Consider the following 54905-nt stretch of genomic DNA (forward strand, 5'->3'; position numbering starts at 1 on the left):
CCGCCGTCGCGGTGTCCGCGCCCGAGCAGCGCCAGGAACAGCAGGCGGCGCCCTTCACCGAAACGCTGCAGACCCGCCTCAAGCGCCTGCCCGGCGACTACCGGGGCTGGGCACGACTCGGCATGGAGTACGTCGACCAGACCCGGATCACCGGCGACCCGTCCTTCTACGCCAAGGCCGAGGGCGCCCTGGCCACCGCCGCCCGGCTGGCCCCCGACGACGACACCGTGCTGACCGGCCAGGCGGTGCTCGCCGCCGGCCGCCACGAGTTCGCCGACGCCGCACGGCTCGCGAACCGCGCCATCCACGTCAACCCCTACGGCGCGACCGCCCACGGCGTGCTCGCCGACGCGAAGACACAGCTCGGCGACCTGCGCGGGGCCGAACAGGCCGTGGACGAAATGCTGAGCCTGCGCCCCGGCGTGCCCGCGTTCGCCCGCGCGTCCTACGCGGCCGAACTGCGCGGCGACCGGGACGCGGCCCGCCGGTTCCTGCTGGACGCCGAGGCCGACGCCTTCCTGCCCGCCGACCGGGCCTTCGCCCGCCACTACCTGGGCGAGCTGGCCCTGCACTCCGGCGACCCGCGCGCGGCCGGCGACTGGTACGGCCAGGCCCTGCGGGCGTACCCGGCCTACACCCCGGCCCTGGCCGGCCAGGCGAAGGTCGCGGCGCTCAGCGGGCGGCTGACCGAGGCCCTCACCCTCTACGAGCGAGTCGTCCGGCGGCTGCCCCTGCCCCAGTACCTGATCGAGCAGGGCGAGACCCGGATCAAGGCGGGCCTGACGGCCGACTGGACGCTGCTGCGGGCCCAGCGCGAACTGCTGCGGGAGGCAGGCGTGCGCGACGATCTCACCTGGGCCGAGTTCGAGGCCGACCACGGCGACCCGGCGCTGGCCGTACGGCATGCCAGGGCCGAGTACGCCCGCAACCCCAACCTGGTCGCCGCCGACGCGCTCGCCTGGGCGCTGTTCAAGGACGGGCAGCCGCGGGCCGCCCTGCGGTACGCGAAGGAGGCCACCGCGACCGGCTGGCACCACCCGCTGCTCGGCTATCACCGGGCGCGGATCGAGCGAGCGCTGGGGCTGCCCGCGCGCGTCGACCCGGGCTTCGACCCGTCCCTGCCCGCCCTGGCGAGATTCTCGTGACTTCGGGCCGGAGCCCGAAGTCCTCAGCGAAGGAAATCCGATGAGACTCATCCGGCTGGGCCTGCTGGCCGTCCTCGCGGGTCTGGTGCTGTCGATGTCGGCGGCGGTCGTGTTCGTCGCGGCGGCGCGGGCGGACTCGGGATCCGCCGCACTGCGGGAGGCAGGCAGTGGCCGGCGGCTGGCCCATCCGCTGGGCAACTTCACCGTCAACCACTACAACGGGCTGCGCCTGCTCGCCGACCGGGTGCTGAACACCGCCGTCGTGGACGCGGCGGAGCTGCCGACGCTGCAGGCCAAGCCCGAGGTGGACGGCTCGTACGCGGCCCGCACGTGCGCCGCGCTGGCCGCCGCGCAGCGCCTCACGGTCGGCGGCACGGCGGTGCCGTGGCGGGTGACCCGCTCGGACCACGTCTACGCGCCCGGCCAGGGCGGCCTGGAGACCAGCCGGTTGACCTGCGAGCTCATCGCCGACGTTCGCCCGGTGGGGACCATGGGGTTCACCGACGCCTTCGAACAGGACCGGATCGGCTGGCGGGAGATCACCGCCGTCGGCGACGGGGTACGGCTGGCGAACTCGTCAGTGCCCTCGGCCAGCGTGAGCGACGAGCTGCGCCGCTATCCAGACGACCTGCTGGCCGACCCGCTCGACCAGCGGACCGCCACGCTGACCGTCGCCTCCCCCGGCTCCTCTCTCGATTCGTCCCTCGATTCGTCCCTCGATTCCTCCCTCGGCGACGCGACCGGCTCGGACGCTCCGAACGCGCCCGGCGGCGGCGACGGCGGGATCAGCGGCGGGATCTCGGTGGGCGGCCCGATCGGCGACGCCCTGGCGGCTCTGGACCGGACGTTCACCGGACTGATCGGCGCCGACCGGCTCACCGCGCCGCTCGGGCTGCTGGCCCTGGGCCTCGCGGTGGTGCTCGGCGCCGGCCACGCGCTGATCCCCGGGCACGGCAAGACCATCATGGCCGCCTACCTGGCCGGGCGGCGCGGCCGGCCTCGTGACGCGGTCGTGGTGGGCGCCACGGTGACGGCCACCCACACGGCCGGGGTGCTGGTGGTGGGGCTGCTGCTCAGCGCGTTCACGGCGCTGGCCGGCGAGTCGGTGCTGGCCTGGCTGGGGGTGGCGAGCGGCCTCCTGATCGCCGTCATCGGCATCCGCCTCCTCAAGTCCGCCCGCAACGGCACCCACACCCACGGGCACGGGCACGGCCACGGACTTGGACACGAACACGGGCACGGCCACGGACCTGGACACGAACGGGGACATGGGCACGGCCACGGCCACGAGGGTGGTGACGGGCACGGGCGCGACCGTCGGCGAGGTGGTCTGGTCGGACTCGGGGTCGCGGGCGGGCTGGTGCCCAGCCCATCGGCGCTGATCGTGCTGCTGGGAGCGATCGCACTGGGCCGCACCTGGTTCGGGGTCGCACTCGTCATCGCGTACGGCATCGGCATGGCGGCGACGCTCACCGTCACGGGCCTGCTGCTGGTCAAGCTGGTCGACCGGCTGGAACGCAGGGCCGCGGCCGGGCGCGGCCTGGCGATGCGCCTGTCTGGGCTCGCCCCGCTGGGCACGGCCGCGATGGTGGTCCTTCTGGGCGCCGGCCTCGCCCTCCGCTCGGTGGCCGCCCTCTGACCACGCACGCCGAGCCGGCTCAGCAGACAGGGTCGAGCGGCGTGGACCCGCATCGCCGTTCATGACGGGACCGGGTGACGGCATGCCGGCCGTACGTCGGCGAAGAGCGCCGCTGGTTTGACCTTGACGCTGCGTCAACTTCTAGCATCGGGGCCATGTCGATCACTGTGCTTGACACCTACTCCGCCATGAGGCGGATCCTGCTGGCCCCGGCCGCGGACCGCGTTGACCTGCTGCGTTCGATGCTGGAGGCCAACAAGGGCATGTACCGCTACCACCCCGGCGAGCTCGATCTGGTTGCCGTGCACCTCGAAACGTCCGGGTTCCCCATCGACCGCGACGAGGAGCGTTGCCTCGACGCGCTCGAAACCCTGGCGGCGGCCGGGGCCTGGGAGCGGATGCAACGCGCGCTCGACAACGCTCTCGCCGTACTGCTGGAGGCGACGCCGGGGCTGGAGGCCCCGGACATCACCGTGCTGTTCGTCCTCGGCGATCCGGGTGACGAACACTTCATGGGCCCCTGCAAAGGATTGACCGGGTTCGGTGGCATCTCGGGCAACATCGCCATCACGTTCTGGCCCTTCCCCGAGAACGTGGAGCGGCTGGAGGCCACCGCCGTGCACGAACTCCACCACAACCTGCGGTGGAGCCCGGGCGGGGTGGTGTGGGACCCGATGACCGTCACGGTCGGCGAGCACATCGTCGGCGAGGGCCTGGCCGACGCGTTCGCCCGCCAGCTCTACGGCGACGAGCTCGGCCCCGCCCGCATCGGCGTGCCGCATCTGCACGACGACGAGGTCTTCAGCAAGGTGCTCACCGGGCTCGACGTGACAGGCATGCAGAACTTCCCCGCCTGGGTGCACGGCGACCCCAGCGCCGAACGCTTCGGCCTCACCCCCGTCGGACTCCCGATGGGCGCCGGATACGCCGCCGGCAACCGGCTGGTCGACACCTACCTGGCAGCGACCGGGCAGACGGCGGCACAGGCCCTGCACGCCGACAGCTCAGAGATCATCGCAACCACGCTCCGCCACAGGTGACACTGGCAGGATGGAGTGGACGATCCAGGAACTCGCGGCGAGGGCCGGCATCACCAGCCGCACCCTGCGTCACTACGACCGCTTCGGGCTCCTGGCCCCGTCCCGGGTCGGCGCGAACGGGTACCGCTACTACGACCCCGCCGCGGTCGTCCGGCTACAGCGGATCCTGCTCATGCGCCGGCTCGGCATGGGCTTGCCGGCCATCGCCGAGGTCCTGGCCGACGAGGTGGACACGGGCGATGGGCTCCGCGCCCACATCGCCGCGCTGGAAGAGGAACGGGACCGCATCGAACGGCAGATCCGGTCTGTGCGTCACACGCTCGAGGCCCTGCAGGCGGGGGCGGAGCCACGGATGGACGTCATGTTGGCGGGGTTCAACGACCATTACCAGGACGAGGTGATCTCACTTTGGGGCGAGCGCGCGTTCCAAGTGAGCAACGACTGGTGGCACGGCAAGTCCCTTGACCAGCAGCGGGCCTGGCAGCAGGACACCGAGGACCTCGTCGCCGCATGGGTCGCCGCAGCGAAGGCCGGGGTTTGCCCGACATCGGAACACGCCCGGTCACTGGCCGCCCGGCACGTGCGGTGGCTGAGCCAGATCCCTGGCACCCCCACGGCCGACGGCGACCGGGAGCGCTCGATCGAGATGGTGACATGCCTGGGGGACATGTACGTCGACGACCCCCGCTTCGCCGGCATGTACGGCGACGCCGCGGTGGCGACGTTCGTCCGCGACGCGCTGCAAGCGCACGCGCGGACCCGGATGTAGTTCGTGTGGTTCGCAGAAATGCACGACTGCCACCACGCTCGCGCGGCTGCTGAGGGCGCTGCCGGCCGATCTCGGCCTGGAGCCGAAGGAGGCCAAGACGGCCATCGGCGGGCCTCGTTGCAGGTCCCGACCCTGTTGCCCCGTCCGTACGTTGCGCTCCCTATAGTCACGCTATGACCGGTCATCTCCCCGGGCGACGGCTTCGCGGCCAAGCATCCGCTCCTCACCCCGGTCACACCGGTCGACGACGGGCAGGCCGGGATCGTCCCAGCCGAGAACGGGTAGGTCGCGGCCCGGGCCGCCTCAGTCGATGTCCGGCAGGTCGGGGTCGTCGTAGTCGATGTCGCCCTCATCGGCCCGCCGCAGCTTGATGTCCTCGGCCCACGCCGCGGCGAACCGCCGGACCTCCCGGATGCGGCTCTCGTCCAGCCCGTACGCCTCGAACTCCTCGTCGGCGATGGAGTCGACGAACTCCAGCCGCATGACGAGCTCCCGTGGGGAGAACAGCTCGTTGTGCGACCGGGCGAGGTGTTCGAGGTCGCGGAAGGAGTAGTGATGGGCCACGGCGGCGACGTCGATGACGTCCTGGGCGAGGCCCCTCTCGTGCAGGGCGCGCATCCTGAGGCCCACCGCCTCGTCGAGGCCGATCGGCTCGGGCAGCGACTGCTCGCTCCCGTCCCCTCGCATAGGAAGCGACATGTCCTAAGTATGCCGATCTGGCCGCCTGCTGGACGGCAGATCGTGGCGCCCTGAGAGGAACTCCTGGAAAGCGATCTTCGCTCTGATGGCCGGTCGCCGCCACCGCTCCTCCCGGTGCACGGCCGTCACCATCTTGCGCGGTGAGCCCTTCGCGAAGAACCAGTACGCCCACGGCGACCCGGGCCGCGCCAGGCGTACCGCTCCGACGATCAGCAGGACCGGCAGGAACAGCCCGGCCATCCCGGTCCAGATCTTGCCCTTGAGCAGCGTGACGACGGCCAGCAGCAGGTTGGCCACGATCAGCGCCGCGGGGTTGAGCCAGGCGCCGTAGTCCCAGATGAGCGGCCGGAGGCCGATGAGCAGCAGCCCGGTGACGGCGACCGCGATGAACACCGCGTCGACGGAGGCGCGGCCGTCCTCCTCCCAGTAGACGTCGTGCAGGTGCAGGATCAACGCGAACTCGTCGAGCACGAGCGCCGCCCCGACGCCGAACACCGAGGCCGCGATGGCGTAGCCGGCCTGTGAGGCGGACGAGAGGACGAGCCCGGCGACGCCGCCGCCCAGCATGAGCACGACGCCGAACACCACGTGGTGGATGTGCATCTCGCCGACGCTGACGTTGCGGAACCAGCCGACCTTGGCCCGGATCAACCGGACGTTGACGCGGGTCGCGATGAAGGCGACGATCAGCGCGACGAAGAAACAGAACAGCGGCAGCCGTCCTGTCGAAATGATGCCGTGCTGGAACCAATCCCCCATGACCTTGCTCTAGATGCTACGAGGTCGGCCGCGCCTCCTCGCACCGGAGGGGCCGGATCTTCCCGCTGCGGCCAGAAGCCGTCCGTTCAGGAGCCGTCCGTTCAGGGGCCGTCCGTTCAGGAGCCGTCCGTTCAGGAGCCGTCCGTTCAGGAGCCGTCCGTTCAGGAGAGGAACCCGCGCAGGAGGGCGGCGGTGCCCTCCAGATGCTCGGACACCGCGCGGCGAGCGGCCTCCGGGTCGCCCGCGAGGATGGCGGCCACGATGGCCTCGTGCTGGGTGGCGGAGTGGTCGAGGTTCACCTGGAGCATCGGGATGGCGTTGAGCAGGTCGCTGACCCGCAGGCGGGCGTCGGCGCAGGCGGTGGCCAGCAGCGACGAGCCCGAGAGCTCGGCGACGGACAGGTGGAAGGCGGTGTCGAGCCGCCGGTAGTCCTCGGCTCCGGCCTCGTTGACGTCCGCGAGCCGGCGACGCAGCAGGTCGCGCTGGTCGCCGGTGAGCGGGCCGGCGGCGAGCACCGCGGCGGCGCCGCACTCCACGGCCATCCGGAAGGTCAGCGCGTCGGCCAGGTCGGCCGTGCCCATGTCGGCGACGACCCGGCGCAGGTCGCCGGTGCCGGGCTGGGGCGGGACGTAGGTGACGAACGCGCCGCCGTAGCGGCCTCGCCGTACGTCGAGGTAGTCGGCCTCCTGGAGCGCCCGGATGGCCTCACGCAGGGTGACCCGGCTGATGCCGAGCTGGACGGCGAGCTCGCGCTCGGGGGGCAGCTTCTCGCCCGGCCCGACCACCCCCAGTTTGATCGCCTGGAGAAGGCGCTCCACGGTCTCCTCGAAGGCGTTGCCCGCCCTGACCGGGCGCAACACTGTCATCAAACGCGCCGAATCGTCCAAGGTGTCCTCAGGTCTTGACAAGCGATCCCACGATGCACATCAATGGTCTGACACTAGCCCAATCAATGGGAAAGCGCCTCAGGCCGGATCGGAGCGACGATACGTGAGTGAACGAGTCAGTCCCGGTTTCCTGACCGTCGACGAGCTACGCGAAGAGGTCACGGCCGGGCGGATCGACACCGTTCTGCTCGCGATCGCCGACATGCAGGGCAGGTTGCAGGGCAAACGCCTGTCCGCGCGCTACTTCCTGGAAGAGGTGCTCCACCACGGCTCCGAGGGGTGCAACTACCTGCTCGCCGTGGACGTCGACATGAACACGGTCGGCGGCTACGCGATGTCCTCCTGGGAGCGCGGCTACGGCGACTTCGTGATGAAGCCCGACCTGTCGACGCTGCGCCGGGTGCCGTGGCTGGAGGGCACCGCCCTGCTGATGGCCGACCTGGCCTGGGAGAGCGGCGAGGACGTGTCCGCCTCGCCGCGCCAGATCCTGCGCCGGCAGCTCGCCCGCCTGGCCGACCGGGGGATGGCCGCCTACGTCGGCACCGAGCTGGAGTTCATCGTCTACGACGACAGTTACGAGGACGCCTGGCGGCGCGGCTACCGCGACCTGACCCCGGCCAACCTCTACAACGTCGACTACTCCCTGCTCGGCACCACCCGTGTCGAGCCGCTGCTGCGCCGGATCAGGCTCGGCATGGAGGGCGCGGGCCTGTACGTCGAGTCGGCCAAGGGCGAGTGCAACCTGGGCCAGCACGAGATCGCCTTCCGCTTCGACGAGGCGCTGCGCACCTGCGACAACCACTCGATCTACAAGAACGGCGCCAAGGAGATCGCCGCCCAGGAGGGCAGGTCGATCACCTTCATGGCCAAGCCCGACCAGCGCGAGGGCAACTCCTGCCACATCCACATCTCGCTGCGCGCCGACGACGGTGAGCCGGTCATGGCGGGTTCGGGCCCGCACGGGCTGTCCGAGCTGGGCGCCCGGTTCATCGCCGGCCAGCTGGCCGGCCTGCGCGAGCTCACTCTCCTGTACGCGCCCAACATCAATTCCTACAAGCGTTTCGTACCCGGCAGTTTCGCCCCCACCGCGGTCAAATGGGGTGTGGACAACCGCACCTGCGCGCTCCGCCTGGTGGGCCACGGGCCGTCACTGCGGGTGGAGAACCGGGTGCCGGGCGGCGACGTCAACCCGTACCTCGCGGTCGCGGCGCTCGTCGCGGCCGGGCTGCGCGGCATCGACGAGCAGTTCGCACTGGAGGACGCCTTCGAGGGCAACGCCTACGCCTCGGGAGCCGAGACGGTGCCGACGACGCTGCGCGACGCGCTGGCCTTGTGGGAGGGGTCGAAGCTGGCCCGCGAGACGTTCGGCGAAGATGTGGTGGAGCACTATGCGAACAACGCCCGGGTGGAGCTGGCCGCGTACGACGCGGCGGTGACCGACTGGGAGCTGTTCCGCGGATTCGAAAGAATGTGACGGGGGGCATGAAGATCATCAATCCGGCGACGGAAGAGGTCGTCGCCGAAGTGGAGATGGCCGGCGCGGCCGAGGTCGATCGGGCGGTGGCAGTCGCCCGGCGGGCCTACGCGACCTGGCGCGAGGTGTCGCCCGGTGACCGGGCCAGGCTGCTGCGCGCGTTCGCCGGCCTGGTCGACGCCCACCGCGAGGAGCTGGCCCTGCTGGAGGTCGCCAACGCGGGCCACCCCATCGGCAACGCGCGCTGGGAGGCCGGCGCCGTCCGTGACGTGCTGCACTTCTACGCCGGGGCGCCCGAGCGCAACCACGGCAGGCAGATCCCGGTGCCCGGCGGCGTCGATGTCACGTTCCAGGAACCCCTGGGCGTGGTCGGCGTGATCGTGCCGTGGAACTTCCCCATGCTGATCATGAGCTGGGGCGTCGCCCCGGCGCTGGCTGCGGGCAACACGGTGATCGTGAAGCCCGCCGAATGGACTCCGCTGACCGCGCTGAGGCTGGCCGAACTGGCCTTGGCGGCGGGCCTCCCCGAGGGGGTGCTCCAGGTTCTGCCTGGGGCAGGGGAGGTCGCGGGAGCCCGCCTGGTCGAGCACCCGGACGTGGCCAAGATCGTGTTCACCGGGTCCACCGAGGTGGGCAAAGAGATCGCGGCGAAGGCCGCGGCCCAGGTCAAGCGGGTCACGCTGGAGCTGGGCGGTAAGTCGGCGAATATCATTTTCGCCGACTCAGACCTCGACAAGGCGGCCAAAGCCGCTCCCTATGCCGTCTTCGACAACTCCGGGCAGGACTGCTGTGCCCGGTCCCGGCTGCTCGTCCAGGCCGAGGTCTACGACGACTTCCTCCAACGGCTCAGCGCGGCCGTGACCGGCATCAGAGTCGGAGACCCGCTCGACGAGAGCACCGAGATGGGGCCGCTGGTCAGCGCCGAGCACCTCGCCCGGGTGCGTGGCTTCGTCGACGGCACGCCCTACCTGCAGGGCTCGTGCCCGTCCGGCAAGGGCTACTGGTTCCCGCCGACCGTCCTCACCTCACGGCTCACCGACCGCGCCTTCACCGAGGAGATCTTCGGCCCGGTCGTGTCGGTGGTGCCGTTCGCCGACGAGGCGGAGGCCGTACGGATCGCCAACGACACCCGCTACGGCCTGAGCGGCTCCATCTGGACCCGCGACGTCGGGCGGGCGCTGCGCGTCGCGCGCGCCGTCGAGGCCGGCGCGCTGTCGGTCAACTCCAACTCCTCGGTGCGCTACTGGACTCCGTTCGGCGGCTTCAAGGAATCCGGTCTCGGCCGGGAGCTCGGCCCGGACGCCCTCACGGCGTTCACCGAGACCAAGAACGTCTTCATCTCAACGGACTGACATCGTCCCCGCCTCGATCAGTGGCGGATCCATCTCAACGGAGTGACATCTATGCAGCGTTTGCGGGACCGCGTCGCCGTCATCACCGGCGCGGGCAGCGGCATCGGGCTGGCCACCGCCCACCGGTTCGCCGAGGAGGGCGCCAGGGTGGTCTGCGCCGACGTCGACGCCGAGGCGGGCGCCAAGGCCGCGACCGAGATCGGCGGGCTGTTCGTACGAGCGGACGTGACCAGCGACGACGACGTCGCGCGGATGTACCAGACGGCGTTCGACACCTACGGCTCCGTCGACATCGCGTTCAACAACGCCGGCATCTCGCCCCCCGACGACGACTCGATCCTGGAGACCGGGATCGACGCCTGGCGGCGGGTGCAGGAGGTCAACCTGACCAGCGTCTACCTGTGCTGCAAGCACGTGATCCCCTACATGCGCCGGCAGGGCAAGGGCTCGATCATCAACACGGCGTCGTTCGTGGCGGTCATGGGGTCGGCGACGTCGCAGATCTCCTACACCGCCTCCAAGGGCGGGGTGCTGGCGATGTCGCGTGAGCTGGGCGTGCAGTTCGCCCGCGAGGGCATCAGGGTCAACGCCCTGTGCCCCGGGCCGGTCAACACGCCGCTGCTGCGCGAGCTGTTCGCCAAGGACCCGGAGCGGGCGCAGCGCCGCCTGGTGCACGTGCCCGTCGGCCGCTTCGCCGAGGCGACGGAGATCGCGGCGGCGGTGGCGTTCCTGGCCAGCGACGACGCGTCGTTCATCACGGGCTCGGAGTTCCTGGTCGACGGGGGCATCTCCAGCGCGTACGTCACGCCGCTGTAGTGGGAGGGATCGTGCGGCGTCCGGTCATCGGGATCACGACCTACGTCGAGCCCGCCCGCTACACCGTGTGGGACCTGCCGGTCGCGCTGCTGCCGTACATGTACGTGGAGCAGGTGACGGCGGCGGGCGGCCAGCCGGTGCTGCTGCCGCCGGCCGGTGAGCCGGCCTCGCTGGTGGGCCGGCTCGACGGGCTCATCCTGGCCGGCGGGGGCGACATCGACCCCGCGCGGTACGGCCAGGCCGAGCAGCCAACCACCGGCTACATCCGGAAATTTCGGGATGAGGCCGAGTTTGCGGTGATGGAGGCGGCTCTGGAAACCCGGCTGCCGTTCCTGGGCATCTGCCGGGGCCTCCAGGTGCTGAACGTGGCGCTCGGCGGCACCCTCCACCAGCATCTCCCCGACGTGGTCGGCCACACCGGGCACTCCCCCTCGCCCGGCCGCTTCGGCGAGTTCCCGGTGCACCCCGTCCCCGGCACGCGGGTGGCCAAGACACTGGGCGACGGCCCCGTCGACGTCCCCCACTACCACCACCAGGCCATCGACCGGCTCGCCCCGGAGCTCACCGTCACGGCCACGGCGGGCGACGGCACCATCGAGGCGGTGGAGCTCGACACGCACGACTTCGCCGTGGCCGTCCAGTGGCACCCGGAGGCCGGCACGGACCGTGCCCTGTTCGAGGCCCTGGTCGCGGCCTGCTGACGAGCGGGCGGGCCTGGCTCGCCCACATGGATCCGATGGGACCGGGACGCGACAACACCACCGTCCCGGCACTAGGCTTGCGGACATCACCGACAAAACCGTGCGGGAGAGCGCCCTGACCGCCATCCAGGGCCCCTGAAGGAGCAAGCCCTCCCCGCGAACCTCTCAAGGCAAAGGACCGCACGGACGAGGTGACCTCTGGAAAGCAGGTCCCGCGCGGCCTCGCCGAAGGTGAAAGTCCGGGCAAATCCTGGGCGAAGCTCTCAGGCATCGATGACAGAGGGGGAGGATCCTGGCATCCGACCCTGCCCTGAGGTGCGCCCTATGTCCCGACCGACACCGCTGCGAGACGTCCACGAGAGTCTCGGCGCGACCCTGACCGACTTCGCCGGCTGGCTCATGCCGCTCCGCTACGGCAGCGAGTCCGCCGAGCACAACGCCGTCCGGCAGGCGGCCGGGCTGTTCGACCTGTCGCACATGGGCGAGATCTTCGTGACCGGCCCGCAGGCGGCGGAGGCGCTCGACTACGCACTGGTCGGGCAGCTGTCGGCGCTCACGCCCGGCCGGGCCCGCTACACCATGATCGTCAACGAGCGCGGCGGGGTGCTCGACGACCTCATCGTCTACCGGCTGGGCGACGAGGAGTTCATGGTGGTGGCCAACGCCTCCAACTACGAGAAGGTCGCGGCGGAGCTGACCGACCGCGCCAAGCCGTACGACGCGGCGGTGGAGGACCGTTCGGAGCGGTACGCGCTCATCGCCGTGCAGGGGCCGCGCGCCCAGGAGATCCTCGCCACGCTCACCGACGCCGACCTCGCCGGGCTCAAGTACTACGCGGGCCTGCCCGGCCTGGTCGACGGCCGGGAGGCGCTGATCGCCCGCACCGGCTACACCGGCGAGGACGGCTTCGAGCTGTTCGTGGCCAACCAGGACGCGGTGCCGCTCTGGCACGCCCTGACCGTGGCGGGTGAGCCGTACGGACTGCTGCCCGCGGGTCTGTCCAGCCGCGACACGCTCCGGCTGGAGGCCGGGATGCCGCTCTACGGCAACGAGCTCGGAGCCGAGCTGACCCCGTTCGACGCGGGACTGGGCAGAGTGGTGAAATTCGACAAGCCGGGCGACTTCGTCGGCAGGTCGGCACTGGAGGCGGTCAAGGACACCCCGCCCCGGCGCCGGCTCGTCGGCCTGGTTGCGCGTGGCCGCCGGGTCCCCCGCCACGGGTACCCGGTCACCAAGGACGGTGCCGTCGTCGGCGAGGTCACCAGCGGGGCGCCTTCCCAGACCCTGGGCAGGCCCATCGCGCTGGCCTACGTCGACACCGGGGCCGAAGCAGGTCTGGCCGTGGACATCCGGGGCAGCCAGGAACCAGTGGATCTGGTGGAGCTGCCCTTCTACAGGAGGAACAAGTGAGCAACATCCCTGACGAGCTGAGCTACACCAAGGAACACGAGTGGGTGGCCGGGCTGGACGACGGCATCACGGTGACGGTCGGCATCACCGCGTACGCGGCTGAGGCCCTTGGTGACGTCGTCTACGTGCAACTGCCGGAGGCGGGCGCCGGCGTCGCGGCCGGTGACTCCGTCGGCGAGGTGGAGTCGACCAAGTCCGTGAGCGAGATCTACGCCCCCGTCGGCGGCGAGATCGTCGAGGTCAACCAGGCCATCGTGGACGACCCGTCGCTGGCCAACAGTGACCCCTATGGCGAGGGCTGGATGTTCCGGGTGCGCATCGAGGGCGACCCCGAGGACCTGCTGTCCGCCGCGGAATACACAGCGCTCACCTCAGGCGAGTCCTGACCGTCCGCCGGGGCCCTGCCGGGCCCCGGCCCTGCTGAAGGGCGCATCTCCATGGCGATCAGCGTCTTCGACCTCTTCAAGATCGGCATCGGCCCGTCGAGTTCCCACACGGGCGGCCCGATGGCCGCCGCGCACAGGTTCGCCCGCGGCCTGCACGACGACGGCCTGCTGCCGCGGACGTCTCGCGTCGACGCCATCCTGTACGGCTCGCTCGGCCTGACCGGCAAGGGCCACGGCAGCGACAAGGCCGTCCTGCTGGGCCTGTCGGGCGAGAAGCCCGAGCTGGTCGACGTCGACGGCATCGACGCCCGGCTCGCGGAGATGCGCGACTCCGGCACGGTCAAGCTCTACGGCACGCGGGAGATCCCGTTCGTCGTCGGCGAGAACCTGGTCTTCGAGCGGAAGATCTCGCTGCCCGAGCACCCCAACGGCATGCGCTTCACCGCCTACGCGGACTCCGGCGAGCCGCTGCGCGAGAAGGTCTACTTCTCCGTCGGCGGCGGCTTCGTGGTGGACGAGAACGCCACCGGCGCCGACCGGATCAAGCCGGACGACACCGTGCTGCCCCACCCGTTCACGACCGGCGAGGAACTGCTCAAGCACTGCACCGCCACCGGCCTGTCGATCTCCGCCCTGATGATGGAGAACGAGAAGGCGTTCGGCCGCACCGAGGACGAGATCCGGGCCGAGATCCTGCGGCTGTGGCAGGTCATGTCCGAGTGCGTGCGGCGCGGCATCTCCAAGGAGGGCGTGCTGCCTGGCGGTCTCAAGGTCAAGCGGCGCGCCAACCAGCTGCACCGCCGCCTGCAGACCGAGACGTCGGAGACCGACCCGCTACGCGCGCTCGACTGGGTGTCGCTGTTCGCGCTGGCCGTCAACGAGGAGAACGCCGCCGGCGGCCGCATCGTCACCGCCCCCACCAACGGCGCCGCCGGCATCATCCCGGCCGTGCTGACCTACTACTCCCGCTTCGTCCCGTCGGCCGACGACGAGGGCGTGGTCCGCTTCCTGCTCACGGCGGCGGCGATCGGCGTGCTGTTCAAGGAGAACGCCTCCATCTCGGGGGCCGAGGTCGGCTGCCAGGGCGAGGTCGGCTCGGCCTGCTCGATGGCCTCCGCCGGCCTGACCGAGGTGCTCGGCGGCACGCCCGAACAGGTGGAGAACGCCGCCGAGATCGGCATCGAGCACAACCTCGGCCTGACCTGCGACCCCATCGGCGGCCTCGTCCAGATCCCGTGCATCGAGCGCAACGCGGTCGCCTCCATCAAGGCCATCACCGCGGCCCGGATCGCGCTGCGCGGCGACGGCCGCCACTTCGTCGCCCTCGACAAGGCCATCAAGACGATGCGCGACACCGGGCGCGACATGCTCGACAAGTACAAGGAGACGTCCCGCGGCGGCCTCGCCGTCAACGTCATCGAGTGCTGACGGCCCGGTCACCGATTCGAGCTGTCGTGGCACCCGTCAGGGCAGGGCCGGCACGGCCGGTGGGGAGTTGGTCCAGCCGGACTCGATCAGCTTGCTGGTCTTAGTCACGAGCTGCTCTTTCGGGTATGTGACCGTATCGTCCTGTGACAGCAGCGCCATCCTGCCGGTGTCCACGATCAGTCTCACCTTGATGGGGACCGTGCCCTTCCCGCCCGGCCTGTCGATCAGGAGGACCGTGCCAGATCTGCCCAGTTTGTCCTTCGCGTTGCCCTCAGCGCGCACGCCCGGCATCGTCAGCAGCGCCTGGTAGGCCGCGACGCGGACCTCCTTCGGAGCGGGAAGATCGTACAGGATCTCAGGCAGGGTCCCCGTGAGCCAGCTGCCGCCGATGGAGCTCTCGCGGCCGACCCGGCCCGCCTCCGTGACCCAGGCCTTCAGGCGGTCCGGGTCGGCGGGCAGTCGCTGGACCTCGTCGTACGTCAGCCACTGCCCCGCGAAAAAGAACGAGTTCGGCGGCGGCACCGGGCCCACGCGGCCCTTGGCGGGCTGGGTGGACAACTTCACGGTCTTGCCGTCGATCGATTCGCTCCACTTGGAGGGGGACCCGTCGCGCTGCCACGCCTTCTTGTCCGCCGCGCTCTTCGGCAGCGACCCCAGCTCCCGGTATCCAAACCACGACCTGCCGTCAGGCGCGCTCCACCTCTCGGTGATCTCCTGCTCGAGCAGCGAGTAGGGGTGCGACTTGGTGCCGAACCGCCAGGGGTGGGTGGCCGTCGTCAGCTTCCTGGTGTGCCAGTAGGCGCCCTCCGGGGGAGCGACCGCGGCGACCCCCGGCACGCTTAGGACGGCGGCCCCCACGGCCAGGCCAACGCCGAGACTGATCAGCCGCCGGGCCGGCGCGGTTGCGAACTTCATATGTTTCCTCCATGGGTGCGAAGTCACACCTGTCCATACGCCTGGGTGCCGTCGAACGGTTGCCCGCGAAATGTTCTTCGCTAGTGGGCAACGATCGCGAAGGCCGAGGCGTATTAGGAGGCGTGAATTCGGACAGACAGCCATGAGCGCTGCTGAACATGACTTCGGCGCTTTCGTAGCCGCACGCGGCACGAGCCTGCTGCGGGTCGCCTATCTCGCCTGTGGCGACAAGACAGAGGCAGAAGACCTGCTGCAGACGGCGCTGGAGCGTACCTACCGGAACTTGGACCGGGTCCGCTCCGAAAGCCTTGAGCCCTACGTACGCCGCGTCATCGTCAACACCGCCATCAGCCGCGCCCGCCGCCGGGCGATCCTCAGCGTCATCCCGATGCACAGCCCGCCGGAGACGTCGGCCCGCGCGACCGACACCGACCTGCGCCATGTGCTCATGGAGGCGCTGCGCGCCCTGCCGCCCCGGCAGCGCGCAGTGATCGTCCTGCGGTACTGGGAGGACCTCAGCGAGACACAGACCGCCGAGGTGCTCGGATGCGCGGTCGGCACGGTCAAGAGCCAGGCGTCGAAGGCCCTGGCCAAGCTCCGCTCGGCGCTCGGCCGGGAAACAGTGGAAGGAGTGATCAGGAATGCCCACGCTTGAGGAAGAGATCCGCCGGCTCATGGCGGACGAGACCGCGAGCCTGTACGCCGCGCCCGACCTGGCGGAGCGGGTGATGAGCTCCTCCCGGCACAAGAGGAGAAGGGCCTGGGCCGCCGCGGTGGCCGCGTCCGTGGCCCTCGTCGCCGCCGCGCCCGTCGCCTATCTGACCGCCGGCTCGGTGGCCACGACCGGCGACCAGGTCACGGTCTCCGCCGCGCCGGAGCCACCCGCCATCGACGACACCCCGCCCCTGCCGTCCGACCCGCCGGATCTCGGGGATCTGGGCGACGGGAGGGAGTTCGGGCACGTCAAGGTGGGCTACCTGCCCGAGCGCCTGCGGTGGTCCCACTGGTCGGTGGACTCCGGCGACAGCTACTCGACCTCGTACGACTACAAGGGCGACAAGAATGGCTTCTACTGCGTCCAGATCTTCATGCACGAGGAGGCGGCCATCCAGCAGCTCGGCGACCGGATCCAGGCGTACCGCGACGAGAGTGACGGCGAGGAGGTGACCATCGGCGACCGGACCGGCTACCTGGTCGTGCAGCACGTCGGTGAGGACGGCATGAAGGGCACCCCGACGCTCTTCCTCAAAATGGCCGACAGACAGTGGGCCGAGATCATGTTCAGTCCCGTGTACGCCAAGGAGTTCTCCGGTGCTGAAGCCGTCAGCGCCGAGCTGAAGAAGATCGCGGAAGGACTCACCTCCACCCTCTGACCTCACCGGGCGGCGGGCGGTGATCACTGACTTCGGGGTAGCGAGCCCGGCGCGCGGCGCGAGCGGGGGAAGCCCGACCCCGAAGGCACCGTCGTCATCACCGCCACCTCCCGTGATGAGCTCGAAGCCAAGCTCGCGGAGTCACTTGGGCTGGCCGACCAGTGACCCTGCGCACGGTCGTCCGGGAGCCTCCCACCCACGAGGTCGCGGCTGCTCTCTCCTTCCGGGGTCCAGCGGCTGCCGCTGGCCCTGGTGGCCGATCTCGCCACCGGCCCGATCCCTCCCAAGGACGCCCTCTCCGACGCCTACATCACGGAGGCGTACGAGATCCACACCTGCGAGCTGACCCTGAAGTTCACTGTCTACGATGATGAGGTGCGCATCCTCGTGGTGCGGTCCAACAGCTGAGTCAGCGGCGGACGTGAAGGCGGACGAGGGTGTCGAGTTCGTCGTCTTGGACCTCGCGGCGGATGCGGCCCACGATCTCCCGGTCGAGCTTGCCGACCATGGCCCCCACGTCGGCGGCGGCCGGGCAGGTGACCGAGACGCGCAGGCGTGAGCCGTTGCCCATGACGCGCACCCCCGCCCGGGTGAGCCCCTCGATGTCCTTGAGGCCGACGCAGAGCATGGCCGTCCCAGTGCCGGAGCGGGTGCCGAGACGGCCCCAGCCCAAGCTGATCAGCAGCCAGCGGAGCGAGACCAGGGCCAGCAGCACCAGCGTCAACGCCAGCAGCCACAGCGCCCACGGCCGCTCGGCGATCAACTCGGTGACGCGCTCCGGCAGCACCCTGGCCCGCGCCGGCAGGCCCGGCAGCCTGTCCTGGCCGCGCGCCCAGGCGTAGCCGCCGATGAGCAGCATCAGCGCCCCGACCACGGCCAGGCCGATCCGGTTGCCCGCGTACTGCCGCATCAGATCCCCCTCCTGCGCAGCCGGACCACGACCTCGCCCGTGGAGAGCGTGCCCAGGCCGGCCAACCGGTCGCCCACGGCGGTCCCTACGTGGCGGAGCATCGAGCCCGTGCTTTCCGGGCCGGTTCTCACGGTGACCTCGATCGTCCGCCTGCGCAGCCGTACCTTCGCCTTGTTGACGCCGTCGACCTCCTGGGCGACGTTGCGGAGGGTGCGGCGCAGACCCGACCGCGTGATGCCGATGACGATGTTGGGGTCAGTGGCCTCGACCGGCACCAGTGTGCAGCGGCCGGGCACGGCCGCGAGGAGCAGCAGCACCAGGCCCGCGGCCGCGAGGCCGAGGGCTCCGAGCGACAGGTCGCGCCACGAGGACCGCTCGGCCAGCTCGATCAGGCGGTCCACCGGCAGCAGGCCGAGCGGCCGGCCCACCAGCGCGGTCGCCACCTCAACGGCGGTGATTGCCAGCACCGCGGTGAGCGTGAGGGCCACCGTGGCCCCCGCCGGGGTGCGCGCGGGTCTGAGCGCCCGGCGCGATCTGCGCAGCGGGCTCTCCGGTGCGGCGACGGCGGCACCGGGCAGTATCTGCTGGAGCGTGGTCATCACACCGATCAGAGGTACACGGAGCGGGCATCGCACCGACCATGCCCTCGCCGCCCGTTTGCGGGATCATTACCGGCGAAACAGGTAACGTGAATTTCCCTCATATTCTTTTGCCCGGTATGCCGTTACGCTCCTGGTATGAACGACCGCCAGCGATACGACCGAGCCACCGCGGCGCTCGACCCCCCGTTCGCGATCCTCGACCTCGCCGCCATGCGCGCCAACGCGGCGGAGATGGTTCGGCGCGCCGGCGGCAAGCCGATCAGGGTGGCCACCAAGTCGATCCGTTCGCGGCCCGTGCTGCGCCGGATCCTCGACCTGGACGGCTTCCGCGGGCTGATGGCGTTCACCCTGCCGGAGGCGCTCTGGCTGGTGGCCGAGGGGTTCACCGACGTGCTGGTGGCCTACCCGACGGCCGACCGGCAGGCGCTCGCCGCGCTGGCCGGTGACGCGCGGGCGGCCAGGGAGATCACGCTGACCGTGGACTCGGCCGAGCACCTGGACCACCTCGACGACGTGCTGGACGGCGTGCAGCCCCGCCACGAAATCCGGATATCTATGGACATTGACGCCGGGTATGTCGCTCTTGGCGGCAAGTTCCGGGCGGGGGCTCTGCGCTCCACCATCCGCGAGCCCGAACAGGCCGCCGACCTGGCCGGCGAGATCGCCAAACGGCCCGGCTACCGCCTGGTCGGCCTGATGGCCTACGAGGCCCAGATCGCCGGCGTCGGCGACGACCCGCCGGGCAACGCGATGTACACCCGCGCGATCAGGTTCATGCAGGGCCGCTCCGCCCGCGACCTCATCCTGCGCCGCGGCCGCATCGTGAACGCCGTCCGCCAGATCTGCGACCTGGAGTTCGTCAACGGCGGCGGCACCGGCTCGATCGAGCGGACCGTACGCGAGAAGGCCGTCACCGAGGTCGCCGCCGGGTCGGGGTTCTTCCACCCGCGCCTGTTCGACTTCTACCGCGGCTTCACCGGCCGACCGGCCGCGCTCTTCGCCCTCCCGGTCGTCCGCCGCCCCACGCTCGACACGGTCACGGTGCTGGGCGGGGGCTACCTCGCCTCGGGGCCCGCCGACCGGAGCCGCCTGCCCCAGCCGTACCTCCCGGCGGGGCTGCGCTACTCGGCCGACGAGGGCGCCGGCGAGGTGCAGACCCCGCTGACCGGCCAGGCGGCGCAGGACCTTCGGGTGGGCGACCGGGTGTGGTTCAGGCACGCCAAGGCGGGCGAGCTGTGCGAACGGTTCGCGGCGCTCCACCTCGTCGAGGGCGACACCATCATCGAGACAGTGCCCACGTATCGAGGCGAGGGCAGAACGTTCCTCTGAGCACAGCTCCGCTGAGGACAGTGATGCTGAGGAGCGTTTCTCTGAGAGACCGTTCCCCAGTGGGACCGTTCCTCTGTCGGCCGTCCCGGCTGGACGCGTCAGCGGCGGCGGCGGCGCCAGAGCATGATCGCGGCGCCGATCACCAGCGCCGCGCCCACCGCGATGAGCACCGGCCCCGGGTTGGGCCGCTCCTCCTCCCACAACCGGTCGGGATCGTCGCCGAACTCCACCGGCCGTGACGACATCCCCAGCGCCTCGCCGACGGACGAGACGAGATGCCCCGCCCTCGTCTTGACGTCGGTGACCGTGCGCTCGGCCACGCGCTTGGGACTCACGCGGTCGGCGATGGCGTCGACCGTGTGCGCCAGCTCCGCGCGCGTCTGCGCGATCCGCCGCTCCAGCTCATCGGGGTCGGTGTCAACCATGACTCTCCTCTCGACCGCGCCCATGCCCGCTCCGCGTGCCGAACGAGTCGCATCCGCTCCGGTCGTGATCAGTCTGTCAGGTCAGCACGCCGTACGGCACGGCGGGCAGGCCGGTAGGTTTGCCGCAGGAACTCAGGAGGGCCCCATGACCGAAACCAAGCTCGCGCCCGGCGACGCCGCGCCCGAGTTCACGCTTCCCACAGCCGACGGAAAGTCGGTCTCCCTGGAAGACCTCCGCGGCAAGCGGGTGATCCTCTATTTCTACCCTGCCGCGATGACGCCCGGCTGCACCAAGCAGGCGTGTGATTTCCGCGACAGCCTCGGCCAGTTGACCACCGAGGGTTTCGTGGTGCTCGGCGTGTCGAAGGACAAGCCCGAGAAGCTCGCCAAGTTCGCCGACCGCGACGCGCTGACATTCCCCCTGCTGTCAGACCCCGCTCTTGACATTCACAAGGCCTACGGCGCCCACGGCACCAAGAAGCTCTACGGCAAGGAGGTCGTGGGCGTCATCCGCTCGACCTTCGTCATCGACGCCGACGGCAAGATCGAGCAGGCCCTCTACAACGTGAAGGCCACCGGCCATGTGGCGAGCCTGAAGAAGAAGCTCGGCCTCGCCTGACGCTCTCGCGCGGGCCCTTTTCCAGGGGCCCGCCACGCGGGTCGTCGATATGTCACGTTTATCGCCAGGCCATAAACGGAGCCACGCCCACATCGGCCGGCGCCTCGAACACTTCATGGCGTCGACATCTCACACTTCGTGGGGCAGGTTCACGACAAGGGCAAGAGCGCACCGGCCACCCAACGTCCTCACCAGCAGATTCCGGTCCTACGCGCACCCCGGTCGACGCGAGAGAAGCCGCCGCGCTTCGCCGGGCGCCGCCGGATGCCGGGGTTCCGTACGCGTGCGCAGGCTGTAGGATTGACGGCACGTGGCACGGAAAAGCCGCTAACACTCCATGGCGACCACATGAACGATAACCGGCTCGACAATCGCCTGGAGAATGCGCGTTTCCGCTGCCCGAATCGCCATTCCAAGACCGGAAATTCGCCGGCCACGGAAAGGCCAAGAAGGGGCCGTAGCCCAATGGCAGAGGCGCAGTCTTTAGGTGGCTGTTAGTGTGGGTTCGAATCCCACCGGCCCTACAATTCAATGTTCAGACCAGGTCGGCCGGGCCGCTCGCCTTTGGCATACCGCGCGATCGATGGCCACGACCTACCAAGGTTCGCCCGTGCGCGTCGACGACGGGGTGGCCGAGATGGCGTGAGCGGGTCCTCACCCCAGGAACGCCGCCATGGTGGCCACGAACCGGTCGGCGTCGTCGAGCCAGGGATAGTGGCCCGCTCCCGGCTGCACCACAAGCCTGGCGCCGGGCAACAACCCCGCGAGCTCAGCCACCGACCCCGGGGGGCTGTTCACGTCGTACTCTCCGGCGAGCAGCAGGACAGGCAGCTCACACCCGATCAGTGCCGCACGAGTGGCCTCCGGGTCGAAGGCGCCTTCGGCCCCGAAGAGAGCGACAGCCTGCTCGTTGCCCGGCCGACCGGCCGCGTGGTGCTTGCGCGCTGTGGTGTCCCAGCGGCCGTAGAAGAAGGGGGCGATCGCGTCCCGGTCGCCGCCGGTGCCCTCGGTGAGAGCCTCCAGGGCGGCGAACGCCGCCGGGAACCACGGCTCGTCCTGGCGAAGCCGCGCGAGTTCGCGTCTCGTTTCCCCAGTGATCTCCATGCCGACGGCTCGGGTACTGGGGCCGATCAGGGCGAGCCTGCTGACCCTCCCCGGGTGACGGGTCGCGTACTGCGTCGCGATGTTCGTGCCGGCGGAGTGGCCGAGCAGGTCCATCTCGGGGAGCGCGAGGTGTTCGCGCAGCGCCTCGACGTCGCCGACCAGGCGATCGCAGCGGTAGGAGGAGGGGTCTTCGGGGATCGCGGACCGGCCGGTGCCGCGCAGGTCCAGGATGATCAGCCGGCGGTGCCGGGACAGGCCGCCCAGGTCGCCGAGGTAACGGGAGTCCATGGGGCCTCCGGGGAGGCAGACGACCGGGTCACCGGCTCCGAGCACGCGGTAGGCGAGCCGGGTTCCGTCAGGTGCGGAGAAGGTGGGCATGACAGGGAGCATGGCAGTCATAACCGAGTTATACAACCGGGTTATAGCGAAGCGGCCCGGGTGTATAACCGAGCTATGGCAGGCGAAGAGTGCGCGGGTCAGGACTCCGAGGCGCTGACCGAGGATCTGGCCAGGCGCATGCTCGCCGACATGAACGACACCATCCGCGCGGGCGAGGAGATGCGTAAGCTGCGCGCCGAGATGATCAGGCTGTTCGTCGATCTCGGGTGGACCCAGGACACGATCGCCCGTCTCGCCGGCATGAGCCAGCCCGCCGTGTCCAAGCAGGTGACGAAGCACAGGCCGGCCGACCCGCCGCCGCCGAGGCTCTCCCTCGACCAGCACGACGCGCCCTGGCTCGAAGGTCGCCTGTGGGGCCTCGCCGAAGAGATCTCCGAGCGTTTTCACGACACCGCCAGTTGCACGCGCCACGTCAACGCCATCGCCCGGGGCAGGAAACGCTTCACCTCCCAGAGCGTCGATGAGCTACGGCGTCTCGTCGAAGGAGATCTGAGACGGCATCAGGCGAAGATGCCCGCCGGCTACCGGCAGGCGTACAACGAGATCAGCCGTGGTCTCGACGTCCCCCCGAAGGTCATCACGACCATCGCCGCGTCAGCGTCGGTGCGCCGGGCCCTCGCCTACCAGATCCAGCGCGACCGGCTCAGGGGCGAGGACTGATCCCGGAGGCACGGGCGGCGGACCGGAGCCGGTCTCGGTCCGGCCCTCCGGTAGCCGAACTCGCCACTCGGAGCCAGGCTCGGTCCGGCCCTCCGGTAGCCGAACTCGCCGGTCGGAGCCAGGCTCGGTCCGCCTGTCCGGCTAACCCGTAGGAGGCGCCGTCGGGGGCAGCGGCGTCGGCATCCTCGACGCCGTCGGGACGGGCATGGGTTGGACGCGTGGCGGCATCATCGTCGGCACGGGATACGCCGGATAGGGGTACGGCCCGCCGTGGCCGCAGTACATCCCGCCCGGGACGCGCCAGCACTCCTGGTGGCCGGGCCCGCCGCGGTCACTCCATCCCGGGTGCCGCCAGTGGACGTGACGGTCGTCGCGGGCGGTGATGCCGCTGATCACAGCCACGGCACCGCCACCCAGCAGTCCACCCACGATCAATCCGATGAGTCCAGCGCCGATGATCTGCGCCGGCTTCTGCCGTACGAAGTCGCGAAACCCGCCCGGCGGGGGTGGTCTCCACCCTGGCGGCCGAACCCCGGGCCCGGGCCCGGGACCGGCGCCCGGACCGGTGGGACCGGGGCCCGAGAAACCGTACTCATGACTCGCGGCACCAGGCCCAGGACCGGCCGGACCCGAAACTGTCGGGCCGGAACCGGCCGGACCCGAAGCAGTCGGCCCCGAAGAGGTCGGACCGGAAACGGTCGGGCCTGTAGCCGTCGGACCGGAAGCCCTCGGTGCCTGGCCTGAAGTGGTCGGTCCCGTAGCGGTCGTAGCCGCGAGCTCGCCGGAGGCCGGGTCTCCTGACGCGGCGGTCGGCGGTGGGACGTCCGCTAACGGGACATCCGCGGCTGGATCGTCGCTGGGACGGTCGCGCGGGTCCGGAACATCCGTGGATGGAACGTCTGCCGGGTCGCGCGGCGCTTCTTCTCCGCCACGCGACCCACCAGCGCGATCATGATCCGCCATCACGATCTCCCTTTACTCGCCCATTACAGGCGCTCCTAGGTACAAGATTGCCGTAAACACCGTAAGCCCCGTGTAAGACCTGGGTCGTACACGAACTTCACCCTCAAGACTGACCAAGTCCCGGCAATGCCTACATATCGTGAAGATGTGTTCGGGAGGGTACGCGCGTGGTCGACGCGCCACGGCAAGGTGATGGACGCCCTCCGGGTGGCGCCCCTGCTCGTGCTGACCCTGCTGACCACGTGGTCGCCCCTGGTGGAGCACCGCGCCGGCTACCTGGCCCTTTCGGCGGCGCTGCTGGCACCGCTGCTGTGGCTGCGCAGGCACCCGACAGCCGCGTTCTCGGCCGTCGCGCTGGTCAGCTTCGGACAGTGGCTGGCGGGGATCGACCCGATGCCGGCCAACCTCGCGGTGCTGGCGGCGCTGTGGGCGGTGGCCTCCTCGTGCTCGTTCTCGTGGGCGCTCGCGGCAGGGCTGATCGCCGAGCTGGGGGTGTTCCTGGTGCTCGTGGGCTGGGGCACGGTCTCGTTCAGCATGTTCTTCAGCGGCTCGATCTTCGTCGTGACCGTCTGGCTCACCGGCCTGTACGCGAGCACGCGCAGGCGCTACCTGGAGGGCCTGGAGGAGCGCGCCGAGCGGGCCGAGCGCGAGCGCGACCAGCAGGCCAGGATGGCCGCGGCGGCCGAACGCGCCCGCATCGCCAGAGAGCTGCACGACGTGGTCGCGCACAACGTCAGCGTGATGGTCGTCCAGGCCGACGGCGCCGGCTACACCATCGACGGCGACCCCGAGCAGGCCCGGCTGGCCGTACGGAACATCTCCAGGACCGGGCGTGAGGCGCTCGCCGAGATGCGCAGGCTGGTCGGCGTGCTGCGCCAGGACGAGACGGACCGCACCGACTACACGCCGCAGCCGGGCCTGGCGCAGTTAGAGGAGCTGGTGCGCGAGGCGGGCGTGCCCGCGCGGCTGCTCGTCGGCGGCGGGGCGGTGGAGCTGCCGGAGGGGCATCAGCTCGCGGTCTACCGCATCGTGCAGGAGGCGCTGACCAACACGCTCAAGCACGGCGGCCCCGGCGCCCGCGCGCTGGTCGAGCTCGGCTACACCGGGCCCGAGCTGGTCGTGCGGGTGACCGACGACGGCAGGGGCGCGGCGGCGCCCCGCAGCCCCGACGGGCACGGCCTGATCGGGATGCGCGAGAGGGCGAGCATGTACGGCGGGACGGTGTCGGCCGAGCCGCGGCCGGGTGGCGGGTTCGAGGTGCTGGCCAGGCTGCCGATGCCGGCGACGAGGGCGGCCTAGTGATCAGGGTGATGCTGGTCGACGACCAGGAGTTGCTGCGGGCCGGGTTCCGGATGGTGCTGGGCGCGCAGCCGGACATCGAGGTGGTGGCCGAGGCGCGCGACGGCGTCGAGGCGCTGGAGGTGCTGCGCGGCGTCGAGGTGGACGTGGTTCTCATGGACGTGCGCATGCCGAGGATGGACGGCGTAGAGGCGACCAGGCGTATCGAGGGCCCGAAGGTGCTCATCCTGACCACGTTCGACCTGGACGAGTACGCGTTCGCGGCGGTGAAGGCGGGAGTGTCGGGCTTCCTGCTGAAGGACGTGCCGCCCGGCGACCTGGTGACCGCGATCAGGACCGTGCACGGCGGCGACTCGGTGGTGGCGCCGAGCACGCTGCGGCGGATGCTCGCACGGTTCGCCGCCGTGCTGCCTTCCGCGGAGCCGGGCGACGTGACCGAGCTGACGCCCCGCGAGCGCGAGGTGCTGCTGATGGTGGGGCGCGGGCTGTCCAACCTGGAGATCGCCGCCCGGCTGGAGGTGGCCGAGGCGACGGTCAAGACGCACCTGGGCCGGGTGCTGGCCAAGCTGGGCCTGCGGGACCGGGCGCAGGCCGTGGTCTACGTGTACGAGGCCGGGCTGATCGTGCCCTCGTCTCGGCCGAAAGGCTGACCCGGGTCATCGCACGGCCTACGCGAAGTCCCTCCTCAGGGCCCACGGAACCGGGTTTTCCCGCCCCTAGCGTGGATCGCGTTCCGGATGACACCGGGTTTCGGATGGAGCCCGGTTCCGGATGATGCCCAGTTCCGGATGATGCCCGAAGGAGTGCACGTGACCCTCGCCGAGACCCGGCGCCAGGCCCCTCCCGCCGTGGTGGCCCACGCCCTGACCAAGACCTACGGCCAGGGCGACGCCCGGGTCCACGCCCTGCGCGGGGTGGACGTGGGCTTCGCGACGGGCGCGTTCACCGCGATCATGGGTCCGTCCGGCTCGGGCAAGTCCACGCTGATGCACTGCCTGGCCGGGCTCGACACGGCCACTTCCGGCACCGTGCACGTCGGTGACGTGGAGCTGACCGGGCTGAGTGACAAGCGGCTGACGTTGCTGCGCCGGGAGCGGATCGGGTTCGTCTTCCAGGCGTTCAACCTGCTGCCGACGCTGACCGCCGAGCAGAACATCCGGCTGCCGCTGGAGATCGCCGCCCGGCAGGCGGACCAGGTGCTGTTCGACCGGGTCATCGAGACCGTAGGGCTGGCGGACCGGCTCGGCCACCGGCCCGCCGAACTGTCCGGGGGACAGCAGCAGCGCGTGGCCGTGGCCAGGGCGCTCATCAGCAAGCCTCAGGTGATCTTCGCCGACGAGCCCACCGGCAACCTCGACTCGCGGAGCGGTGCGGAGGTGCTGTCGTTCCTGCGCGCCTCGGTGCGCGAACTGGGGCAGACCATCGTCATGGTGACGCACGACCCGGTGGCGGCCGCGTATGCCGATCGGGTGGTGTTCCTGCGCGACGGCGAACTGGTCAGCGAGCTCGCCGCGCCCACCCCGCAGTCGGTGCTCGACACGTTGATGAAGCTGGAGGGCTGACGTGCTGAGAACGACACTGGCCGGGCTGCGCGCGCACCGGCTCAGGTTGCTGCTCACCTCGCTGGCGATCACGCTCGGCGTGGGCTTCATCGCGGGCACGTTCGTGCTCACCGACACCGTCCAGGCGGGGTTCTCGCAGCGGGTCACGGCCGAGGCGGACAAGGTGGGCGTCGCCGTCCTGCCCAAGAGCGGCTCGCTCCCCGTCCGGCTGCTGGAACGGGTGCGCGCCGTGCCGGGCGTGCTCGACGCGCAGGGCCTGGTACGCGGGAAGGCGCCACTGCTGGGCAAGGACGGCCGGGCGGTGGGCGACCTGGCCACTACCGCCATCTCGATCGTCTCCGGCCCGCTGGACCGCGCCGCGATCGTCAGCGGCACAGGCCCGGGATCCGACGACCAGGCGGCGGTGCTCGACGAGAACACCGCCAGGACCCACGGCTTCCGGGTCGGCGACACGATCACCGTGCTCGACTCCAGCCGACGCGAACACCGGTTCAGGCTGGTCGGCCTGCTCGATCCGGGCGTCGACCAGGAGCTCGCCTATACCGGCGCGCTCGGCTTCACCACGGCCACGGCCCAGCGGATGACCGGCGAGAAGGGCTTCCACGAGATCGACGTCGCCGGGGCCGACCCCGCACGACTCAAGCAGGCCGTCGCCGCGGTGGCCGGGCCGGGCGTCGAGGTGCTGACCGGCGAGGAACTGGCCGCCGACCTGGCCAGGCGGGCCGGGGTCCAGGTGGAGGCGCTCACCGTCGCGCTGCTGATGTTCGGCCTGGTGGCGATGCTGGTGGCCGCGCTGGTCATCTACAACACGTTCAACATCCTCGTGGCGCAGCGCACCAGGGAGCTGGCCCTGTTGCGGTGCATCGGAGCCACGCGCGGGCAGGTGTTCGGCTCGATCCTGATCGAGTCGATCATCATCGGGCTGGTCTCGGCCGTGCTCGGCCTGCTGGCCGGCTACGGGCTGGGCGCGGTCACGCTAAGGCTCCTGACCGTCCTGGAGGCGCCGCTGCCGACCGACGCGCCCGTGACGCTGTCCGCGCCGGCGATCGCGGCCGGCCTGGCCATCGGCCTGCTGGTCACCGTGGGTGCGGCGCTGCTGCCCGCGCGGACGGCCACGCGGGTCGCGCCGATCGCGGCGCTGCGCACGCAGGCCGAGCAACCCACGTTCCGCGCCGGCCTGGTCCGGGTGCTGTCCGCCGCGCTCTTCCTCCTCTCGGGGCTCGGTACGGCCGCCGTCGGCGCGCTGGTCATGACGCCCGGCCAGCAGGTCTCGCTGGTCGTCGTCATGGGCGGGGGCGTGCTGACCTTCCTGGGCGTGCTGATCCTCGGGCCGGTGCTCGTCAAGCCGCTCAGCGCCCTGGTGGGCTGGATCCCGCGCAGGTTGTTCGGCGTGCCGGGCCGACTGGCCGTGGACAACGCGGGCCGCAACCCCCGGCGGGCCGCGACCACGACCGTGGCGCTGACCATCGGGGTGACGCTGATGACGTTGATCTCGGTGGTCACCGCCTCCACGCGGGTGACGGTGGCCGTCAAGCTCGACGAGCAGTTCCCCATCGACTACCTGCTGGTCACGCAGGAACGCGACGCGAGCATCCCCCGCTCGGTGGGCGAGACCCTGCGCGGCCGGCCGGAGCTGACGTCGGTGGTGCGGATCCGCGACACCCGGGCCGAAGTGGGCGGCCACCGCGTCGAGGTCGGCACGTTCAGCGGTCCGATCAGCCCGGATGTCACGGCCGGCTCGATGGGCCACCTCGGGCCCGGCCAGGTCGCGATCGCCGCTCCGACGGCCCAGAGGCTCGGCGTGCGGGTCGGTGACACCGTGGCCGTGCGAACGAAGGCGGCCGGCACAGTGTCGCTGAAGGTGGTGGCCCTCTTGGGCGGAGAGTCGCCACTGCCGGTGCTCACGGTGGCCGAGCCGGAGTTCGACCGCTACTTCGGGGTGGTGCCCGACTCGCGGGTGCTGATCAACGCCGCCGACGGCGTGCCGGCCGACCGCGCGCGCGGCGTGGTGGACGCGGCCATCGCCGGCCATCCGACGATCAAGGTGTCGAGCTCGACCGAGGTACGCGGCCAGTTCGACGAAACCCTGGATATGATGCTCTTGATCATCACGGGTCTGCTGGGCCTGGCGATCCTCATCTCGCTGCTCGGCATCGCCAACACGTTGTCCCTGTCCGTCCACGAACGCACCCGGGAGTCGGCGTTGCTGCGAGCCCTCGGGCTGACCGGGGCGCAGTTGCGGCGGATGCTCTCGATCGAGGCCCTGGTGCTCGGGCTGATCGGCGCGCTGGTCGGGGTGGCGCTCGGTGGCGTGTTCGGCTGGGCGGCCATCCGGGCGATGCTGGACGGCGCTGTCTTCTCGGCGCCGCTGGAGCAGATCGCGCTGTTCGTGGCGCTGTCAGGACTGGCGGGCGTGCTGGCCGCGGTGCTGCCCGCGCGCCGCGCCGCCCGGGCGTCGATCGTCGGGTCCCTAGCTACGGGATGAACCGGCCATTTCGGTGATTCAGGCATAAAGCCCGATAAAGGGGTTAGAAGACGTGCGGGCTGCGGCGAGTTGCATCCTCACGGCCCGCATGGGCAGGGCCGGGCGTCCCATGGGGGCGACGCCCGGTCCTGATCAGCGCGGCGTGTGGCCGGGCCACAGCTCGGCGACCGTCTCGGGATCGAGCAGCGGCCTGATCACCACCTCGCCCGTGACCTTGTCGATCACGATGCAGCCACTGCCGGCCGTGCTCGGGAGGGTCGCCGGGTCGTCCGGATCGGGCTCGCGCACCCAGGCGACGTAGCCCTCGTCGAACCCGTAGATCCCCACCGGAACCGGGTCCTCCACCGGTCGCGCGCCGTTGAAGTACTCCTCCGCCAGCGCCCTGGCCTGGTCGTGGTTCATCGGGGCCGGCCCTGCCTGTCGACGATGACGCAGAACACGCCGGTCACCGTGATGTACGGGGGTTCGACCGACATGTGGCCGCGCTGCGCGTCGATCCAGATCACCTCGCCACCGGAGTTGACCGCGTTCCACGCGTGCGAACCGCCTCCGGGCCAGCGCACCACGATGACGGCCGAGGCGCCGGGCCCGGCCTCCACCAGCCGCCGCGCCACCGTGGGATAGGCGCGCCGCCCCTGTCCGACGTAGGTGAAGCGATGCCCGACCCACCGCTCGATCCGTGCCGTCCCGCCGCTCTCGCCGGTGACCAGCGGCCTGCCGATCCGGTCGTACTCGGGCCGCCTGGGCGCGGCGGCGACCGGCTCGCCGTGCCAGGTGGACAGCACGGCCAGGGCGCAGTCGGCCGCGTTGGAGGCCCGGAACGGATCGTCGGCCGGCCCGCCGCCGTTGATCAGCCTGACCCAGGTGCCCCGAGGGTCGGGAAACCGCGCTCCTGGCGGCACCGCGACGACAAGGTCCTGCTCCACCTGCGGGTCCGGCTGCGCCAGCCCCCCGGGCACGCCGTACGGCCGGCACGTGGCCAGCGGCGGCGGCCGATCCGGCCGGTCGAACCAGTCACTCACCACCGGCGCCGCAGCAGCGAGCACCTCGACCCCGGACAGCGCCGCCTCCCCAGCGGCTTCACCTGGACCGGCGGAAGAGCGCCCGGACCTCCCGGGCCCGTCCGGACGGCCCGGCCGCCCGGAACCACCAGAACCGAACCCATCAGAACCGCCGGAACCATCCTGTCCCCCCGAACCCCCAGAACCGTTCGGACCACCGGAACCGTTCGGACCATCGGAGGCGTTCGGACCTACCGGAGCTTTCGCGCCTACCGGAGCTTTCGGACTGCTGGATGCATTCGGACAGTTCGGATCGCTGGATGCATTCGAACCCACCGGAGCGTTCGGACCGCTGGATGTGTTCGGATCGCCCGGAGCGTTCGAACCGCCCGGAGCGTTCGGACCGCTGGGGGCGTTCGGGTCGTGGGGTTCCGGTTCGGCGGCGCGTTCGTAGTCGCGCCAGCGCAGCCCGTCGCCGACCACGGGATCGTAGCGGCCCTCGGGAAGGGCCCACCGGACGTTCGGCTTGCGGTCGCGCAACACGGCCTGCCTCCTGTCATGCTCGACGACCGATCGTATGGCCCTCGCCCCCGCCCAGGAGGGCCAGTCAGGGAAGTTCCCCGCCCTGAACTATCGCCCGTACCAGCACAAACACCGGGAACGGTGACATCCGGCGGGACGGCGACCGTCAGGCCACCTTGACGTCGATGGTGTGCCAGCCGGTGGCGCCGTCGGGCGCCGGAGGAGCCTGCCGCTCGGTCTGGGTGCGCCCGGCGGCGTCGGTGGCACGCACCTCGATGGTGTGCCGGCCCACGGGCGCGTCCCAGTCGAGCGCCCACTGCCGCCACGTGTCGGGGCCGGGCACCTGGGCCAGCCTGGCCTGCTGCCACACACCACGGTCGACCCTCACCTCCACGGCGTCGATCCCGGTGTGCTGCGCCCAGGCGACCCCGGCGATCGTGGTGCGGCCGGGCTTCAGCGACGCCCCGGCCCCGGGCAGGTCGATGCGCGACTCGGTCTTGATCGGCGCCTGGGCGGCCCAGCCGCGCGGCGTCCAGTAGGCCTCGTCCCGGTCGAACCGGGTCACCTTGACGTCCACGACCCACTTGGTGGCCGAGACGTACCCGTACAGTCCGGGCACCACCTGGCGCACCGGGAAGCCGTGGTCGACCGGGAGGGCCTCGCCGTTCATCGCGATGGCGAAGAGCGCGTCGCGACCGTCGGTCACCACGTCGACCGGGGTGCCGCAGGTGAAGCCGTCGTCAGAGGTGGACAGCAGCATGTCGGCCCCCGACTGGATCCCGGCCTCGCGCAGCAGGTCGGCCATCCGGACGCCGAGCCAGCGGGCGTTGCCCACGTACGGGCCGCCGACCTCGTTGGACACGCACGCCAGCGTGACGTCGGCCTCGGTGAGCGGCCTCTTGAGCAGGTCGGCGTAGGTGAGCTCGATCGGGCGATCGACCATGCCGTGGATGCGCAGCGTCCACGTCTCGGGATCGACCTGGGGGACGATGAGCGCGGTGTCGACCCGGTAGAAGCGCTGATTCGGCGTGACGAACGGTGACAGGCCGTTGATGCCGAAATCCACTCCCGGAGGCAACGGCCTGGCGGGCGTGGCGGGGGCGGGCAGCCGCACCGCGATCCGGGCGGAGTCGACCATCCGCCGCCCCGCCAGTTCCCGGCCGAGCACCGTGGCCGCCCCCGCGATCACCACGCCACCCGCCGCACCGGTCAGCAGACGACGCCGGTCGAAGACGAGCGGCTCGCCCTCGGCCCGCATCACCGCCGGCCACTCCACCCCCGCCGCCCCCCGCGACGACTCCCCCCGCTCCCCCGGAACAGCCTGACCCGACGGAACGGCCCGGTCCGACGGGATGGTGATGCGGCGGACCAGCCACCGAAGGGCCCACGCGCCGGCGAGAACGCCCACCACGGTCGGCAGCACGTCGAGCGGGCGGCCATCGGGCCGGGTGAGCACGGCCAGCACGCCCACCACCCCGAACGCGGCCAGCCCCAGGTACCCGAGGACGAGCCGGCGGCAGGCCAGGATCCCGATCGCGGCGGCCACGAGGGCGAGCACCACGAGCACTCCGCCGATGAGGACGGCCTTGTCGTTCTCGCCGAAGGTCTCGATCGCGAAGTTCTTGACGGGCGGTGGCGCCAGGTCGACCGCCACATCGCCGACGGCCACGACCGGGAACGTCCTGGGCCCCACGACCCCCGCGACGAGTTGGGCCACTCCGAGGGCGACGCCCCCTGCGACCAACCCCGCGAGCGCGCCGGCCCAACCGGGCACCACGTGTTTCCTCTGCACGTGTCGACGCTACGCCCGCGTGGGCGATGGGGTTCTTACGCGGTGGTTACGAGGGAGCCAGGAGATCGCGGACGATCGGCGCCATCGCCCGGAAGGCACGGCCACGGTGGCTGATCGCGTCTTTCTCCTCGGGCGCGAACTCGGCCGTGGTGCGGGTCTCGCCCTCGGGCACGAAGATCGGGTCGTAGCCGAACCCGTTGCTGCCACGCGGCGTGGTGACGAGGCGTCCCGGCAGGACGCCTTCGACCACGCGCGACTCCCCCGAGGGCAGCGCGAGCGCGGCGGCGCAGGTGAAGCGGGCGGTCAGCAGGTCGGCGGGCACGTCGGAGACCTGCCGGAGCAGCAGCTCCAGATTGGCCTGGTCGTCGCCGTGGCGCCCCGACCAGCGGGCCGAGAACACTCCAGGCATCCCGCCCAGCACGTCGACGCAGAGGCCGGAGTCGTCGGCGACCGCGGGCAGCCCCGACTGCTGGGCCACGGCGTGCGCCTTGAGCAGGGCGTTCGCCTCGAACGTGACGCCGGTCTCGGCGACGTCAGCGATGGCGGGGAACGCGTCGAGGCCGACGACCTGGAGGTCGGCGAACTCCGACAGGATGCGCCGCAGCTCAGCGATCTTGCCCGGGTTGCGGGTCGCCAGCACGATCTTCACCGGCCCAGCGCCTCCTGCTGGATCAGCGTCAGCTCCTCGCAGCCGGCCACGGCGAGGTCGAGCAGCTGGTCGAGCGCGCCCCGGTCGAACGGCGCGCCCTCGGCGGTGCCCTGCACCTCGACGAAGCTGCCCGTGCCGGTCATGACGACGTTCATGTCGGTCTCGGCCGCGACGTCCTCGGTGTAGCAGAGGTCGAGCATCGGCACCGCGCCGACCACGCCGACCGACACGGCCGCCACGGAGCCGACGAGCGGGTCGCCCGGGCACATTTTGCGCTCGCGCATCCATGCGATGGCGTCGGCCAGGGCGACGTAGGCGCCGGTGATGGCGGCGGTCCGGGTGCCGCCGTCGGCCTGCAGGACGTCGCAGTCGAGCAGAACGGAGTTTTCGCCGAGGGCCTTGTAGTCGACGCAGGCCCGCAGCGAGCGGCCGATCAGCCGGGAGATCTCGTGCGTGCGGCCGCCGATCTTGCCGCGGACCGACTCGCGGTCGTTGCGCGTGTTGGTGGCGCGCGGCAGCATCGCGTACTCGGCCGTCACCCAGCCCTGGCCGCTGCCTCGGCGCCAGCGCGGCACGCTGTCCTGGACGGAGGCGGCACAGAGCACCCTGGTGCCGCCGAACTCCACCAGGACCGAGCCCTCCGCATGGGTGATCCACTGCCTGGTGATGGTGATCGGGCGAAGCTGGTCAGGGCCACGGCCATCCTGTCGAGACATGCAGATCACCCTATCTCCGCATCGCCACACTCTTGACCGATCGAGTCCGACACATGGATCCTTACGCAATGACAACGGGGGTGTTGCGGAGCCCTGATTTCCGCAGATTTCTCGGCTCGCACGTGGCCAACGAACTCGGGGGCAATATCTCACGTGTGGCGCTTCCTCTGGTCGCCGTGCTCGTCCTGCACGCCGGCGCGCTGGAGGTGGGCCTGCTGTCCGCGCTGCAGACGGTGGCCTTCCTGGTGATCGGCCTGCCCGCCGGCGTCTGGGTCGACCGGATGCGCAGGCGGCGCGTGATGGTGGCCGCCGACCTGGCTAGAGGGCTGCTGCTGGCGAGCATCCCGCTGGCGTACACGCTGGGGCTGCTGTCGATCTGGATGATGTTCACGGTGGCGCTGCTGGTGGGTGCGGCCCAGGTCTTCAACGACGTCGCCGACCAGACCTACCTGCCCGAGCTGGTGAGCAAGGACGACCTCGGCAACGGCAACTCCAAGCTGGAGTTCGTCCGGGCGGGCGGCTCCCTGGCGGGTCCCAGCGTGGGTGGCTTGCTGGTGCAGTTGCTCGGCGCGCCCGTCACCATCCTGGCCACGGCCCTGACCTCGCTCGGCTCGGCCCTCCTGCTCGGCTCGATCAGGACGCCCGACCGCCTGGCGCCGCCCGCCGAGGAGCGTCCGGGCATGTGGCGCGGCATCCGTGAGGGGCTGGCGTTCGTCTGGGAGGACCGGCTGTTACGCGCGATCACCGTCACGACCGCCGGCACCAACCTCTGCCTCAGCGCCGTGCTCGGGCTGTCGGTGCTGTTCCTGGCCGAGGTGGTGCGATTACCGCCCGGGGTGATCGGTGTGCTGCTCATGTCGGGCGCGGTGGGCGGCCTGCTGGGCGGCCTCACCGGCGGCTGGCTGTTCAAGAGGTACGGCACGGCCCGGGTGACCTGGCTGGCCATCTCCGTGACGTCTCCCTTCGGCTTGTTGCTGCCGATGACGCAGGCCGACTGGCGGATGTCGTTCTTCAGCATCACCTCGATCGCGCTGTCCTGGGGCGCGATCATCTACAACGTGGGCCAGCTGACCTACCGGCAGACGGTCGCCCCGGAGCACATGCTCGGCAGGGTCAACGCGACGGTGAGATTCGTCGTCTGGAGCACGATGCCGCTGGGGGCGCTGCTCGGTGGCCTGGTGGCCCAGCAGATCGGGGTGCGGCAGGCGCTCTGGGTGTTCATGGGCGGCAGGCTGATCTCGTTCGTGCCGCTGCTTTTCTCGCCGTTGCCGCGGTTGCGCGACTTCACGCAACTTCAGCCCAAGTCGTAGACGGCGCCGCTTCTGGCCAGCTCGATCGGGCCGCCGTAGGAGCCGCAACAGGCCTCGTCGAGGACCCGGGACTGGTCGTTCCAGGGCACGAGATGGGTGAGCACGAGCCGGCCGGCGGCGGCCTTGGCGGCGTGCTCGGCGGCCTGGCGGCCCGTCAGGTGCAGGCCGGTGGGCAGGTCCGGCTGGTCGACGAACGACGCCTCGCACAGGAACAGGTCGGCGTCCTCGGCCAGCTTCACCAACTCGGCCGACTCGCCCGTGTCACCTGAGTAGGCGACGCTCCTGCCGCCGTGGGAGACGCGGAACCCGTACGCCTCGACCGGATGGTTGACCAGCCCGGCGGTCACGGTGAACGGCCCGATCCCGAACGTCCCCGGCTCCAGCCGGGTGAAGTCGAAGGCGGTCTCCAGGCCCGGCTCGTCCGGCATGCCGTAGGCGGCGGCCAACCGGCGCGGCGCGTCGGCCGGCGCGTGCACCGGCACCCTGGGGTGTGGTGCGCCCGGCCCGTACGTACGCACCACGTGATAGCCGCACAGATCGAGGCAGTGGTCGGCGTGCAGGTGGGACAGGCAGATGGCGTCGATGTCGTAGAGGCCGATGTGCCGTTGGAGCGCGCCCAGCGCTCCTGTGCCGAGATCCAGCAGCAGCCGGAAGCCCTCGGCCTCGATCAGGTAGCAGGACGCGGGGCTGTCAGGACCGGGGAAGCTCCCCGAGCAGCCGATGATGGTCACCTTCATGTGGGCCTCCGTTAGAGGTAGTACCCCCCACCGGTGTGACTTCGACCGCATCGATCTCCGGGCCCAGGAAGCGGCGTCCGAGCTGGGCGAACAGGGTGGAATCGCCAGTGGCGCGGAAGCGGTGCCGGGGGGTGGCCTCACTTCCTGCCGCCAGGTCGCGGTCGTGGAGGATCCGATAGACGTCCTTGGCCGTCTCGTCGGCGCTGGAGACCAGAGTGACCCCGTCGCCGGCCACGTAGGAGATGGCGCCGGTGAGCAGCGGGTAGTGGGTGCAGCCGAGGATGAGCGTGTCGCACTCGGCCTCCTGGACGGGCCGGAGGTATTCGCGTACGACCTCGATGAGCTCCTCGCTCGCCGTCTCCCCTCGTTCGACGTACTCCACCAGGCGTGGGGCGGCCACGCCGGTGAGCCGGACGTCGGGAGCGGCGGTGAAGGCGTCGTGGTAGGCCATCGAGTGGATGGTGGCCCTGGTCGCGATCACGCCGACCCTGCCGGTGCGGGTGGCGCGCACCGCGCGCCGGGTGGCCGGCTGGATCACCTCGACGACCGGCACGTCGTAACGCTCGCGGGCGTCGCGCAACACGGCGGCACTGGCGCTGTTGCACGCGATCACCAGCATCTTGACGTCGTGCTCGACGAGGTGGTCCATCACCTCCAGCGCGTAGGCGCGCACCTCGGCGAGGCGTCTGGGGCCGTACGGCTGGCGGGCGGTATCGGCCACGTAGGTGATGGACTCATGAGGCAGCTGATCAATGATCGCTCTGGCGACCGTCAGGCCGCCCACCCCGCTGTCGAAGATCCCAATGCTCGCGTCCGGCACCCTTCAGAGGGTAGGCGACCTGCGGGATTCTCACTGCGTAAGAATGCTCACAGTGCTCGTTCGTGTCATCCGCGTCCCACGCGAGCCAACTGGCGTGACTGCGCGACGAGCCGCCCCGCCGAGTCCCAGACCTCGACGTCCTCGTCGAACCAGCCGTCGGAGATGAGCCGGCCGCCGCCGATCAGCGTGAGCCAGCCGGGGGCCGGCAGCGCCCGCAGGTGCCAGGTCAGGTCGACGGTCGGCGCCCAGCCACGGGCGCCGGCCGAGAACACCACGGGCGGCAGCGCGTCGACCGCGAGGGCCAGCACGTAGGGGTCGGGGTCCTGGGGCTCGGTCAGCCTGAAGTAGGCGCGCGACTCGGGGCGCCCAGTCGGCTCGCCCTTCAGCCAGCCGACGGTGGGCGGGTCGAAGCGCATCTCCATGCGGGCGTTGAGCGTCATGTTGGACTCGGGCCTGGGGTCGGGTAGCTTCACGCACTCCTCGGGGGGCGGCATGACATATCCCGCTTTGTCGGCGTACGCGGGCTCGGCGTCGCCGAGTGTGGCCGTGGTGACCAGGCTCTCGATCTGCGCCACGCCGTCCTGGACGAGCGTCGCCCTGGTGAAGGCCACGGTCCGGCCCGCCTTGAGCTGCTCGACCACGACCCGCGCGGGGCCGGCCGCCGGCGACCGGTGAAACTGCGAGGTGGTGCTCACAGGGTGCTCGAACGGCGAGGAGTCCACCACCGCGCGCAGGATGACGGCCATCAGGTATCCACCGTTGAGCGGGCCGCCGATCGCGTATCCGGGATCGAGGCAGACGTCATAGGTGCTCTCGTCCACCCGGATCGCCTGCGTGGCCTCGTCGAACTTCGTCATCCGCCCTGCCTTTGAATCCGAACTTTATTCTAGTAGCCCCATACTCTACGGCATCCGTCCATCAGCGCGCCTACCTGGGAAAATGCACTCGGGATGGGACAGTTCGAGCATGGCAAGTGTCTCCGAACTCATCGGGCAGTCGGTGTGGGACGTGGACGGAATCTGGATCGGTCACGTCGTCGACATCCGCGTGGTGCGTCACCGCGGCGAGCTGCAACGCAGCCAGACCGTCCAGGGCCTCATGGTCTCGGCCAGCCGGAGGCCGATCATGCTCGGCCTGACCCGTGACCGTCCTGGACGCCGGGGCCGGCTGTCAGGGCTGGTCGCGCGCCTGATCTACGCGGGATGCACGTTCGTGCCCTGGTCTGCCGTAGAGGAGTACGACGAGGGCGAGGTCCACCTCAGCGCAGGACGTAAAGAGCTCACTCGGGCATGAATCCTGACTTCAGCACATTGCAAGCGCCTATCTAGCAACATCAGCTACCTTCACTGTGGTCATAAGTCCACATTGTGAGTTGAGTGATGTCTGCGAATAATCCCCCTAGCGGCCAGGATCCTGACCGGACCACGGCATACCGTTGGAACCCGGACCAGGAGCCCTCGACCCCGCCGACGACGCCGCATTCACCGAACCAGCCGTACCCGCCGCAGCAGCCCTATGGCCAGCAGCCGCAGTACGGGCAGCAGGCGTCCTCGGGCCAGCAGGACCCGTACGGGCAGCAGGCGTCCTCGGGCCAGCAGGACCCGTACGGGCAGCAGGCGTCCTACGGCCAGCCCGACCACGGGCAGGCCGCCTTCCAGCAGCAGGCCGGCTACGACCGGCAGCCGTACGGCCAGCAGCCGCACGAGCAGCAGGGCCACGGCCAGCAAGGCTATGGGCAGCAAGGCCACAGCCAGCAGCAGGGTTACGGGCAGCAGCAGGGTTACGGCCAGCAGCAGGGTTACGGCCAGCCGCAGAATTACGGGCAGCAGCAGGGCTATGGCCAGCAGCCGCCCACCCAGCAGGACCCCTATGCGCAGCAGGCCCCGTACGCACAGCAGGCGCACTTCGGGCAGCAACCGCAGTACGGCCAGCAGGACCCGTACGCGCAGGCCGGTTGGCAGCAGCAGGGCCCGGAGGGCTTCGGCCCCGCCGACCCGCCGAAGAAGGGCCGCAAGAGCTGGATCATGGCCATCGCGGCCGCGCTCGCCGTGGTCTTGCTCGGCGGCGGTGCCGTCTGGGCCGTGGGCGCGATCGGCGGTGGCGGCACCCAGCCGCACGAGGTGCTGCCGGCCGCCGCGGTTGCCTACGTCCGGTTCGACCTGGACCCGGCGGCCAACCAGAAGGTGGCGTTGTTCCAGTTGGCCAGGAAGTTCGCCGTCACCAAGGACTCGTTCTCCGGCGAGGACCCGCGCCAGGCGCTGTTCGAGGCGATCAAGAAGAGCGACAAGAGCGTCGCCGACATCGACTTCGCCAAGGACGTCGACCCCTGGCTGGGCAGCAGGATCGGTATGGCCGTGCTGCCTCCGGCGGCGGGCGCCAAGGAACCAGGTGTCGCCGTCGCCGTCCAGGTCAAGGACGAGGCGCTGGCCAAGGCGGGCATCGCCAAGCTGATGAGCGGGGAGAAGATCGGGGTCGCCTTCCGCGACGACTACGCGCTGCTCGCCGCCACCCAGGCGGAGGCCGACAAGTACGCCATCGCCGAGGGCAGCCTCGCCGACAACAGCGACTTCAGCGATGACCTGGACGCCCTCGGCGAGCAGGGAATCCTGTCCTTCTGGGGGCACCTGGGCAAGCTCGGGGAGCTGGCCAAGAGCGGGATGACGGCGGATCAGACCAAGATGCTGGGCCAGGTCAAGAACGCCCGGTTCACGGGCGCGCTCCGCTTCGACAGCGCCTACGTCGAGCTGGCCGGCGCGGTCCGCGGCCTGGAGGGCCTCACCGATGGCGACCCGCAGAGCGCCAACCTGAGCACGCTGCCGGCCACCACCGCGGGCGCGTTGTCCATCTCGGGCCTCGACCAGATCATCACCAAGCAGTGGGCGGAGATCGAGCAGTCGGCCGCCTCCGCCGGCGGCGCGGAGTTCAAGCAGTTCGTGGATCAGGCCAAGCAGACGTACGGCCTGCAGCTGCCCGACGACCTGGCCACCTTCCTGGGCAAGAACCTGACGGTCGCGATCGACAGCGAGGGCCTGGACAGCGACCAGGTCAAGGGCGGCGTCCGCATCGTCACCGACCCGGCCAAGGCTCAGGCCGTCTTCGACAAGGTCCAGCAGGCGATGGCGTCCAGCGGCCAGGCCGCGCCGCAGATCGCGAAGGTCGCGGGTGACGGCACGTTCACCCTGGCCACGTCCGACGAGTACGCCAAGCAGCTGTCCGCCGAGGGCACGCTGGGCGAGAACGAGACCTTCACCACGGCCGTCCCCGACGCCGAATCGGCGACCTTCGCCCTGTTCGTCGACCTGGACAAGGTGGAGAAGTACTACCTGGAGAGCATGAAGGGCGACGAGAAGGCCAACGCGCAGGTCCTGCGCGCCATCGGCCTCAGCGGCAAGCAGACCGACACCGAGGGCACGTTCTCGCTGCGGGTGCTGTTCAACTGATGTCCTGACACACGAAACGGGCGGCCGGTCTCTCACCGGCCGCCCTAAGCCCAGAGCTGGCCTTCGAGCCGCTCCTCGGCCTCGTCCAGGGTGCCCTCGTAGGCCCCGGTGGACAGGTATTTCCACCCGCCGTCGGCCACGACGAAGACGATGTCGGCCCGCTCCCCCGCCTTGACCTCCTTGCGGGCCTCGCCCAGGGCGGCGTGCAGCGCGGCCCCGGTGGAGACGCCCGCGAAGATGCCCTCGGCCGACAGCAGCTCGCGGGTGCGGCGCAGCGCGTCGGCGGAGCCGACCGAGAAGCGCGTGGTCAGCACGGACTCGTCGTAGAGCTCGGGGATGAAGCCCTCGTCCACGTTGCGCAGGCCGTAGACGAGCTCCCCGTAGCGCGGCTCGGCGGCCACGATGCGCACGCCGGGCACCCGCTCGCGCAGGAACCTCCCGACGCCCATGAGGGTGCCCGTCGTGCCGAGACCGGCGACGAAGTGGGTCACGCCCGGCAGGTCCTCGAGGATCTCCGGCCCGGTCGTCTCGTAGTGGGAGCGCCAGTTGGCCGGGTTGCCGTACTGGTAGAGCATCACCCAGGACGGGTTCTCGGCGGCCAGCTCCTTGGCCACCCGGACGGCCTCGTTGGAGCCGCCGGCGGCGGGCGAGGAGATGATCTCGGCGCCCCACATGCGCAGCAGCTGGCGCCGCTCCTCGGAGGTGTTCTCCGGCATCACGCAGATGAGCCGGTAGCCCTTGAGCTTGGCCGACATGGCCAGTGAGATGCCGGTGTTGCCGCTGGTCGGTTCGAGGATCGTGCAACCGGGCGTGAGCAGCCCGTCCTTCTCGGCCGCCTCGATCATCCACAGCGCGGGCCGGTCCTTGACCGACCCGGTCGGGTTGCGGTCCTCCAGCTTGGCCCAGACCCGCACGTCAGCGGAGGGCGAGAGCCGGGGAAGACCGACGAGCGGGGTGCGCCCGACAGAGTCGATCAGTGAGTCGAAACGCATGTCAGCCGCCGGCGACGGCTGGCAGAACGGTCACCGTGTCGCCGTCGGACACCGGCGTGCCGAGCCCGCCGAGGAACCGGACGTCCTCGTCGTTGACGTAGACGTTGACGAAACGGCGCAGGGTGCCCTGCTCGACGAGACGCTCCTTGAGACCCGGGTGGCGGGACTCCAGGTTGCTGATGAGCTCGTCGAGGGTGGCGCCCTCGGCGTCGACGGCCTTGGCGCCGTCGGTGTAGTTACGCAGGATGGTCGGAATGCGAACCTCGATGGCCATCGCGGTCAGTCTCCTCGGATCAGGTCGTCGTCCATCGGCGGCAACACCGACGGCTGGATAAGAAATTCCAGCTCAACGACAGTCGTAGAGGACGACAGCCGGAGTGTGCGCGAAGCGATAACTCTGCACAGGCCGGACCATCATGGGACAAACCCTACCTCTTCCTCCGTGATCTCGCCGTCCACGATCCGGTAGGAGCGGAACTCCACCTCGTCCTCGTCACGGGTCGAGACGAGCACGTAGTGGGCGTTCGGCTCGGAGGCGTAGGCCACGTCGGTGCGCGACGGGTAGGCCTCGGTGGCCGTGTGGGAGTGATAGATCACCACGGGTTCCTCGTCGCGCTCGTCCATCTCGCGCCAGACGCGGAACTGCTCCATCGAGTCGAAGCGGTAGAAGGTGGGCGAACGCTCGGCGTTGGCCATCGGGATGAACCGCTCCGGGACACCGTCTCGTCCGGCGATCACACCACACGCCTCATCGGGGTGGTCGGCCCGCGCATGGGCAACGATCTTGTCCACGAGTTCCTGCGGGATCGTCAGCATGCCCCGGAAGCTACCAGAGGGCCCGGACCAGGGTGTCCTGGAGGTAGGTCAGCCAGTCGTAGGTCACGTAGGCCGGGTAGCGGGGGTCGTCCTCGGACATCATCGCGATCTCGTCGTGGATCTCCTCGGTCACCTCCAGCTTGGTGCCGAGCGCCAGCCGCACGTCGTTGAGGGAGCGCAGCCACGCCTGGGCCTGCTCCGGAGTGAGCTCGCTGCGCCCTGGCCGGGCGGTGTCGAGCATGGTCTGCGCGTCGGCGCGCTTGCCGTCGCGCAGTGTCGCCTCGGTGTAGCGGCGGAACTCCGCCGACTCGTCGGCGTCCTGGTAGGCCGAGGGGAACAGCCGCGCCAGCACCGGGTCGTCGGGCGCCTTGCCGCCCACGGCGCCGATGCCGAGCGCGCGCTCAAGCGGATCGTCACCCGTCTCGCCCGGCGCCACGAGCCCGAGCACCTGCGTGACGAGCGAGCGCAGGATCGAGACCTCCGCCGCCTCGAAGTCGGCGACGACGGCCCCGCCGCGACCTGAAGAGAATCCGGAACTCACCCGTGCCGCCTCACTTGACCGAATCCGGCTGGAGCGTCGCCCACAGGCCGTAGGAGTGCAGAATCTGCACATCGCGTTCCATCTCTTCACGGGTGCCGCTGGACACCACGGCCTTGCCCTTGTGGTGGACGTCCATCATCAGCTTCTCGGCCTTTTCGCGGGTGTAGCCGAAGACGGTCTGGAAGACGAAGGTCACGTAGGACATGAGGTTGACCGGGTCATTCCAGACGATCGTCACCCATGGCAGATCGGGCCGGACGTCCGTTGACGGACGCTCGACGGCGATTGGAGCGGTGCTACCCACATCCCCCATCCTGCCCTACCTCGGCCGTAGTCTTCGAGTCGTGACGACGACCATGAGCACTGCGTTGCTCACAGATCACTATGAGCTGACAATGTTGCAGGCCGCGCTGCGCAGCGGCGCCGCCTCCAGGCGTGCGGTCTTCGAGGTGTTCGCCCGGCATCTCCCCGGTGGCAGGCGGTACGGCGTCGTGGCCGGCACCGGGCGCGTGCTCGACGAGCTGGAACGATTTCGATTTGGTGACGAAGAGCTTACTTTTCTGCGGGACAACCAGGTGGTCGACGAATCCACCCTGGCCTACCTCGCCGACTACCGGTTCTCCGGCGACATTCACGGCTACGCCGAGGGCGATCTCTACTTCCCCGCCTCCCCGATCATGGTGGTGGAGGGCACGTTCGCCGAGGCCGTGCTGCTGGAGACGTTGATCCTGTCGATCCTCAACCACGACTGCGCGATCGCCTCGGCCGCCTCCCGGATGCGCAACGCGGCGGGCGGGCGCCCGCTCATCGAGATGGGCTCGCGCCGCACCCACGAGCGGGCCGCCGTCGCCGCCGCCCGCGCCGCCCACCTCGCCGGTTTCACCTCCACGTCCAATCTGATGGCCGGCCACCTCTACGGCATCCCCACGGCCGGTACGGCGGCGCACGCGTTCACGTTGCTGCACGACTCCGAGAAGGCCGCGTTCGAGGCCCAGGTCGCCTCGCTCGGTCCCGGCACCACGCTGCTGGTCGACACCTACGACGTGGCCGAGGCGGTCCGCACGGCGGTCGAGCTGGTCGGCGCCAAGCTGGGCGCGGTCCGCATCGACTCGGGCGACCTCGGCGCCGCCGCGCAGGAGGTGCGCGAGCAGCTCGACGCGGTCGGCGCCTTCGACACCCGCATCCTGGTCACCTCCGACCTCGACGAGTACGCCATCGCGGCCCTGGCCGCGGCCCCCGTCGACGGCTACGGCGTGGGCACCTCGCTGGTGACCGGGTCGGGCGTGCCCACGGCCGCGCTGGTCTACAAGATGGTGGCCCGCGAGACCGCCGGAGGCCGGATGGAGCCCGTCGCCAAGCGCTCGGTCGGCAAGCCGTCGCGCGGCGGCCGCAAGCGCGCGTACCGGCTGCTCGACCAGGCCGGACGGGCCGAGACCGAGCTGATCACCACGTCGGACGCGGTGCCGGAGGACGGCATCCCGCTGCTGCGCGAGCTGGTGCGCGACGGCCGGACCGTCGGCGCGGAGCCGCTCTCCGCCGCCCGCGAGCGTCACGCCGAGGCGGTCGCGCTGCTCCCCCTCGACGCGTTGCACCTCGCGCGCGGCTACGCGGCGGTCCCGACCGAGTTCGCCTGACGTATCGTGCTGCGTATGGGCACCGCGCTGATCATCGTCGACGTTCAGAACGACTTCTGCGAGGGCGGCAGCCTCGCCGTGACGGGCGGATCAGAGGTGGCGGCCGCGATCACCCGGCATGTGGCGGCGCACGACTACGGCCACGTGGTGGCGACCCGCGACTACCACGTCGATCCCGGCCACCACTTCTCCGACCAGCCCGACTACGTGACCAGCTGGCCCCCGCACTGCGTCGCGGGCACACCGGGCGCCGACTTCCACCCGGCGTTCGACCTCGGCGCGGTGGAGGAGGTGTTCAGCAAGGGCGCCGACTCGGCGGCCTACAGCGGCTTCGAGGGGTTCTCCGGTGAGGGGGTGAGCCTCGGCATCTGGCTCTACGAGCGCAAGGTGCACGAGGTCGACGTGGTCGGCATCGCCACCGACTACTGCGTCCGGGCCACCGCGCTCGACGCCGTCAAGAACGGGCTGGCCGTGCGGGTGCTGCTCGACCTCACGGCCGGGGTGTCGCGGGCGACCTCTGACGCGGCCGTGGCCGAGTTCGACTCCGCCGGTGTCACGTTGCACGGGGCGCCCATCGTCGGCTGACGCGTAAACGCCTGGCGGGCGCGCGGTCAGATGATGGCCAAGGCGCCGCCGGGCCGCCACGCCACCGGAGTAGGACGGAGACTCACCTGTCCTCGTCCTCGTGTGAGGTGTCATGCCCGCCTACTCCCTCGGCCTGGCCTGGCTGGTGCTCGGCCCGCTCAGCCTCTGGGTTCTCGTCCGTGGCCGCCATGCGGCCCGGCTCGGCGCTCTCCTGACGGTGGCGGCGCTGGAGGCCGCGACGGTCGCGGCCAACGCTCCCTCGCCGCTGGAGGTCGTGGCGCACGACATGCCCCACGTGCCCGAACGGGTGGTGTGCGCGGAGCGCAGACCGGTGCCCGAGACCGCCCACCTGGACGACCGGCACGACGGCCTGACCTTGTCCTGGGCCGCCGCTCCTGGTGAGTGCGCGACGGCCAGGGTCGTGGTGCGTCCCGAAGGCCGGAAGCTGCGCGTCTGGGTGCGCGAGGGTCCCGAGAAGGGCGAGCGCCGCAGAGAGCACAACCTCGGCCGTGGGACGGCCCTGCCGGCGGGTGAGCCCCGCACCCTGCCCGTACGCGTCGAGCGCGGCGCCGCCTCGCTGCTGGTGCCGCTCGGCGGGAGCCGCTACGTGCCGGTCGACGGCCGCACCGGGCACCGCATCCCGAGCGTCGCGGCCCGTCAAGCGGCGTCCTCGGGGGCCGTCCCTTAGGTGGCCCCGGCCGGGGTCGCTAGGTCGTCATCGCCAAGCCCAGCGCCTCGTCGACGTCGTCGTACACCTCGAACGCGTTGCGCAGACCGGTGATCGACAGCACCCGCGCCATGACCCCGCGCACCCCGCCCAGCAGCAGCCGGGTGCCCCGGGCCTCGCACTCCTGCATCACCTCGACCAGCGCGTTGACCCCCATGGAGTCGCAGAAGCCGACGCCGCCCAGATCCACGACCATGAACGGGGTCGCGGGGAGCTCCCAGATCCGGCGCAGGTGCTCACGCAGCATCGGCAGCATGTACACGTCGAGCTCGCCTTCGAGACGGAGAACCGATGCGTTGGGGACGAGACCGGAGGTGACGACCAATGTCGGTTTGCCCGTGGCCCCAAACGACATAGGCAACGCCCTTCCGCTCAGCAACAGCCAAAGTGGTTGTTACCGCTTCCGGCCCGTCCCAATCAGATCGTCACGGGGGTGTGACCGAACGCTTTGAACCGCCCCGTGATCGGAGGACGGCGCCCCTGCTCGCCGCGTCCCCTGCTGACGGCGGCGAGCGGGGACGGCGGGCCGCCGTCCCCCGCTGACGGCGCGGCCGTCAGCGCCGCTGGGTGGCCCACTGGCGGATCTTGCCGATCCGTTCCTGGATCTGCTCGGCGGTGGCCTGGGCGATCGGCGGCCCGCCACACGCCCGCCGGAGCTCCGAATGGATGACGCCGTGCGGCTGGCCCGTGCGATGGTTCCAGGCGCCGACCAGGCCGTTGAGCTCGCGCCGCAGCTCGGCGATCTGCTCGTGCGGCGCCAGCGTGGCGGCCGGGGTCTCCGGCTGCCTGCGCTTGGCCTGCTGGTCGGACTGGCGCTTGCGGAGCAGGGTCGCCACCTGGTCGGGCTCCAGCAGGCCCGGCAGCCCGATGAAGTCCTCCTCCTCGGCCGAGCCCACCTCGGCCCCGGTGCCGAACTCGCCGCCGTCGAACAGCACCCGGTCGAACGTCGCCGACGTCTCCATGGTCTCGAACGGCAGCTCGTCACCCAGGACGTCGGGGTTGTCCTGCTTGCGGTTGGCCTGCTCCAGCAGGCTGTCGTCGAGCCCGTCCTCGGGCGGCCTGCGGTTGAGGACGTGGTCGCGCTCGACCTCCATCTCGTTGGCGAGCCCCATCAGGGTCGGCACCGAGGGCAGGAAGACCGAGGCCATCTCGCCCCGCTTGCGGGCCCGGACGAAGCGGCCGACGGCCTGGGCGAAGAACAGCGGCGTGGAGGTCGAGGTGGCGTAGACCCCGACGCACAGGCGTGGGATGTCGACGCCCTCCGACACCATGCGGACCGCCACCAGCCAGCGATCCTGGGACGCCGCGAAGCCCTTGATCTTCTTGGACGCCCCCGGGTCGTCGGACAGGACCACCGTGGCGCCCTCGCCGCTGATGGCCCGGAGGTGACGGGCGTAGGCGCGGGCCGTCTCGTGGTCGGTCGCGATCACCAGGCCGCCCGCGTCGGGCACGCCCCGCCGCACCTCGGTGAGCCGCCGATCGGCCGCCTGCATGACCTGACGGATCCAGTCGCCCTTGGGATCGAGCGCGGCGCGCCAGGCCTGGGAGAGCTGGTCCTTGGTGAGCGGGGTGCCGAGCGTGGCGGCGATCTCGTCGCCGGCGCGGGTGCGCCAGCGCATCTCACCGGAGTAGGCCAGGAAGATGACCGGCCGGACCACGCCGTCGTCGAGCGCCGGGCCGTAGCCGTAGGAGTAGTCGGCGACGCTGCGCTTGAGGCCCTCGACGTCCTCCTCGTAGCCGACGAACGGGATCGGGTTGTCGTCGGACCTGAACGGCGTGCCGGTCAGCTGGAGGCGGCGGGTGGCCGGCTCGAAGGCCTCGCGGATGCCGTCGCCCCACGACTTGGCGTCGCCCGCGTGGTGGATCTCGTCGAAGATGACCAGCGTCTTGCGCGCCTCGGTGCGCGCGCGGTGGAGGGCGGGGTGCATGGCGACCTGGGCGTAGGTCACCGCGACCCCGATGTAGTCGCGGGAGGTGGCCCCCTGACTGTTCTTGAACTCTGGGTCGATGCTGATGCCGACCTTGCCCGCCGCGTCGGCCCACTGGCGCTTGAGGTGCTCGGTGGGGGTGACGACGGTGATCGCCCGGATCACCCCATTGGCGATCAGCTCGCTCGCGATGCGCAGCGCGTAGGTGGTCTTGCCCGCGCCGGGCGTCGCCACGGTGAGGAAGTCACGCGGCTCACGGCTGAAGTAGAGGTCGAACGCCTCCTGCTGCCAGGCCCGCAACTTGGGGGCGGTGCCCCACGCGGCACGGTCGGGATAGGAAGGCGACAGGTGGGACGCGGCGAAGGTGCTCACCGCATCACCTCTGGGGTTGGTGTGCTTCGCTTTCTCACAGTGACCCAAGAGTAAACGGGGCCACCGACAAGACGTGCCGTGCACCGCGAATCCTGGCCAAGGTCACCGTCGCGTGCTAATGACCGTACATGGCTCATCGCACGCTCGCCATCAGTCCGTCGAGCACCTGCCTGCTGGCGTTTTCCTCGGGCTGGAGCAGGCCGACCAGCAGCACGGCCCGCTCGTCGCGCGTGAGCAGGATCACCCGGAGGTACGCCGGCCGGTTGACCACATCCTGATACTCGGCGCGCAGCGCCCGGGTGTGCCCCTGGGCGAGCTCCTTGTCCTCCACGACGCTGACCCGGTCGCCCTTGAGCAGCAGGCGGGAGTAGAGCTCGGCCGCCTCCACCGCGTCCTCCCAGGCGTCGTCCACGGCCCCCGGCACCGGCCTGGCCATCACCAGCGAGCCGGCCTGGTCCCTGGCGACCGAGGTGAACCCCGTCACCGGCGGCACCGCGTCCTGGTGCCATCCGGCGGGCAGCGGGATCGACACCCCCGCCAGCGAGTCGTGCAGCCGCCCGGTCTCCGGCCGGGGCTCGGCGAGCCGCAGCACCGTCACGACCAGTGCGGTGACCAGGGCCGAGGCGGCCAGCAGCGCGAGCAGCACGGCCAGGCGCCGCCGCCATGCGCGCCCCCTGGTCCGCCTTGGGAGTCCGGGGTCGGCGGGTGAGCCGTAGAGACGGGCGGAGGGCGGCAACGACTGCCAGGGCGGCCGCGTGTCGTCGCGCTCGATCCCGAGGGCGGCCGTCCGCCTGATCTGTGGGTTCCACGCCTCGTCGTCATCGTCCGGGAGGCGGCTCAGCCAGTCGGCGTCTGGCTCCTCGTCGTCCCACACCGGGTTCGGCGCCTTGGGAGGACGGCGATGCCTGGGGCCGGGACCCACGGGCCAGACACGGCGATCATCCTCCATGGCACCTCCCTGTCCCGCTGTCCTATCACTCCTTAGGGCTGCGATCAGGGAATTCGTGATCGTTGTGACACCAGGTACGGAATCACACTGGACGTACGAGGACTCGGCGTACGAGCGATCCGGCGTACGAGCGACCCGGCGGCGCGGAACTCGGCGGCGCGGGACTCAGCGGGCGCGGGACGCGAGGAGCGTGGCCGCCAGGGCCACCGCGGCCATGAGGCAGCAGATGAAGACGAAGCCGACGGCGATCTCCGCCGGGGTGTGGCCGATCACGTTGATCAGCGCGCCGCCGATGCCGAGCGCCAGCGCCGCCCCGAGCATGTCGGTCACGGACAGCGCCGCGCTGTTGGCCCCCTGCTCGTTGACCGGCGACTGCTTGAGCGCGGTGACGCTGACCGTGGCCATGCCCAGGCCCATCCCCAGGCCCGCCACGATCCAGGCGGGCACCGCGACCCACCCCGTGACGCCGGGCATCACCGACAGGATCGACAGCAGGACGCCGGCCACGACGCAGGCCGCGCCCAGTCGCATCCGTTTGTACGGCTCCACCTCGCGCCTGCTCTGCAGGTAGGACCCGGTCGACCAGCCGAGGGCGCCGGTGGTGAGGGCGATGCCGGCGGCCGTGGGCCCGAATCCCTTGACCGACTGCAGGGCCAGCGGGATGAACGAGTTGACGCCGAAGAAGGCCGCCGAGAACAGGCCGCGCATCATGATCGTGGTGGGCAGGCCCCTGCCGAACCGGAGCGCGCCTGGCGGAAGCAGCCTGATCAGCCCGTACACGAGGAAGGCCGCGGCCACGATCACCGCGATGGCGCTCGGCACGGGTGAGGAGCGCAGCTCCTCGATGCCGTACAGCAGCACGCCCGCTCCCCCGGCCGCCGCGGTGGCGGCCAGCGTCATCCTCTCCGGCTGGGAGCGCGGGCCCGACGAACGGGTCCGCTCCTCCTCGTCCGGCCGCTTCCTGAGCGACGGGAGCAGCATCACCAGAGCGGGCACCACCAGCGGGACGATGCCGTAGAACACCCAGCGCCAGCCCCACTCGTCGGCGACGAACCCGGCGACGGCAGGGCCGACCATGGCGGGCACCACCCACGCGGCCGACGTCGCCGCGAAGACCTTGGGCCGCACGTCCGGCGGGTAGACCCGGGCGATCATGACGTAGATCGCCACGATCGTGCATCCGGCCCCCAGCCCCTGGACGGCCCGCGCCATCAGGAACACCTCCTTGCCGGTCGCCGCGCCCGCCAGCGCCATGCCGGCCACGAAGAGCGCCATCCCGATCAGGAACGGCATCGCGTAGCCGTGGCGGTCGGCCCAGAGACCGGACACCACGTTGGCGAACAGGCTGGCGATGAGGAAGGCCGAGAAGCTCACGCCGTACAGGTTGAGCGCGTCGAGCTGCTCGGAGATCTCCGGCATGACGACGCCGACGGACATGCCCTCGAACGCGACCAGCGTCATGACGAGCAGGATGCCGAGCGTCGCCGTACGGTACGCCGGGCCGAAGACGCCAGGGGGTTTGTACGGAGTGTCGAGAGGCTTCGCTGCTGTCACCCCGACATCCTAGACGCGGTCCCCGCTCACATGGCGGCGCGCACTCCCTGGTCGCGGTAGACCGACCAGATCTGGCGCATCCGGACCGCCTGACCCCGGGTGAACTCCCGCATGCACCGGTCGTGGGCGTAGTCCATGAAGTTGTGGACCAGGTCGGGGCCGCCGCGCTCGCAGGTGTCCTTGAACTGCGGGCAGCCCTGGGTGGGAGCCGCCTCCGGCGCCGTGTCGTCGACCCCGTCGCCCGGCTGGACGCAGCCGTTCTCGAAGGTGTGGAACAGACCCAGCCAGTGGCCGATCTCGTGGACTCCGGTGTAGCCGAGGCTGTAGTCGGTCAGCGGGCCGCCGGGCATCGTGCGCCAGTCGATGACCACGCCGTCGCTGCCGGGGCTGCTCTGATACCAGTAGGGGTAGGTGGAGAAGCCGAGCACCCGATAGTCGAGCTGGACGACATAGAGGTTGAGGGTCTCGGGCCCGCCCCTGCGCAGGGCCGTCTTCATCTGCGTCTCGTTGGCAACCGGATCGGTGAACCAGGCGGCGTTCTGGGTGACGTCGGTGCCGTCCAGGCGGAAGCCGATGCCGGTGGCGGCTCCGCCCAGGCGCCCGGAGTAGGCGGCGGTGAGGGTCTGGAGCTGCGCCCTGACGTAGCGGTCGGGGACCTGGGTGACGCCGTCGGTGAGGATGTGCACCCAGACCGGCACCGTCACCGTGGCCGGCGGCGCCGCCCCGCCCAGCCGCGCGTCGATGTCGGTGAGCACCCTGGCCACGTCGCTGGGGCCTGGCGCCCCCGGCTCAGGCCCGCGCGGGTCGTCACGATGCCGGTGGGCCGAGTTGGGCGCCACGCAGCCGGACGCGGCGAACGCCGGTGAGTCCATGCGGATCGGCGACACGATCGTGGCCGTGAACAGGCATGCCAAAGAGACAGCGGTCGCGCGCCTGGCCATACGATCCCCCGTAAACGATATGAGCAGGTCTGATTACCGACCGTAGTCATATCCGGGGCGATCACCTGGCAGCAACACTCACTGCTTCTGGTCGTCGCCCTCGCCGCCGCCCGGGGGAAGACCCTCGTAGATCTCCTTGCATTCCGGGCAGACCGGGTATTTCTTCGGGTCACGGCTGGGCACCCAGATCTTGCCGCACAGGGCGCGGATGGGTGTGCCGGTCACCATGCTCTCGGTGATCTTGTGCTTGTCGGCGTAGTGGGAGAACCGCTCGTGGTCGCCGTCACCGTGTGACGTCTGCGGCGTGGTCTCCTGCTGAGGGAGGATCTTCGTGCTCACCTCACCGATTTTATGCCCGCCGGCGACCGCTCCCGCTGGCACGCCCTCCCCTGGAAAAGGGGTACGGCTCCCGCCACCAGGGCGAGAGCCGTACGGGAAAGCGGTCAGCCCATGTGGACCGGCGCGCCCTCCGTCTTGCGGCCGGACTTGACGAGCAGGGCCAGACCGGCGGTCACCAGCGCGACTGCCGTGCTCACCAGGAACGCCAGGTGCATGCCATCCATGAAGGCGTTGTTGGCCGCCGGGCCGACCAGCTGCACGAGCTGTTCGGGCGTGCCCTCGGGGAGCCCGCCGAAGGCGGCGGCCTTCTCCAGCAGCGTCATCTGCTCCGGCGGGATCGCCTGGGCCGCCGGGCCGAGGTAGCCGGGCAGCTTGGTGGAGATCTCAGCCGCCATGACGGCGCCGAGGATCGCGGTGCCGAGCGCGCCGCCGACCTGCATGGCCGACTGCTGCAGGCCACCAGCGACGCCACTGAGCTCGATCGGGGCGTTGCCCACGATGATCTCGGTGGCGCCGACGAAGACCGGCGACAGGCCGAACGCCAGCAGCACGAACGGGATCGAGGTGTCCACGAAGGTGGCGTCGATGCTGAGCTGCGACATGAGGAACATCGAGAGGGCCGTGATCAGCAGGCCCGCGGTCATCGTGATCTTCGGGCCGAGCCGGCCGAGCAGGAAGCCGGCCAGCGGCGAGGCGACGATCATGCCCGCGCTCATCGGCAGCATGCGCAGGCCGGCGTCGAGCGGGCTCAGGCCGTGGACGCCCTGGAAGAAGAAGCCGAGGAAGAACATCGCGCCGAACATGGCGAACGTCACCATCGTCATCAGCACGACGCCGATCGAGATCGAGGCGTTCCTGAACAGCGAGAGCGGCACCAGCGGCTGCTTGGCCCGGCTCTGCCAGAAGATGAACAGCCCGATGAGCACCGCGAACCCGGCCAGGAAGCCGATCGTCTTGCTGTCGCCCCAGCCCCACTCGGGAGCCTTGATGATCGACCAGACCAGCGCGAACATCGCGCCGGACAGCAGCACCACGCCTGCCCAGTCGATGCGGGCCAGCGTCTGCGTGCGGGGCTCCTTGATCAGGAAGATGCCCATGACCAGGGCGATGATCCCCACCGGCGCGTTGATGAAGAAGACGGACTCCCAGCTCACCTTCTCGACCAGCACGCCGCCGACGATCGGTCCGGCCGCGCTGGACAGGCCGATGATGGCTCCCCACGCGCCCATGGCCTGGTTGAGCTTCTCACCGGGGAACGCGCCGCGCAGCAACGCCAGGGCGGCGGGCTGGAGCAGCGCGCCGAACAGGCCCTGGAGCACCCGCAGGCCGATCAGCGCGCCCACCGGCGTGACGCCGGGAACGATCTCGGCCAACTCGGCGCTGAAACCGATGCCGACCGAGGTGAGCGCGAAGCCGACCACACCGATCAGAAAGACCCGCTTGTGGCCGAACAGGTCACCCAGCTTGCCCGCCGTGATCAGGAACACCGCCAGGGCCAGCAGGTAGCCGCTGGTGACCCACTGGAGGTCGGCCAGGGAGGCGCCCAGATCCTTCTGGATGACCGGGTTGGCGATGCCCACCACGGTGCCGTCGAGCATCACCATGATGACGCCGAGGCTGACCGCGAGCAGCACCAGCCATGGGTTGCCGCCGGTCCCCGTTCTACCGGGGCCCGGCGACGACGGCGCGTCTACCGTCGCGTGAGCCATAAAATTTCCCCCTCAACACACGCCCCAGAGCGGGGCAGACGTCACTTAAGCCGCCGGGTAATCTATGTCAGTCGGTGACATATGACAACTGGATTTTATTCGTCACCTTATGACTTATGGCACACTGTGACATGCGGGTTTCGAGGGAGTGACGGCCATGGGACTCCGGGAGCGCAAGAAGGTCAGGACGCGGCTCGCGATCCTCGACGCCGCCCTCGACCTGTTCCTCGAACAAGGGTACGACTCGACCACGGTCGACCAGATAGCGGGGGCCGTCGAGATCTCCCCCCGTACGTTCTTCCGCTACTTCACCGGGAAGGATCACCTGGTGCTCGGGTTGCACGACCAGGGCGTGGAGATCATGGTGGACACGCTGCGGAGCCGTCCCGCGGATGAGCCTCCCTTCACGTCGCTGTCGCACGCGTTGCGCGCGGTGGCTCATGACATGGAGGACTCAACACCCGAAGACGCCGCCCGATTCCTGAAGTTGCGCCGGATCTTCGACGACAATCCCCGTCTGGTGGGGCTCTCGGTGGCCAAGGTCGCGGAGACCGAACACGCCCTGGTCGGCGAGATCGCCGCCCGCAGGGGCGTCGATCCCGACTCCGATCGGCTCTCCCACCTCATCGTGGCGTTCGCCATGTCGACCATGCGCGTCGGCTTCGAGTGCCCCCTGCACGATGTCGCCGACCTGAACGAGATCGTACGGAGGATGCGGGAGACCATCGAGCTCGCCGAGGGCCTCATGCGGCCGGACTGGGACCCCGCGGGCCCGAACACCCCGGGCTGGGACCCCGCGGACTCGAACCCCGAGGACTCGAACACCCCGGAAAGAGACACGGTGGACCGGGACACGGCGGAAAGAGACGCGGTGGATCGGGACGGCTCACACAGGGACGCCTAGTTGAGCGTCGGGTCCTCGGGACAGGTCGCCACGAAGGCCAGCTCTCCGGCCTGCCGCCGGAGCACGTGGCGCCACAGCGAGCCGGGATCGGTGTGGAAGGTGTCGCCCGACTCGGAGTCGACGACGTACCACGCGCCCTCGGCGATCTCGCTCTGCAACTGCCCGGAGGTCCAGCCGGCGTAGCCGGCGAAGATGCGCATCTGCGCGATCTCTCCCTGCAGGATCTCGGGCGGCGCGTCGAGGTCGACCGTGCCGAGCCGCGAGACGGCGGGCGTGCCCGCGTGGAGCCTGCGCCAGCCGAGCGGCTCCGCCCCGCTCGGGACCGCCGCCAGCGCCAGCGCGCTGTCGGTCTGCACCGGGCCGCCCTCGAACAGCACCGGAGGGCCGGTCACCAGCGGATCCCACACCGGCAGCACCTGGGTCACCGAGATCTCGCTCGGCCGGTTGAGCACCACGCCGAGGGTGCCCCCGTCGAGGTCGTGTTCGAGGATCAGTACGACGCTACGCCGGAAGTTCGGGTCGTCGAGAAGCGGTGTCGCCACCAACAACCCGCCAACGTAGATCGCTTCCGCCATACGTCCATCATGAAGGGTCAACCGCCCATCCCGCTCCCCCACTCCGCGCACGTTACGCTATGCAGTCAAATGGGCACTATACGGAGTAAATATCTGCATCGTCGTGGAGCCCGCTCATGCGCACCGCCATCCACCTCAGCCTGGTCGCCCTGATCGTGGCCGTCCTGCCTCTGGCCGCGATGCTCCTGCTGCCCACCAAGGC

Annotated in this window: 59 protein-coding genes, 1 tRNA gene and 2 riboswitches (2 of these 62 cut by a window edge); of the genes, 30 read left to right on the forward strand and 30 right to left on the reverse strand. The window is 70.5% G+C overall.

What is annotated here, in order from left to right:
- The 4 genes from AB0I38_RS22230 to AB0I38_RS22245 form a co-directional block, all read left to right on the forward strand.
- On the forward strand, positions 1-1145 hold the 3' portion of the coding sequence (locus tag AB0I38_RS22230; RefSeq protein ID WP_358470997.1) for a tetratricopeptide repeat protein. Its footprint begins 55 nt before the window's first position; only the last 1145 of its 1200 coding nucleotides appear in the window; its start codon lies beyond the left edge, outside the window; it ends in the stop codon at positions 1143-1145.
- Between the two features lie 40 nt (positions 1146-1185).
- Entirely contained in the window at positions 1186-2784 is a 1599-nt protein-coding gene (locus tag AB0I38_RS22235; RefSeq protein WP_358471000.1) for a nickel/cobalt transporter, read from the forward strand.
- Positions 2785-2939: 155 nt separating this feature from the next.
- Positions 2940-3824, forward strand: coding sequence for a DUF2268 domain-containing protein (locus tag AB0I38_RS22240; RefSeq protein WP_358471003.1), 885 nt, complete (start codon positions 2940-2942; stop codon positions 3822-3824).
- Between the two features lie 10 nt (positions 3825-3834).
- Complete coding sequence (locus AB0I38_RS22245; protein ID WP_358471006.1) at positions 3835-4593, forward strand: MerR family transcriptional regulator; 759 nt, start codon at positions 3835-3837, stop codon at positions 4591-4593.
- A gap of 303 nt (positions 4594-4896) precedes the next feature.
- Here AB0I38_RS22245 and AB0I38_RS22250 read toward each other — a convergent pair whose 3' ends face one another.
- From AB0I38_RS22250 to AB0I38_RS22260, 3 genes are all read right to left on the reverse strand, one after another.
- Positions 4897-5292 (reverse strand): hypothetical protein, encoded by a 396-nt coding sequence (locus AB0I38_RS22250; protein ID WP_358471009.1) that lies wholly within the window; start codon positions 5290-5292, stop codon positions 4897-4899.
- 3 nt (positions 5293-5295) lie between these two features.
- Complete coding sequence (locus tag AB0I38_RS22255; protein ID WP_358471012.1) at positions 5296-6051, reverse strand: hypothetical protein; 756 nt, start codon at positions 6049-6051, stop codon at positions 5296-5298.
- 161 nt (positions 6052-6212) lie between these two features.
- Positions 6213-6917 (reverse strand): FadR/GntR family transcriptional regulator, encoded by a 705-nt coding sequence (locus AB0I38_RS22260; protein WP_358471015.1) that lies wholly within the window; start codon positions 6915-6917, stop codon positions 6213-6215.
- A gap of 124 nt (positions 6918-7041) precedes the next feature.
- Here AB0I38_RS22260 and AB0I38_RS22265 point away from each other — a divergent pair, with 124 nt between their 5' ends.
- From AB0I38_RS22265 to AB0I38_RS22295, 7 genes are all read left to right on the forward strand, one after another.
- Positions 7042-8412: a glutamine synthetase family protein gene (locus AB0I38_RS22265; protein ID WP_358471018.1), complete on the forward strand. Its 1371-nt coding sequence runs from the start codon at positions 7042-7044 to the stop codon at positions 8410-8412.
- Positions 8413-8420: 8 nt separating this feature from the next.
- Positions 8421-9764, forward strand: a complete 1344-nt coding sequence (locus tag AB0I38_RS22270; protein WP_358471021.1) for an aldehyde dehydrogenase family protein — start codon at positions 8421-8423, stop codon at positions 9762-9764.
- A gap of 51 nt (positions 9765-9815) precedes the next feature.
- Positions 9816-10580, forward strand: a complete 765-nt coding sequence (locus tag AB0I38_RS22275) for a 3-oxoacyl-ACP reductase (RefSeq protein WP_358471024.1) — start codon at positions 9816-9818, stop codon at positions 10578-10580.
- Positions 10581-10591: 11 nt separating this feature from the next.
- Complete coding sequence (locus tag AB0I38_RS22280; protein ID WP_358471027.1) at positions 10592-11281, forward strand: gamma-glutamyl-gamma-aminobutyrate hydrolase family protein; 690 nt, start codon at positions 10592-10594, stop codon at positions 11279-11281.
- Positions 11282-11374: 93 nt separating this feature from the next.
- A riboswitch (glycine riboswitch) is annotated at positions 11375-11472 on the forward strand.
- A riboswitch (glycine riboswitch) is annotated at positions 11473-11571 on the forward strand.
- A 34-nt stretch (positions 11572-11605) separates the two neighbouring features.
- On the forward strand, positions 11606-12691 hold the full coding sequence (gene gcvT / locus AB0I38_RS22285; protein WP_358471030.1) for a glycine cleavage system aminomethyltransferase GcvT: 1086 nt from the start codon (positions 11606-11608) through the stop codon (positions 12689-12691).
- Positions 12688-13077 carry a glycine cleavage system protein GcvH gene (gene gcvH, locus AB0I38_RS22290; RefSeq protein ID WP_358471033.1) on the forward strand — a complete coding sequence of 130 codons (390 nt, stop codon included), beginning with the start codon at positions 12688-12690 and terminating at the stop codon, positions 13075-13077. Before gcvT ends, gcvH begins: the two co-directional genes overlap by 4 nt.
- 51 nt (positions 13078-13128) lie before the next feature.
- The gene (locus AB0I38_RS22295) at positions 13129-14505 is read left to right on the forward strand and encodes an L-serine ammonia-lyase (RefSeq protein ID WP_358471036.1); all 1377 of its coding nucleotides are present in this window, start codon (positions 13129-13131) and stop codon (positions 14503-14505) included.
- A 36-nt stretch (positions 14506-14541) separates the two neighbouring features.
- On the opposite strand, the gene AB0I38_RS22300 is transcribed toward AB0I38_RS22295, so the two are convergent.
- Complete coding sequence (locus AB0I38_RS22300) at positions 14542-15420, reverse strand: hypothetical protein (protein WP_358471039.1); 879 nt, start codon at positions 15418-15420, stop codon at positions 14542-14544.
- Between the two features lie 142 nt (positions 15421-15562).
- Between AB0I38_RS22300 and AB0I38_RS22305 the strand changes: the two genes are divergently transcribed.
- From AB0I38_RS22305 to AB0I38_RS22315, 3 genes are all read left to right on the forward strand, one after another.
- Positions 15563-16075, forward strand: coding sequence for a SigE family RNA polymerase sigma factor (locus tag AB0I38_RS22305; protein WP_358471042.1), 513 nt, complete (start codon positions 15563-15565; stop codon positions 16073-16075).
- Positions 16062-16793, forward strand: a complete 732-nt coding sequence (locus tag AB0I38_RS22310; RefSeq protein ID WP_358471045.1) for a hypothetical protein — start codon at positions 16062-16064, stop codon at positions 16791-16793. The genes AB0I38_RS22305 and AB0I38_RS22310 overlap by 14 nt, the downstream gene beginning before the upstream one ends.
- Positions 16794-17045: 252 nt before the next feature.
- Positions 17046-17201 carry a hypothetical protein gene (locus AB0I38_RS22315; RefSeq protein WP_358471048.1) on the forward strand — a complete coding sequence of 52 codons (156 nt, stop codon included), beginning with the start codon at positions 17046-17048 and terminating at the stop codon, positions 17199-17201.
- A 1-nt stretch (position 17202) separates the two neighbouring features.
- Here the strand turns inward: AB0I38_RS22315 and AB0I38_RS22320 are convergent, their stop codons facing one another.
- Both AB0I38_RS22320 and AB0I38_RS22325 read right to left on the reverse strand, forming a co-directional pair.
- A complete protein-coding gene (locus AB0I38_RS22320) occupies positions 17203-17703 on the reverse strand; it encodes a hypothetical protein (protein WP_358471050.1) in 501 nt (166 codons plus the stop codon).
- A complete protein-coding gene (locus AB0I38_RS22325; RefSeq protein ID WP_358471052.1) occupies positions 17703-18302 on the reverse strand; it encodes a DUF6286 domain-containing protein in 600 nt (199 codons plus the stop codon). The genes AB0I38_RS22320 and AB0I38_RS22325 overlap by 1 nt, the downstream gene beginning before the upstream one ends.
- Before the next feature lie 138 nt (positions 18303-18440).
- Between AB0I38_RS22325 and AB0I38_RS22330 the strand changes: the two genes are divergently transcribed.
- Positions 18441-19634, forward strand: a complete 1194-nt coding sequence (locus AB0I38_RS22330; RefSeq protein ID WP_358471054.1) for an amino acid deaminase/aldolase — start codon at positions 18441-18443, stop codon at positions 19632-19634.
- 98 nt (positions 19635-19732) lie between these two features.
- Here AB0I38_RS22330 and AB0I38_RS22335 read toward each other — a convergent pair whose 3' ends face one another.
- Complete coding sequence (locus tag AB0I38_RS22335) at positions 19733-20059, reverse strand: DUF3618 domain-containing protein (protein ID WP_358471056.1); 327 nt, start codon at positions 20057-20059, stop codon at positions 19733-19735.
- Between the two features lie 145 nt (positions 20060-20204).
- Here AB0I38_RS22335 and bcp point away from each other — a divergent pair, with 145 nt between their 5' ends.
- Positions 20205-20678, forward strand: a complete 474-nt coding sequence (gene bcp, locus AB0I38_RS22340; protein WP_358471058.1) for a thioredoxin-dependent thiol peroxidase — start codon at positions 20205-20207, stop codon at positions 20676-20678.
- 451 nt (positions 20679-21129) lie between these two features.
- A tRNA-Leu gene (locus AB0I38_RS22345) sits at positions 21130-21202 on the forward strand.
- Between the two features lie 130 nt (positions 21203-21332).
- On the opposite strand, the gene AB0I38_RS22350 is transcribed toward AB0I38_RS22345, so the two are convergent.
- A complete protein-coding gene (locus AB0I38_RS22350) occupies positions 21333-22181 on the reverse strand; it encodes an alpha/beta fold hydrolase (protein ID WP_358471060.1) in 849 nt (282 codons plus the stop codon).
- A gap of 54 nt (positions 22182-22235) precedes the next feature.
- Between AB0I38_RS22350 and AB0I38_RS22355 the strand changes: the two genes are divergently transcribed.
- The 5 genes from AB0I38_RS22355 to AB0I38_RS22375 all read left to right on the forward strand — a co-directional run bounded on the left by AB0I38_RS22355 (position 22236) and on the right by AB0I38_RS22375 (position 29150).
- Positions 22236-22841 (forward strand): hypothetical protein, encoded by a 606-nt coding sequence (locus AB0I38_RS22355; RefSeq protein WP_358471062.1) that lies wholly within the window; start codon positions 22236-22238, stop codon positions 22839-22841.
- Between the two features lie 1110 nt (positions 22842-23951).
- Positions 23952-25103 (forward strand): sensor histidine kinase, encoded by a 1152-nt coding sequence (locus AB0I38_RS22360; RefSeq protein ID WP_358471064.1) that lies wholly within the window; start codon positions 23952-23954, stop codon positions 25101-25103.
- On the forward strand, positions 25103-25753 hold the full coding sequence (locus AB0I38_RS22365) for a response regulator transcription factor (RefSeq protein WP_358471066.1): 651 nt from the start codon (positions 25103-25105) through the stop codon (positions 25751-25753). The genes AB0I38_RS22360 and AB0I38_RS22365 overlap by 1 nt, the downstream gene beginning before the upstream one ends.
- A gap of 159 nt (positions 25754-25912) precedes the next feature.
- Entirely contained in the window at positions 25913-26665 is a 753-nt protein-coding gene (locus AB0I38_RS22370) for an ABC transporter ATP-binding protein (RefSeq protein ID WP_358471068.1), read from the forward strand.
- 1 nt (position 26666) lies between these two features.
- On the forward strand, positions 26667-29150 hold the full coding sequence (locus tag AB0I38_RS22375; RefSeq protein WP_358471070.1) for an ABC transporter permease: 2484 nt from the start codon (positions 26667-26669) through the stop codon (positions 29148-29150).
- A gap of 132 nt (positions 29151-29282) precedes the next feature.
- On the opposite strand, the gene AB0I38_RS22380 is transcribed toward AB0I38_RS22375, so the two are convergent.
- From AB0I38_RS22380 to rph, 5 genes are all read right to left on the reverse strand, one after another.
- Positions 29283-29552 (reverse strand): hypothetical protein, encoded by a 270-nt coding sequence (locus tag AB0I38_RS22380; protein ID WP_358471072.1) that lies wholly within the window; start codon positions 29550-29552, stop codon positions 29283-29285.
- Entirely contained in the window at positions 29549-30172 is a 624-nt protein-coding gene (locus tag AB0I38_RS22385; RefSeq protein ID WP_358471074.1) for a toxin glutamine deamidase domain-containing protein, read from the reverse strand. The genes AB0I38_RS22380 and AB0I38_RS22385 overlap by 4 nt, the downstream gene beginning before the upstream one ends.
- A 667-nt stretch (positions 30173-30839) precedes the next feature.
- Positions 30840-32465, reverse strand: a complete 1626-nt coding sequence (locus AB0I38_RS22390; RefSeq protein WP_358471076.1) for a molybdopterin-dependent oxidoreductase — start codon at positions 32463-32465, stop codon at positions 30840-30842.
- Positions 32466-32511: 46 nt separating this feature from the next.
- A complete protein-coding gene (gene rdgB / locus AB0I38_RS22395; protein ID WP_358471080.1) occupies positions 32512-33114 on the reverse strand; it encodes an RdgB/HAM1 family non-canonical purine NTP pyrophosphatase in 603 nt (200 codons plus the stop codon).
- Complete coding sequence (gene rph / locus AB0I38_RS22400) at positions 33111-33830, reverse strand: ribonuclease PH (protein ID WP_358471082.1); 720 nt, start codon at positions 33828-33830, stop codon at positions 33111-33113. The genes rdgB and rph overlap by 4 nt, the downstream gene beginning before the upstream one ends.
- A 68-nt stretch (positions 33831-33898) precedes the next feature.
- Here rph and AB0I38_RS22405 point away from each other — a divergent pair, with 68 nt between their 5' ends.
- On the forward strand, positions 33899-35140 hold the full coding sequence (locus AB0I38_RS22405; RefSeq protein WP_358471084.1) for an MFS transporter: 1242 nt from the start codon (positions 33899-33901) through the stop codon (positions 35138-35140).
- On the opposite strand, the gene AB0I38_RS22410 is transcribed toward AB0I38_RS22405, so the two are convergent.
- The 3 genes from AB0I38_RS22410 to AB0I38_RS22420 all read right to left on the reverse strand — a co-directional run bounded on the left by AB0I38_RS22410 (position 35125) and on the right by AB0I38_RS22420 (position 37554).
- The gene (locus AB0I38_RS22410) at positions 35125-35877 is read right to left on the reverse strand and encodes an MBL fold metallo-hydrolase (protein ID WP_358471086.1); all 753 of its coding nucleotides are present in this window, start codon (positions 35875-35877) and stop codon (positions 35125-35127) included. The two genes, AB0I38_RS22405 and AB0I38_RS22410, sit on opposite strands and share 16 nt — an antisense overlap.
- A complete protein-coding gene (gene murI / locus AB0I38_RS22415; protein WP_358471088.1) occupies positions 35831-36697 on the reverse strand; it encodes a glutamate racemase in 867 nt (288 codons plus the stop codon). Before murI ends, AB0I38_RS22410 begins: the two co-directional genes overlap by 47 nt.
- A 65-nt stretch (positions 36698-36762) precedes the next feature.
- A complete protein-coding gene (locus tag AB0I38_RS22420; protein ID WP_358471090.1) occupies positions 36763-37554 on the reverse strand; it encodes a thioesterase family protein in 792 nt (263 codons plus the stop codon).
- A gap of 109 nt (positions 37555-37663) precedes the next feature.
- Here AB0I38_RS22420 and AB0I38_RS22425 point away from each other — a divergent pair, with 109 nt between their 5' ends.
- Complete coding sequence (locus tag AB0I38_RS22425; protein ID WP_358471092.1) at positions 37664-37990, forward strand: hypothetical protein; 327 nt, start codon at positions 37664-37666, stop codon at positions 37988-37990.
- A gap of 188 nt (positions 37991-38178) precedes the next feature.
- Here AB0I38_RS22425 and AB0I38_RS22430 read toward each other — a convergent pair whose 3' ends face one another.
- Entirely contained in the window at positions 38179-38613 is a 435-nt protein-coding gene (locus AB0I38_RS22430; protein WP_358471094.1) for a hypothetical protein, read from the reverse strand.
- A gap of 108 nt (positions 38614-38721) precedes the next feature.
- Between AB0I38_RS22430 and AB0I38_RS22435 the strand changes: the two genes are divergently transcribed.
- The gene (locus AB0I38_RS22435; protein WP_358471096.1) at positions 38722-40137 is read left to right on the forward strand and encodes a DUF3352 domain-containing protein; all 1416 of its coding nucleotides are present in this window, start codon (positions 38722-38724) and stop codon (positions 40135-40137) included.
- Between the two features lie 44 nt (positions 40138-40181).
- Here AB0I38_RS22435 and AB0I38_RS22440 read toward each other — a convergent pair whose 3' ends face one another.
- The 5 genes from AB0I38_RS22440 to clpS all read right to left on the reverse strand — a co-directional run bounded on the left by AB0I38_RS22440 (position 40182) and on the right by clpS (position 42790).
- Positions 40182-41129, reverse strand: a complete 948-nt coding sequence (locus AB0I38_RS22440; protein ID WP_358471098.1) for a PLP-dependent cysteine synthase family protein — start codon at positions 41127-41129, stop codon at positions 40182-40184.
- Between the two features lies 1 nt (position 41130).
- A complete protein-coding gene (locus AB0I38_RS22445) occupies positions 41131-41403 on the reverse strand; it encodes a MoaD/ThiS family protein (protein ID WP_358471100.1) in 273 nt (90 codons plus the stop codon).
- Between the two features lie 140 nt (positions 41404-41543).
- The gene (locus AB0I38_RS22450; protein ID WP_358471102.1) at positions 41544-41945 is read right to left on the reverse strand and encodes a M67 family metallopeptidase; all 402 of its coding nucleotides are present in this window, start codon (positions 41943-41945) and stop codon (positions 41544-41546) included.
- A gap of 10 nt (positions 41946-41955) precedes the next feature.
- Positions 41956-42486: a DUF2017 domain-containing protein gene (locus tag AB0I38_RS22455; RefSeq protein ID WP_358471104.1), complete on the reverse strand. Its 531-nt coding sequence runs from the start codon at positions 42484-42486 to the stop codon at positions 41956-41958.
- A gap of 10 nt (positions 42487-42496) precedes the next feature.
- Positions 42497-42790: an ATP-dependent Clp protease adapter ClpS gene (clpS, locus tag AB0I38_RS22460; RefSeq protein ID WP_436838766.1), complete on the reverse strand. Its 294-nt coding sequence runs from the start codon at positions 42788-42790 to the stop codon at positions 42497-42499.
- A gap of 52 nt (positions 42791-42842) precedes the next feature.
- Here clpS and AB0I38_RS22465 point away from each other — a divergent pair, with 52 nt between their 5' ends.
- The 3 genes from AB0I38_RS22465 (at position 42843) to AB0I38_RS22475 (ending at position 45393) form a co-directional block, all read left to right on the forward strand.
- Positions 42843-44120, forward strand: coding sequence for a nicotinate phosphoribosyltransferase (locus AB0I38_RS22465; protein ID WP_436838768.1), 1278 nt, complete (start codon positions 42843-42845; stop codon positions 44118-44120).
- A 15-nt stretch (positions 44121-44135) separates the two neighbouring features.
- Positions 44136-44705, forward strand: coding sequence for an isochorismatase family protein (locus AB0I38_RS22470; RefSeq protein ID WP_358471110.1), 570 nt, complete (start codon positions 44136-44138; stop codon positions 44703-44705).
- A gap of 112 nt (positions 44706-44817) precedes the next feature.
- On the forward strand, positions 44818-45393 hold the full coding sequence (locus tag AB0I38_RS22475; protein ID WP_358471112.1) for a hypothetical protein: 576 nt from the start codon (positions 44818-44820) through the stop codon (positions 45391-45393).
- Positions 45394-45412: 19 nt separating this feature from the next.
- Here AB0I38_RS22475 and AB0I38_RS22480 read toward each other — a convergent pair whose 3' ends face one another.
- The 7 genes from AB0I38_RS22480 to AB0I38_RS22510 form a co-directional block, all read right to left on the reverse strand.
- Complete coding sequence (locus AB0I38_RS22480; RefSeq protein WP_358471114.1) at positions 45413-45787, reverse strand: STAS domain-containing protein; 375 nt, start codon at positions 45785-45787, stop codon at positions 45413-45415.
- Positions 45788-45986: 199 nt separating this feature from the next.
- Positions 45987-47732: a DEAD/DEAH box helicase gene (locus AB0I38_RS22485; RefSeq protein WP_358471116.1), complete on the reverse strand. Its 1746-nt coding sequence runs from the start codon at positions 47730-47732 to the stop codon at positions 45987-45989.
- Positions 47733-47865: 133 nt separating this feature from the next.
- Entirely contained in the window at positions 47866-48681 is an 816-nt protein-coding gene (locus tag AB0I38_RS22490; RefSeq protein ID WP_358471118.1) for a hypothetical protein, read from the reverse strand.
- A 165-nt stretch (positions 48682-48846) separates the two neighbouring features.
- The gene (locus AB0I38_RS22495; RefSeq protein WP_358471120.1) at positions 48847-50235 is read right to left on the reverse strand and encodes an MFS transporter; all 1389 of its coding nucleotides are present in this window, start codon (positions 50233-50235) and stop codon (positions 48847-48849) included.
- A gap of 26 nt (positions 50236-50261) precedes the next feature.
- Positions 50262-51176 carry a zinc metalloprotease gene (locus AB0I38_RS22500; protein ID WP_358471122.1) on the reverse strand — a complete coding sequence of 305 codons (915 nt, stop codon included), beginning with the start codon at positions 51174-51176 and terminating at the stop codon, positions 50262-50264.
- A 78-nt stretch (positions 51177-51254) separates the two neighbouring features.
- Positions 51255-51515, reverse strand: coding sequence for a DUF3039 domain-containing protein (locus AB0I38_RS22505; RefSeq protein ID WP_189126143.1), 261 nt, complete (start codon positions 51513-51515; stop codon positions 51255-51257).
- Between the two features lie 104 nt (positions 51516-51619).
- Positions 51620-53224 (reverse strand): DHA2 family efflux MFS transporter permease subunit, encoded by a 1605-nt coding sequence (locus AB0I38_RS22510; RefSeq protein WP_358471124.1) that lies wholly within the window; start codon positions 53222-53224, stop codon positions 51620-51622.
- Positions 53225-53381: 157 nt separating this feature from the next.
- Between AB0I38_RS22510 and AB0I38_RS22515 the strand changes: the two genes are divergently transcribed.
- Positions 53382-54128 carry a TetR/AcrR family transcriptional regulator gene (locus tag AB0I38_RS22515; protein WP_358471126.1) on the forward strand — a complete coding sequence of 249 codons (747 nt, stop codon included), beginning with the start codon at positions 53382-53384 and terminating at the stop codon, positions 54126-54128.
- Here the strand turns inward: AB0I38_RS22515 and AB0I38_RS22520 are convergent.
- Positions 54125-54703, reverse strand: coding sequence for a YqgE/AlgH family protein (locus AB0I38_RS22520; protein WP_358471128.1), 579 nt, complete (start codon positions 54701-54703; stop codon positions 54125-54127). The two genes, AB0I38_RS22515 and AB0I38_RS22520, sit on opposite strands and share 4 nt — an antisense overlap.
- 116 nt (positions 54704-54819) lie before the next feature.
- On the opposite strand from AB0I38_RS22520, the gene AB0I38_RS22525 reads away from it, so the two are divergent.
- A protein-coding gene (locus tag AB0I38_RS22525; RefSeq protein WP_358471130.1) for a hypothetical protein crosses the window boundary here: on the forward strand, positions 54820-54905 show its 5' end (the start). 463 nt of this gene lie beyond the right edge of the window; the window shows 86 of its 549 coding nt (coding positions 1-86); the start codon lies at positions 54820-54822; its stop codon lies off the right edge, out of view.

Source organism: Nonomuraea cavernae, assembly GCF_040655715.1.
Classification (GTDB): Bacteria; Actinomycetota; Actinomycetes; order Streptosporangiales; family Streptosporangiaceae; genus Nonomuraea; species Nonomuraea cavernae_A.

Bases quoted from the DNA above. Each gene is read 5' to 3' on its own strand.
- AB0I38_RS22350 (WP_358471060.1), bottom strand. From the start codon at position 22,181: ATGACTGCCATGCTCCCTGTCATGCCCACCTTCTCCGCACCTGACGGA.
- bcp (WP_358471058.1), top strand. From the start codon at position 20,205: ATGACCGAAACCAAGCTCGCGCCCGGCGACGCCGCGCCCGAGTTCACG.
- AB0I38_RS22380 (WP_358471072.1), bottom strand. From the start codon at position 29,552: ATGAACCACGACCAGGCCAGGGCGCTGGCGGAGGAGTACTTCAACGGC.
- AB0I38_RS22260 (WP_358471015.1), bottom strand. From the start codon at position 6,917: ATGACAGTGTTGCGCCCGGTCAGGGCGGGCAACGCCTTCGAGGAGACC.
- AB0I38_RS22420 (WP_358471090.1), bottom strand. From the start codon at position 37,554: ATGACGAAGTTCGACGAGGCCACGCAGGCGATCCGGGTGGACGAGAGC.
- AB0I38_RS22435 (WP_358471096.1), top strand. From the start codon at position 38,722: ATGGCCATCGCGGCCGCGCTCGCCGTGGTCTTGCTCGGCGGCGGTGCC.
- AB0I38_RS22330 (WP_358471054.1), top strand. From the start codon at position 18,441: ATGAACGACCGCCAGCGATACGACCGAGCCACCGCGGCGCTCGACCCC.
- AB0I38_RS22355 (WP_358471062.1), top strand. From the start codon at position 22,236: ATGGCAGGCGAAGAGTGCGCGGGTCAGGACTCCGAGGCGCTGACCGAG.
- AB0I38_RS22440 (WP_358471098.1), bottom strand. From the start codon at position 41,129: ATGCGTTTCGACTCACTGATCGACTCTGTCGGGCGCACCCCGCTCGTC.
- AB0I38_RS22300 (WP_358471039.1), bottom strand. From the start codon at position 15,420: ATGAAGTTCGCAACCGCGCCGGCCCGGCGGCTGATCAGTCTCGGCGTT.
- AB0I38_RS22445 (WP_358471100.1), bottom strand. From the start codon at position 41,403: ATGGCCATCGAGGTTCGCATTCCGACCATCCTGCGTAACTACACCGAC.
- AB0I38_RS22500 (WP_358471122.1), bottom strand. From the start codon at position 51,176: ATGGCCAGGCGCGCGACCGCTGTCTCTTTGGCATGCCTGTTCACGGCC.
- AB0I38_RS22335 (WP_358471056.1), bottom strand. From the start codon at position 20,059: ATGGTTGACACCGACCCCGATGAGCTGGAGCGGCGGATCGCGCAGACG.
- AB0I38_RS22320 (WP_358471050.1), bottom strand. From the start codon at position 17,703: ATGCGGCAGTACGCGGGCAACCGGATCGGCCTGGCCGTGGTCGGGGCG.
- gcvT (WP_358471030.1), top strand. From the start codon at position 11,606: ATGTCCCGACCGACACCGCTGCGAGACGTCCACGAGAGTCTCGGCGCG.
- AB0I38_RS22270 (WP_358471021.1), top strand. From the start codon at position 8,421: ATGAAGATCATCAATCCGGCGACGGAAGAGGTCGTCGCCGAAGTGGAG.
- AB0I38_RS22310 (WP_358471045.1), top strand. From the start codon at position 16,062: ATGCCCACGCTTGAGGAAGAGATCCGCCGGCTCATGGCGGACGAGACC.
- rph (WP_358471082.1), bottom strand. From the start codon at position 33,830: ATGTCTCGACAGGATGGCCGTGGCCCTGACCAGCTTCGCCCGATCACC.
- AB0I38_RS22250 (WP_358471009.1), bottom strand. From the start codon at position 5,292: ATGTCGCTTCCTATGCGAGGGGACGGGAGCGAGCAGTCGCTGCCCGAG.
- AB0I38_RS22240 (WP_358471003.1), top strand. From the start codon at position 2,940: ATGTCGATCACTGTGCTTGACACCTACTCCGCCATGAGGCGGATCCTG.
- AB0I38_RS22275 (WP_358471024.1), top strand. From the start codon at position 9,816: ATGCAGCGTTTGCGGGACCGCGTCGCCGTCATCACCGGCGCGGGCAGC.
- AB0I38_RS22305 (WP_358471042.1), top strand. From the start codon at position 15,563: ATGAGCGCTGCTGAACATGACTTCGGCGCTTTCGTAGCCGCACGCGGC.
- AB0I38_RS22295 (WP_358471036.1), top strand. From the start codon at position 13,129: ATGGCGATCAGCGTCTTCGACCTCTTCAAGATCGGCATCGGCCCGTCG.
- AB0I38_RS22510 (WP_358471124.1), bottom strand. From the start codon at position 53,224: ATGGCTCACGCGACGGTAGACGCGCCGTCGTCGCCGGGCCCCGGTAGA.
- AB0I38_RS22470 (WP_358471110.1), top strand. From the start codon at position 44,136: ATGGGCACCGCGCTGATCATCGTCGACGTTCAGAACGACTTCTGCGAG.
- AB0I38_RS22425 (WP_358471092.1), top strand. From the start codon at position 37,664: ATGGCAAGTGTCTCCGAACTCATCGGGCAGTCGGTGTGGGACGTGGAC.
- AB0I38_RS22515 (WP_358471126.1), top strand. From the start codon at position 53,382: ATGGGACTCCGGGAGCGCAAGAAGGTCAGGACGCGGCTCGCGATCCTC.
- AB0I38_RS22245 (WP_358471006.1), top strand. From the start codon at position 3,835: ATGGAGTGGACGATCCAGGAACTCGCGGCGAGGGCCGGCATCACCAGC.
- AB0I38_RS22480 (WP_358471114.1), bottom strand. From the start codon at position 45,787: ATGTCGTTTGGGGCCACGGGCAAACCGACATTGGTCGTCACCTCCGGT.
- AB0I38_RS22410 (WP_358471086.1), bottom strand. From the start codon at position 35,877: ATGAAGGTGACCATCATCGGCTGCTCGGGGAGCTTCCCCGGTCCTGAC.
- AB0I38_RS22405 (WP_358471084.1), top strand. From the start codon at position 33,899: ATGACAACGGGGGTGTTGCGGAGCCCTGATTTCCGCAGATTTCTCGGC.
- AB0I38_RS22235 (WP_358471000.1), top strand. From the start codon at position 1,186: ATGAGACTCATCCGGCTGGGCCTGCTGGCCGTCCTCGCGGGTCTGGTG.
- AB0I38_RS22465 (WP_436838768.1), top strand. From the start codon at position 42,843: ATGAGCACTGCGTTGCTCACAGATCACTATGAGCTGACAATGTTGCAG.
- AB0I38_RS22490 (WP_358471118.1), bottom strand. From the start codon at position 48,681: ATGGAGGATGATCGCCGTGTCTGGCCCGTGGGTCCCGGCCCCAGGCAT.
- AB0I38_RS22325 (WP_358471052.1), bottom strand. From the start codon at position 18,302: ATGACCACGCTCCAGCAGATACTGCCCGGTGCCGCCGTCGCCGCACCG.
- AB0I38_RS22475 (WP_358471112.1), top strand. From the start codon at position 44,818: ATGCCCGCCTACTCCCTCGGCCTGGCCTGGCTGGTGCTCGGCCCGCTC.
- AB0I38_RS22450 (WP_358471102.1), bottom strand. From the start codon at position 41,945: ATGCTGACGATCCCGCAGGAACTCGTGGACAAGATCGTTGCCCATGCG.
- AB0I38_RS22520 (WP_358471128.1), bottom strand. From the start codon at position 54,703: ATGGCGGAAGCGATCTACGTTGGCGGGTTGTTGGTGGCGACACCGCTT.
- AB0I38_RS22255 (WP_358471012.1), bottom strand. From the start codon at position 6,051: ATGGGGGATTGGTTCCAGCACGGCATCATTTCGACAGGACGGCTGCCG.